Raw genomic sequence first — 57671 nt, 5'->3', positions numbered from 1 at the left:
GGTGTATCTGGGATCTCAAGCTTAAATGTGGATTTACAAGAAACGTCTGACGGTGACTTTATTCGAACAGTCATTTTCATGTTAATTGGTATTTTTATTATTTTAATTATTTTATTGCGGTCAATCGTCATGCCGATATACTTAACACTTTCACTTATTTTAACGTATTTTACATCCATCGGTTTAACAGAATGGATCTTTAAAACCTTTTTTGGCTACGATGGTGTCAGCTGGGCTGTTCCATTTTTCAGCTTTGTCATTCTTGTCACGCTCGGCATCGATTATTCGATCTTCCTCATGGATCGATTTAATGAATGGAAGGGAGAGCATGTGCAAGCATCTATGATATCCGCAATGAGAAATATGGGCTCTGTCATTATTTCTGCTGTGGCCATTTTAGCGGGTACGTTCGCCGCCATGCTGCCATCTGGTGTATTATCACTAGTTGAAATTGCAACGGTCGTACTCATTGGACTTTTATTATATGCTTTTGTTGTATTACCGCTCTTTATTCCAGTTATGGTTCGTATTTTCGGTAAATGGAATTGGTGGCCGTTTAGAATGAAATAACGACCGGCGTCTCTGCTATGAGCAGAGGCGTTTTTATTTCCTATCCTTTCCTCTGATTGATATAATGTCTATTAAATGGCTGTTTCACGTATATATCAGCTATGTTCTAATACATAATAAATAGGATGAACAAAGGAGGTTTCTCATGACGTACTTACAAGAGAAGACACTAGACACACCTGGTCTTCATACTCATATTGTCAAAACAGAAAAATTTAAAACCGTGACAATCCTTTTTAAAATGCTTGCACCGCTTTCCAAAGATGACGTCACCATGCGTTCTCTATTCCCGCATGTGCTGTTAAGAGGAACAGAAAAAATGCCGAAAACAGGCACATTGCGTGCTTATTTTGATGAGCTTTATGGTGCAACTGTTTCAGCAGACATGGCAAAAAAAGGTGAGAATCACATTATTACCTTCCGCCTGGAAATGGCGAATGAAAAATATTTAAAGGATCAAACCCCTTTACTAGAAAAAGGGATTGCCTTACTATCTGACCTATTGTTCCACCCTTATGTTGAAGATGGGGTGTTTAGCCCTTTATATGTAGAGCAAGAAAAACGCACATTAAAACAGCGAATTCAGGCAGTGTATGATGACAAAATGCGTTATTCCAACTTAAGACTCGTGCAGGAAATGTGTAAGGGCGAACCATACGCACTGCACGTCAATGGTGAAATGGAAGACATCGAAACCATCACACCCCATTCGCTCTTCGAGGCTTATAAGCAGGCGCTTCAATCAAACCAGCTGGATCTTTATGTGGTGGGAGATGTTGACGAACAAGACATCAGCCGAATGGTTTCTCAATACTTCAATACAAGTGAAAGAGAACCTGTCAAACAACATGCTGAAGAAGCAAGGCAAAAGGCAGAACCAAAAGAAGTCATTGATGAAGAGGACGTAAAACAAGGTAAGCTGAATATTGGCTTTCGCACACATACAACGATTGCAGATGAAGATTATCCGGCGCTTCATTTGTTTAATGGCATATTCGGCGGATTCTCGCATTCTAAGCTATTCATCAATGTTCGGGAAAAAGCAAGTCTTGCGTATTATGCTGTGTCTAGACTTGAGAGCTTCAAAGGCTTGATGATGGTCATGTCTGGGATTGAAGTTGGCAACTACCAGCAGGCAGTAGACATCATTAAAGAACAATTTGAAGCGATGCAAAAAGGTGATTTCTCAGATGAAGCGATTGATCAAACAAAAGCTGTTGTCAAAAATCAGCTGCTTGAAACGATCGATACATCATATGGGACAGCAGAATATTTGTATCAGCATGCTGTTGTGCCAACAGGGGAAACCCTTGATTCCTTTTTAGAAGCATTAGACCGTGTGACAAAAGAGGACATCATCAAAGTGGGTCAGAAAATCGAATGGGATACGACCTACTTTCTTAAAGGAACGGAGGGTGCTTCATGACAGTGAAAACAATTCAATTCGATCAGCTACAAGAAACGGTCTATCACGAAAAAATGGAGAGCGGACTTGACGTCTACGTGCTGCCAAAGCAAGGTTTTAACAAAACCTATGCGACCTTTACAACAAAATATGGCTCTGTCGATAACGAATTTGTGCCGCTTGGCAAAGAAGACATGATTCGAGTGCCTGACGGAATTGCCCATTTCTTAGAGCATAAGCTGTTCGAAAAAGAAGATGGGGATGTGTTTCATACATTTAGTAAACAAGGAGCATCCGCAAACGCTTTTACAACGTTTACGAGAACGGCTTACTTATTCTCAAGCACCTCAAATGTCGAACAAAACCTTGAGACACTCATTGACTTTGTTCAAGAACCTTATTTTACTGAAAAAACAGTCGAAAAAGAAAAGGGTATCATCGGCCAAGAGATTAACATGTACGATGACAATCCAGACTGGCGTTTATTCTTTGGTCTGATTGAAAATCTATATCAAGAGCATCCCGTCAGAATTGATATTGCTGGAACAGTAGAGAGTATTGCTCCTATTACAAAAGATCATTTGTATGAATGCTATGAAACGTTCTATCACCCAAGCAATATGCTTCTATTTGTTGTCGGTCCTGTTGATCCGAAGCAAATTTTAGATCAAGTCAGAGCGAATCAGGCAAAAAAACCATTTACAGATCAGCCAGAGATCAAACGAAAAGACATCAATGAGCCTGAAGGTGTGTACCGGAAAGAATATGAGCTTCCGATGAACGTACAAGGCTCTAAATGTATGTTCGGTTTGAAAACAAAGAATCCGCATAAAAAGGGAAAGCAGCTGCTAAAACATGAGCTTGGCATGAATCTCATTTTAGAGACGCTGTTTGGCAAAAGCTCCTTACAATATGAACAAATGTACGAAAACGGCTTAATTGATGAAACTTTCAGCTATGATTATACGGAAGAAGGCGGCTTTGGCTTCACTTCAGTTGGCGGAGATACAAATGATCCGGACCAGCTGGCAAAAGTATTAAAAGAAACCCTTCTTCAAGCAAAAAGCTTAATAACAGAAGAAAAAATTGAGCTTGCACGCAAGAAAAAAATTGGCAGCTTTTTAAAAGCGATGAACTCTCCAGAATACATTGCAAACCAATTTACTCGATATGCATTTTTAGACATGAGCTTGTTTGATGTTGTAACCATGCTGGAACACATTCAAATAGCCGATATTCAACAAATTTTGGAAGAAGAAATTGATGAAGAACGGATGTCTGTTTTTAAAGTCGTTCCAAAAACAAAATAAATGTAAAAAGACAAACTCTGTTGACCCCGAGTTTGTCTTTTTTTATGTCTATTTGAAAAAAACATTTTATTCGCAAGGATATTGATTGACAATTGTTTTGGCCATTAGTTAAACTCTTTAATAGTTAAACACTTAAACTAAAAAGGAGCAGCGTATGGAACATAATAAAATTGCACAGCTCATTCAGAGGTATGCAGATGTCTATCTCATGATGGAGAAAAAAGTATCGAGTATGATCACCGAAAAGCTTGATAAAGAGCTGACACTTGATCAGTATTACTCGCTTCGATACATCAATTTACATCCTGGGTGTACATCAACGGACCTTGCGTATGTATGTAATGTGAATAAAAGTGCTGTAACATCCATGACCAATCGTCTTTTTACGAAAAACTATATTTTTCGTGAACATGATCAAGCAGACAGAAGAAATGTTCACCTATACGTTACGCCAGAGGGAAAAGATGTGGTCAGCCGAATGGAAAAGCAGCTTCAGGATCTTGTTCGATCTTATTTTGAAAAGCTGGAAGAAAAGGAAATGGAATCATTTATTCAAACATATGAAAAGATCTATCAAGTGATCATCGAAGAGGAGGCACAAAGTACTAATGAGAGCAATCATAAAGGGTAGGTGGCTGATCACGATTCTGTGGGTCGTATTAGCGGCAGTGTTACTCATCACTGCTCCTAATATGGCACAATTAACAAAAGAAAAAGGGCAAATTTCTGTACCAGACGGCTATCCGTCCTCATACGCTGATCAGCTTTTAAAGAAAATGTCTGAAAACGGCGATACAGAAAAATCAATCGTCATTGTCTTTCAAGAAAAGAATATTGTAAAAGAAAGAGAAACATCTTTAAAAAAGGCAATGGATATTTTAGAAAAGGATCAAGATCTTCACGTAGAGGACATCACTTCATATTTTGAAGCAAATAAAGATATCAAAAAACAAATGCTTTCCAAAGATGAGACGACGCTCCTAGTTCCAGTTACATATGACTCAAACAAAATCAAAGCGTCTGATTTTAAAGAAAGAGTCAATGAAAAGCTAAAGAGCTTGAACCTAAAGTATGAAATGACAGGTCAGCCGTTAATAGATGATGATGTCATCACAAGCTCTCAGGAAGGCCTGAAGAAAACAGAGTTCATTACAATTGGGTTTATTCTCGTCGTCCTTGTTCTTGTCTTTAGATCAGCTGTGGCGCCTTTCGTTCCGTTAGTTGCAGTGGCACTGTCTTACTTAGTGAGTCAATCGATCGTGGCTTATTTAGTCAAATATCTCGACTTTCCGCTCTCGACCTTTACTCAGATTTTTATGGTCGCAATCATGTTTGGAATTGGAACGGACTACTGTATATTGCTTCTCAGCCGATTTAAGGAAGAGATCGCACACGGTAAAGATAAAATAGAGGCGATTCTGATCACATATAAAACAGCAGGAAAGACCGTCTTATTCAGCGGTATTGCGGTTCTGATCGGTTTTACATGTATTGGTCTGGCACAATTCCAGCTTTATAAATCAGCTGTTGCAGTAGCGGTTGGGGTTGCTGTGCTTATCGTGGCACTTCTCACGATTGTCCCGTTCTTTATGGCCGTTTTAGGAAAAGTGTTATTTTGGCCGATTAAAGGCGATATTGCCCACCCGCAGTCAAAAATGTGGGAAACAGCAGGCCGTTTTTCATTTAAAAAACCGCTTTTCAGCTTATTAATCGTAGGAATCATTACGCTTCCGCCAATTCTCATGTATAAAGGAACCCTTTCTTATAACAGCTTAGACGAGATAGGTAATAAATATGAATCGGTCAATGCATTCAATACCATTTCTGACAAATTTGGACCAGGTGAAGCACTCCCAGCAACAGTTGTCGTGAAATCATCTGACCTTCTAGACAACAATGAAGGACTGATTGCCATTGAAAAACTCAGCCGTGCGATTGAACAAACAGATGGTGTAAGCAAAGTCAGAAGTGCTACCCGTCCTGTCGGTAAAGGACTAAGTGATCTGTACGTGAAATCACAAGCCAAAGAGCTGAACACTGGACTTGATAAAAGCAATGAGGGCTTGAAAAAAATACAAGATGCCCTGACGACAATGAGTCAATCCATTGAGGATCAAACGCCGCAAATCAAATCATCTGGAAAAGGAATTAATCAGCTGATTTCTGGTACAGAATCAGTGCAAACAGGCATTCAAAATGTTGAAAAATCTTTAAGAGATTTGCAAGACGGAATTGACCAAAATAAAAAAGGTGTAGCAGCCATTAAAGAGAAAATCAAAGGTGCGAAAAAGGAATTAACAGCTCAGCTCGCGCAAGTGAATCAGCAAGTTACGCTGTATAAAAGCATTTCGAAAGAATTAAAGGCAGCCTTAGCGCAAGTGGATACGTCATCCTCTGCCGCAGCGGATGTAAAAGCGTTGATCAAACAAGCAAATACACAATTTAGTACACTTGAGAAGCAAATTCCGCAGGTAAAAGAAAATCAATCGTATCAAGCGATCAAAGCTTCATACAGTGAACTTTCTGCGACCTTGCAAGAAGGGGCCAAACAGGCAGACAGCTATGCAAAACAAGCAAAAGAAGCCAGAAAACAGCTTGAAGCAGCTGATGCCTTTATCGCAAAAGCTTCAGAGCAGCAAAAAGTCTTGACGAATCAAATTGATCAGCTCATTGTTGGTTTGGACGCAGTTGAAAATGGACTGGATCAAACGTCTAAAGGCCAAGGACAAATAGCTGACAATATGCCAAAGCTTGCAAATGGAGCTGGCGAAGTGATTGATGGTCAAAAGCAAATGAAAGAAAAGATTGGTGGCTTTGGGGATGACCTGACCAAGCTGACAGATGGTCTGAACAAAAGTGTAGATGGACTGGAGAAAATTTCAAGCGGTTTAATGGGTGCTGGTGACTACCTAGATGAACTGAAAAATGCACCAGATCAAGATATGGCTGGCTGGTTTATTCCAAAAGACGTCCTGAAAAATAAAGCATTCAAGCAAGTATTTGATTCGTACATGTCAGATGATCGCAAGATGACAAAAATTGATGTCATTTTAGAAAAAAACCCATATGGCAATGAAGCCTTATCGACGATCAAACAAGTTGAAGCGTCTGTCGAACGGGCACTTCCTGAAACAAACCTAAAAGATGCGTCATTTGGCGTTTCAGGTGTATCAAGTATGAACGCAGATTTAAAACAGCTGTCAGATCAAGATTTCAATAAGACAGTACTGTACATGATGATCGGTATTTTCCTCATATTGGTGATCCTGTTCCGTTCGCTTGTCATGCCGCTCTACTTAGTAGGTTCACTCATTTTGACTTACTTTACAGCCATCGGTGTAACAGAATTTATTTTCACCCATTTCTTCGGATATCCGGGCATTAACTGGGCTGTTCCATTCTTTGGGTTTGTTATATTAATGGCGCTCGGAGTCGATTATTCGATTTTCTTAATGGAGCGGTTCAATGAATACAAAACGAAAGACATTCAGTATGCTATGACTGAATCAATGAAGAATATGGGATCTGTCATTATGTCGGCTGCTGTTATTTTAGCGGGAACATTTGCTGCAATGCTTCCTTCAGGTGTGCTGTCTCTCTTACAGATTGCAACCCTTGTCCTGACGGGACTTTTACTGTACGCACTCGTTGTGCTACCATTATTCGTACCGGTGATGGTAAAGCTATTCGGATCAGCAAACTGGTTCCCATTTAAACGAAAAGAATAGGTATCCCAAATAGAAAGTAGGAATGAATGTTATGAGTCGTTGGGCGCTGATTACGGGTGCCAGTGGCGGGATTGGGCAGGCCGCAGCCAAAAAGCTTGCCCATGAAGGCTGCCACGTAATGCTCCATTATTACCAAAATGAACAGGCAGCTGTGCGCCTTGCCGCTCATCTAGAAGAGGCATATCACATTCAGACGCACGTCGTTCAAGCAGATTTAGCTAAAACGGGCGGAGCAGATGAGCTTGTCAGCCGTTTGCCGCTTTGTCCAGATATTCTTGTTTTAAATAGCGGTAAGAGCCATGTCGGATTAGTGACAGATACAGAAAAAGCCGTATTAGCGAGTATGGTGCAGCTTCATGTGACAAGTCCATATGAGCTGACACAAGCCCTTTTACCTGCCATGATTCAAAAGAAAGCAGGGCATATCATTGTGGTCAGCTCGATATGGGGAGAAACGGGCGCATCGTGTGAGGTGCTGTACAGCATGGTCAAAGGCGCGCAAAATGCGTTTATAAAGGGACTAGCCAAAGAGCTTGCTCCAAGTGGAATTAGAGCAAACGCAGTCTCGCCAGGTGCGGTCAAGACAGATATGATGAAAAGTTTTACGCAAGAAGACATTGCGATGCTGGAAGAAGAAATTCCGCTTGGCCGGCTAGCATCCCCTGAGGAGATTGCAGATGTCATTTGGTTTCTCGCCTCAAAACAGTCAAGTTATATCACAGGTCAAATTTTATCTGTTAATGGCGGCTGGTACTGTTAAAAAACGTGTATAATTCGTCCCTCCATGACAAAAGCTATGGCTGTAATTCATCTTTTCAAATGGAGGAATCGACATGTCTGTACTTGAGAACTGGGACCATTGGAAAAACTTTTTAGGTGATCGCTTAAATCATGCGCAGGATAAAGGTTTAGAAGGTGAGACCATCAATAACCTTGCGTATGAAATTGGCGGATATCTAGCAAACGAAGTTGAAGCAAAGAACGAGCAAGAAAGAGTACTTGCTGACCTTTGGAGCGTTGCATCAGAAGATGAGCAGCGTGCCATAGCAAATATGATGGTCAAGCTGGTTGAAAATAATAGCTCGCACTAAACAAAAAGAGGGGTCGTTTGTGCCCCTCTTTTTATTTTAACCGTTTCACAACATTGTGCTTTCTAAAAAGGTGAAAATGCTTTATGATAAAGGAAGGTAAAAATTTGCCACAATGAAGGGGGTAATATCATTTGGCAAAGCTCGAATGGTATTTTGAATATGAGATACAAGTAAACCGTCCCGGACTTTTAGGAGACATTTCTTCTTTAATGGGGATGCTTTCAATTAATATTGTGACAATCAATGGTGTTGATGTATCAAGACGCGGAATGCTTTTGCGATGTGACCACACAGATCAAATTAAGCGCCTTGAATCAATTTTAAATACAATGGAAACGATAAAAGTAACGAAATTAAGACAGCCAAAACTGCGTGACCGCTTAGCTGTCCGCCACGGAAGATACATTCAGCGTGATGCGGATGACAAAAAGACGTTCCGTTTTGAAAGGGACGAGCTTGGACTGCTTGTTGATTTTATGGCTGAATTATTTAAAAAAGAAGGACATAAATTGATTGGGATTCGCGGTATGCCGCGTGTTGGAAAAACTGAATCAATTGTGGCTTCAAGTGTTTGTGCAAGCAAGAGATGGCTGTTTGTATCGTCTACACTTTTGAAACAGACGATCCGAAGTCAGCTGATCGCAGATGAATACAGCCCAGATAACGTCTTTATTATTGATGGGATTGTGTCGACTCGAAGAGGATCTGAGAAGCACTTGCAGCTTTTAAGAGAAATTATGAGACTGCCGGCAACAAAGGTGGTTGAGCATCCAGACATTTTTATTCAAAATTCAGAATATACAATGGATGATTTTGACTATATCATTGAATTGCGTAATAGTGCAGATGAAGAGATTACATATGAGCATGCTGAAGAACCACAAGTGTTTGATCATTCTGGTTTTTCTGGCTTCGATTTTTAATATGGTAATGGTAGGTGTTTGTTTTGACTGAATTGGGAAAACGGCTCGTTGAGGCCAGAGAGGAAAAAGGGATGTCGCTGGAGGATCTTCAGACGGTTACCAAGATCCAAAAGCGTTATTTGCTAGCAATCGAACAAGGAAACTATGATATTATTCCAGGTAAATTTTACGTCAGAGCGTTTATTAAACAATATGCCGAAGCCGTTGGACTGAATCCTGAACAATTGTTCGAAGAATTTCGTAAGGATGTTCCAAGCACGTATAACGATGAAGTATCTGATAAGTTATCTAATATTAAGCCGCAAAGAGAGCTGCCAAAGCCTGCCTCTAAAGTGCTTGAACTATTGCCGACAATCTTAATTATTGCAGGCATCCTTGTGGTCATCGCCATCATTTATGTGATCGTGCAGGCGGTCAATCATGATAGTGGACAGAAGAATAATCAGGCGGCTCCTCAGAAATCAGAATCTAAATATGAAGTATCTGAGGATTCATCCCTTGCAAAAGATCAAAAGAAAAAAGAAAAAGCTTCGCCTGCGGATAAAGAAAAATCATCTAAAAAGGATGATTCATCAAAAGACGATGGAACTGTATCTTTGAAGGCAACGAATACAGAAGGCTCAACGACAACGTATGAAGCATCAGGTGCAGATGAGATGGAGTTAACCATTTCTGCCTCGCAAGCTTCGTGGCTGCGTGTAAGAGACGAATCTGGAAATGTGCTGAAGATGGGTGAACTAAAAGATGGCGAATCGTTTAAAACAGACCTGTCTGATCTTTCTCAGGTCGATATCCGTCTAGGCAATGCGTCCGGAATTGAGATCAAGGTAAATGATGAGACGCTCAAGTACGAATTAGACCCTAAGAACACCATGACACAAAACATTGTGATTGTGAATAAAGGAAAGGAAAAGTCATCTTAAGCAGTAGATGACTTTTCTTTTGTTCCTACTATTATATATACATAAAAAATTGCATTATTGGAGGATTGGGATTTTATGTTTAACTTACCGAATAAAATAACTCTTTCTAGGATCGCCTTGATCCCTGTTTTTATGATCATTATGCTTGCACCGTTAGATTGGGGTGTTGCGCGCTTTGGAGATGTCAGCATCGACGTAACGCACCTCGTTGGAGCGATCTTGTTTATTGTCGCGTCAACAACTGACTGGATTGATGGATACTACGCGCGTAAGCTTAATTTGGTGACGAACTTTGGTAAATTTTTAGATCCGCTTGCAGATAAATTGCTTGTTTCAGCTGCTTTAATTATACTTGTTCAATACGACCTCACACCGGCATGGATGGCGATTGTGATCATTAGCCGTGAATTTGCTGTAACAGGTCTAAGGCTTGTATTAGCCGGAGGCGGTGAAGTAGTGGCCGCCAATATGCTTGGAAAAGTGAAAACATGGGCGCAAATCATTGCGATTTCAGCACTTTTACTGCATAACCTGCCGTTTGAACTAGTATCATTCCCGTTTGGTGATCTGGCGATGTGGGTAGCGGTGTTCTTCACTGTTGTCTCAGGCTGGGATTACTTTGCGAAAAACTGGGAAGCTTTAAAGAATTCTAACTAAAAAGGACGTGTACGCTTTGAAGTCAGAGAGAAAAGCAGAAATTATTGCAGTCGGTTCCGAACTATTGCTAGGGCAAATTACGAATACGAATGCACAATTCATCAGCAAACAACTAGCTGAAATTGGTGTAAATGTTTATTACCACACAGCAGTTGGTGACAATCCAGAGCGTTTAAAAAGGGCCATTCAAGTGGCGCAGGAAAGATCCAATTTTATTATTTTCTCAGGTGGTCTTGGACCAACCAAAGATGATTTAACAAAAGAAACTATTGCGAGCACGCTCGGGAAAGAGCTTGTGCTAAATGAAGAAGCATTTGAATCGATTCAAGACTACTTTCGAAAGACCGGCCGTGATATGTCACCGAACAACCGCAAACAGGCACTCGTTCTAGAAGGATCTGATGTGCTTGTGAACCGGTTCGGGATGGCTCCAGGTATGTTTGTTCAAGAAAACGATACGTTTTATATGCTGCTTCCTGGACCACCAAGTGAACTGCATCCGATGTTTGAAAACGAGGCAAAGCCGTTGATTTCTGAGAAACTTGGCTTAAAGGAAAAAATCGTGTCTGTTGTCTTGCGCTTCTTCGGAATCGGTGAGTCACAGCTTGAAACAGACCTAGAAGATTTAATTGATGCTCAAACCAATCCGACGATTGCGCCACTTGCATCTGACGGTGAAGTGACGCTAAGGCTTACTGCTAAGCATGAGGATGAAAAAGAAACGGAGCGTCTGTTAAAAGAAACAGAAGCGCAAATTTTAGAGCGGGTAGGTGAGTACTTCTATGGATATGGAGAAACATCACTTGTCCGCGAAGCGTCTAAGGCCTTGCACGAACACGGGAAAACAGTAGCAGCAGCAGAAAGCCTGACTGGCGGAATGTTCTCCGAATGGCTGACAGATCTTGAAGGGGCCTCTTCGATTTTGAACGGAAGTGTGGTCTGCTATACAAATCAAGTCAAGCAGCAGTTGCTCGGATGCCGCGAGGAAACACTGTCTTCCCATGGTGCCGTCAGCAAAGAGTGTGCTTTAGAGCTTGCCGAAGGGGTTAGAAAGCTGACTGGAAGTGATATTGGTATTAGTTTTACCGGCGTGGCAGGCCCTGCAAGTCAAGAGGGACAGCCGGTCGGAAAAGTGTTTATCGGACTATCTACAAAAGACCAGACAGATGTGTTTGAATGGATGTTTACAGGCAGCCGCTCAGGCATTCGAAAGCGTGCTGTGAAATATGGTCTGCATCACTTACTCAATTTATTAAAAGAGAGTTAATTTTGTTTTTTGTTAGGTTCACTCCTTTATAAAAGAGCGTTTTTTTCTAATAGAAACCACTCTTTTCTTAAACAATTTGCCGAGAAAAAAATCGAATATGTGTTCGTTTTTTTCTTGGCAAATGACTTGAAACAAGGTATAGTATAGATAGTGGAATTGATAAAGGAGGAAACAATAGAATGAGTGATCGTCAAGCAGCCTTAGATATGGCTCTTAAACAAATAGAAAAACAGTTTGGTAAAGGCTCTATTATGAAACTAGGAGAGCAAACAGATACACGTATTTCAACAGTACCGAGTGGTTCGTTAGCACTTGATACTGCGCTCGGAATAGGCGGATATCCCCGTGGCCGTATTATCGAAGTATATGGTCCAGAGAGTTCTGGTAAAACGACAGTAGCACTTCATGCCATTGCTGAGGTTCAGCAGCAGGGAGGACAAGCTGCATTTATTGATGCAGAGCATGCCCTCGATCCAGTTTACGCTCAGAAACTAGGTGTCAACATTGATGAACTGCTACTTTCTCAACCGGATACAGGAGAACAAGCTCTTGAAATTGCCGAAGCTCTTGTCCGCAGTGGTGCAGTTGACATTGTTGTTATTGACTCTGTAGCTGCTCTTGTACCAAAAGCAGAGATTGAAGGAGACATGGGTGATTCACACGTTGGTCTTCAAGCACGTTTGATGTCCCAAGCACTTCGTAAACTATCAGGTGCCATCAACAAATCGAAAACAATTGCCATCTTTATTAACCAAATCCGTGAAAAAGTTGGGGTCATGTTCGGTAACCCTGAAACAACGCCTGGTGGACGTGCGCTGAAGTTCTATTCGTCTGTTCGTTTAGAAGTGCGCCGTGCTGAACAGCTGAAACAGGGCAATGACATTATGGGGAATAAAACAAGAATTAAAGTAGTGAAAAACAAAGTAGCGCCGCCATTCCGTATTGCGGAAGTAGACATTATGTACGGTGAAGGGATCTCAAAAGAGGGAGAAATCATCGACCTTGGAAGCGAGCTAGATATCGTACAAAAGAGCGGTGCTTGGTATTCTTACCAAGAGGAACGTCTTGGACAAGGCCGCGAAAATGCGAAACAGTTCCTAAAAGAAAATAAAGATATCATGCTGATGATCCAGGAGCAAATTCGCGAACATTACGGCTTGGATAATAACGGAGTAGCGCAGCAGGAATCTGAAGAGGCGCTAGAACAATTAGAATTAGAATAAAAATAAAATCAGTATGAAATGATAAAAAAGGCTGGGTGAAAAAACTCAGCCTTTTTTATTTTGCAAAAAAATTTCGACAACTTTTCCAGTACTTCATCCGTCTAAAGTGTACAAAATCGAATTTATTTCGGGAGGAAAAAATAATGACAAGCCCGACCCGCAGAGGAACTACAAAACGCAGATGGAGAAAACCGAGTCAGAGGGGAAAACTTGTGCTTGTTTTTTTAGCAGCGATGATTTGCTTTACGATGTGGAATGCACTCCATCGAAATAGTGAAGAGAACAACCCGTTTCAAAAAACTGCAATAGCTTTAGAAAACAGCCAGAAAAAAGAAGTCAAAAGGAAAACCGCCAAAAAAGCAGAGGAACAAATCAAAACAGTGGACCGCAATCACAAAATCAGCAGTTATTTAAATGCGATCGGTTTCAGCGGAACAGCTATGATTGTTAGAAATGGAGAAATCGTAGTAAATAAAGGTTTTGGTTATGCAGACCGTAAACGAAAAATTCGAAATAATCCATTGACATCTTTTTATGTCGGTTCGTCACAAAAAGCGCTGATTGCAACCGCTATTTTACAGCTTGAGGAAAAGGGGAAACTCCGGACAAGTGATCCGGTAAGCACGTATTTACCTCATTTCCCTAACGGGCGAACGATTACTTTGAAAAATCTGCTTACACATACATCGGGAATAAACGGACATATTGAGGGAAACGGCGCAATTACTCCGGACGATTTAATAAAAGATATAGAACGTCAGGGAATTAATCGTCAGCCTGGCGTATGGGGCTACAAGGATTCCAACTATTCTGTTCTTGCTTATATTGTTGCTGAAGTAAGCGGTGATTCCTATGAACAATATATAAAGAATCATATTTTTAAACCGGCAGGAATGACGCATGCAGGCTTTTATAAAACATATGAAAAAGAACCTTATCCTGCTGTCGGGTATAAGCTGAAAGGTAGCAGAACGGTTACACCGTATATGCCCGATCTATCTCAGCTGTATGGTGCAGGAGATATTTATATGAGGGCTATAGATATGTACAAATTTGACCAAGCCCTGATAGACGGCAAGCTGTATTCGCAGAAGAGCTATAAAAAGATGTTTACGCCAGGAAGCAGCTCCACATACGGTATGGGATTTTATGTTGATCCAGGTAGCTATTCAAACCATGGTGTCGTGCCGGGCTTCAACATTTTGAACAGCTTTAGCAAATCTGGGCATACCATTGTTGTTTTGTTCTCAAATATACAAAATAACACTAAACTGGGCCAAGTGAACAATAAAGTATATCGGCTGCTGAATCAAGAATAATTCTGATCTGCTTTTGCAAACGCTAAGATAGCAAGCTTGACAAGTATTTCCGACACAATTACAATGGGAATGTATCACTTGTTTTTCTTAACATGATTGATAACTAATTTAAACTTGACAAGGGCAGTGAGGATCTCATTCCCTGTGAAGGCCCTGTATGTTGAGACACAAAACAATGTACATGCCGACACTTTATTTGTAAAACCAAGTTCATAGCAAGAGGAGGTGAAAATATGTCGCCTACGATGTTTACGATCATCTCCATTTTGCTGAGCCTAATCTGTTTAGTTGTTGGCTACTTTGTTCGTAAAACCATTGCAGAAGCAAAAATATCCGGCGCAAGAAACATGGCCGAACAAATTGTTGAGGATGCAAAGCGTGATGCGGAAGCATTGAAGAAAGAAGCGCTCTTGGAAGCGAAAGATGAAATTCATTCGTTTCGTGTAGAGGCGGAGCAAGAAGTTCGTGAAAGACGTAATGAGCTTCAAAGACAAGAAAACCGTTTACTTCAAAAAGAGGAAAATCTTGATCGCAAAGACGAATCTTTAGATAAACGGGAGTCCCTGTTGGAGAAGAGAGATCATTCTCTGAATGAACGACAACAACATATTGAAGAGATGGAAAGCAAAGTGGATGATATGATTCGTTTGCAGAAAGCCGAGTTAGAACGCATTTCAAGTTTAACTCGAGATGAAGCGAAACAAATCATTCTGGATCAAGTTGAAAATGAGCTTTCCCACGACATTGCAGTCATGACGAAAGAATCTGAAAACCGAGCGAAAGAAGAGGCCGACAAAAAGGCGAAAAACATTCTTTCACTTGCGTTACAGCGTTGCGCAGCTGATCATGTGGCTGAAACAACGGTATCTGTAGTCAATCTTCCAAATGATGAGATGAAAGGTCGTATTATCGGACGTGAAGGACGAAATATCCGTACGTTAGAAACGTTAACAGGTATTGACTTGATCATAGATGATACACCTGAAGCTGTCATACTATCGGGCTTTGATCCGATTAGACGTGAAACAGCGAGGATAGCTCTGGACAAGCTAGTCCAGGATGGCCGCATTCATCCTGCACGAATTGAAGAAATGGTGGAAAAATCACGCCGTGAAGTCGATGATTATATCCGCGAGATGGGTGAGCAAACGACATTTGAAGTCGGAGTTCACGGTCTGCATCCGGATCTTATCAAAATTCTCGGCCGCTTGAAATTCCGTACAAGTTATGGACAAAATGTCCTGAAGCATTCAATTGAGGTTGCACATCTTGCAGGTCTCATGGCTTCAGAGCTTGGAGAAGATGCAAAGCTTGCAAAACGAGCAGGTCTTCTGCATGACATTGGAAAAGCCATTGATCATGAAGTAGAAGGAAGCCACGTAGAAATTGGCGTTGAGCTTGCGACGAAATATAAAGAGCATCCTGTTGTCATCAACAGTATTGCCTCTCACCACGGTGACCAAGAACCGACATCTATTATCGCTGTTCTTGTTGCGGCAGCTGATGCATTATCTGCAGCACGCCCTGGTGCAAGAAGTGAGACGCTTGAAAATTACATTCGGAGACTTGAGAAATTAGAAGATATCTCTGAATCTTATGAAGGTGTTGAAAAATCGTTTGCGATACAGGCTGGACGTGAAGTACGTATTATGGTGAAGCCAGATTCAATTAATGATCTTGAAGCTCACCGTCTAGCAAGGGATATTCGTAAGCGAATTGAGGACGAGCTCGATTACCCTGGTCACATTAAAGTGACGGTCATTCGAGAAACTCGCGCAGTAGAGTATGCAAAATAGAGCGGTGCGCTTAGCGCCGCTTTATTTTTTTGTGTAAATGTGCAACACTGATAAGAAGATCAATTTATAAGAGAAAGGGTTCAAAAGCGCATGAAAATATTATTTGTTGGAGATATCGTCGGTTCACCTGGCAGAGAGACACTGAAAGAATACTTGCCAAAGCTAAAGAAAAAATATCAGCCGCACTTTACCATTGTCAACGGCGAAAATGCTGCTCACGGGAAAGGTCTGACTGAAAAAATCTATCATGAGCTACTGCAAGCAGGAGCTGATGTGCTCACAATGGGCAACCATACATGGGACAAAAGAGACATTTTCGATTTCATCGATGACGCGGCCAATATGGTTCGTCCTGCCAATTTCCCAGAAGGTACGCCAGGAAAAGGTCTCACGTTTATTAAAAAACAAGGAAAAGAGCTGGCTGTCATCAACCTGCAAGGACGTACGTTTTTACCGCCAATTGACTGCCCATTTCAAAAAGTAGATGAATTAATTGCGGAAGCATCCAAACGTACACCGTTTATTTTTATTGATTTTCATGGTGAAGCCACAAGTGAAAAGCAAGCGATGGGCTGGTATACAGACGGCCGTGCATCATGTGTCGTTGGAACGCATACACATGTTCAAACAGCCGATAACCGCGTATTGCCAAAAGGAACTGCGTATATTTCAGATGTTGGAATGACAGGTCCTTATGATGGCATTTTAGGGGTTGACCGAGAAACAATCATTAAACGATTCAAAACAAGTCTTCCAGTTCGTTTTGAAATTGCAGAAGGCCGCACGACTTTAAGTGCAGTCATAGTAGAAATTGACGAACAGTCGAAAAAAGCTGTCAAAATTGATCGAATTTTGATAAATGATGACCATATTTTCTTTGAATAAATGTTCACATATTTATTTCAGAAAAATATTAATCAGAAAGAAGGAATATGCGCCCTCTATCGTGAATATAGTAAAAATGGTAGGTAGCCTGCTATTTTTGAAAAACATTTTGGGGATGGGATTTCAAAAAAATAGCATCATCTAACAAAGATTGTTCTAATGAACACTCACTTATCCATTGTAAATTTAAGGGGGAGCAGAAATGGAAATTTTAAAAGTTTCAGCAAAGTCAAATCCGAATTCAGTAGCAGGAGCATTAGCCGGCGTTTTACGTGAACGCGGTGCAGCAGAAATACAAGCAATTGGCGCTGGGGCTCTGAATCAGGCGGTCAAGGCGGTTGCCATTGCAAGGGGATTTGTTGCACCAAGCGGAGTGGATTTGATATGCATTCCAGCCTTTACTGACATTCTTATCGATGGAGAAGAAAGAACAGCCATCAAATTAATTGTTGAGCCACGATAATTCTAATTTTATTATTTTCAACCTGCTTACATCATGTAAGCGGGTTGTTTTTGTTTACCGCTATACATTTCTTGTATAACTTATTCAGTTCCTGAAATAGATAAAAATTACATAATAAAGCTTGCATTTTTTCACCGTGATGATAAATTAAGGTTAAGTTAAAATTACTTCATCAAAAATAAATATTTAAGTAGGTGAAATAATGATTGAAGCTTTTTTGAAAAGAGGAAAGCTTGTTTTTATTTTATTTTTTATCGTTCTCATTGCTGGAGGCTATTTATTTACACAGCTTCCAAAAAGGGAACTGCCAGAATTCCAGGCGAATATCGTCACGATTTCTACCATTTTTCCTGGTGCGGATGCAGCACAGGTGGAAAGAGATGTCACCAATAAGTTAGAATCGGCCTTATCTGATATCAATGGTGTAGAGAAAACGAGCTCTGTTTCTGCCATCGGATTTTCAAGTATTGTACTTGAAATTGATGATCAAGCTGATTTTCAAAAGGTGGCAAGTCAAATTAAGAATGAAACCACAAGTGCTGCATCTTCATTTCCCGACGGAGTGATGGAGCCGGATGTAAAAGATGAGTTCGGCAACATGCCGGTTGGTTCTTACATGATTGTGTCGAGTCAATCATCTGATTTAGCAAAAAGTCAGGAATCGCTGCGTGCGTTGAAGGAAAAAGTAGAAGACATCAAAGGGGTAGACAGTGTCGTTATTAAAGGATTCAATGACAAACAAGCGGTATTAAACTTAGATTCAAGTAAGCTGGAAGATGAAGGGTTAAGCGTGACGGATGTCACAAATGCCATCAAAGAGGAATTTGATACTGCTCCACTAGGTGATATTCGGACAGGCAAAGAGAAGGTCAAGCTGTCCATCGATACATATGATCGCTTAGATCAAATCAAAAAGATTGAGATTTTCTCAAAAACGAACCGAGAGCCAGTCACAATTAGTCAGCTTGGCAGCTTAAAAGAAGTAGAAAAAGAGAAAAGTGATATTGTGTCGTATAACGGAAAGCCTGCCTATTCATTTACTGTGAATATAAAACCAGGGCTTGATATTCCTAAAATGTATGACAAAGTCAGTGATGTCATTGAGAAAGAAAAGCAGCTGCCAAAAGGGGTGGAGTGGATAGACTACTATTCACAAAAAAGTGAAGTGGATGCCATTTTTAATGATTTATTAAAAGAAGCCATAGTTGCGGTCATCGCTGTCATTATCGTCACCACACTTGGTCTCACCATTGGCGGGGCGTTTATCGTTTCACTCGCCATTCCATTATCAATCACAATTGGAACCATTCCGCTGCCATTTTTACAAGTGGACCTCAATCAAATTTCAATCATCGGCTTTATCATTGCTTTAGGGATACTTGTGGATGATGCCATTGTCGTGAACGATAACATTCTAAGACAGATGAAAAAATACGAAAATCCGCTTAAAGGAACGATTGCAGGGGTGAAAGAGGTCGCAGGGTCCATTTTGACATCAACACTTGCCGTTGTGTTTGCCTTCTTGCCACTTGTTTTTCTATCAGGTGCAAACGGTTCATTTATTCGGGCGTTACCGTCTGTTCTAGTCACGACTGTGCTGGCGTCTATGGTGATTTCACTGACACTTGTGCCAGTTTATCAATACACTGTGAACAGAAAAAGAAAGAACAGGCAGATTCAAAAAGAGCCGGGATTCCTAGGCAAACCATTAAAAAAACTGGCTGATGTCTATGCAGACCGTGTGCTGACAAACATTGTAAAGCGGCCGCTTCTGATTGGACTCAGTGGTTTACTCATTGCAACACTTGCCTTTTTACTTATTTTTGTCACACCATTTGAATTTTTCCCTGCGGCGAATAAGAAAGAAGTGGTTGTCACTGTCACACTTCCTAGTGAAACAACATTAGACAAAACAAATGAAACACTAGAGAAAATAGAGCAAGAGATAAAACAGCAAAAAGGAATTGAAGAAACAGCGATTTTTGCAGGCGGCGGTGTCCCGAACCTGTTTAATGAAAGTATTTCAAATGCAAGTGACCATACGGGTCAAATTGTCGTGAGAGTAGACAATGATCAGATGACAAGTAAGGCGTTGATAGATCGTATGACCGAGCCTTTACGTGAGGAATACAAAGAGGCTGATATCTTTATGAAAACCATTGTTCAAGGTCCGCCAACTGGAGCGCCAGTGACAGTAAAGGTTGCGGGTGACTCTTTTTCAAAACTCATTGATGTCAAAAAAACGCTGACAAATGAAATGAAAGACAAAGGGGCGAGCTTGATCACAGATGATGTCAATGAGCCGGTAAAAACGATCTCCTTTGAATTAAACCGTGATCGAATGGCGGAGGATGGGCTCAGTGCTCAGTTTGTCAGTAGACAGCTTGGTCTTGTAACAGAAGGAATGCCATTAGGAACCTTTAAACAAGGCACAAATGATATCGATTTAGTAGTGAAACAAGATATGGGCACACATCAAAATGGATTGAAGCCAAAAGAAATCAAGGTACCTGTGAATACTGAGGGTGGTATGCCTTCACTAGTACCGCTTAGCCGGTACGTGAAAGAAAAAGAGACAGAGCAGTACGAGAGTATTCCGCATGAAAATGGAGTTCCGACCATTACGCTGAAGGCGTACCCGGGCGTGTCAGATTCGTTTAAAGACGATATGAAAGAAGTCGTTCATCAAGTGGGGAAAAGCGCGGCAGCGAAGGATCTGACCATTTCACAAGGTGGAGAAAATGAAAATCAGACCCAGTTCTTTATTGAAATTAGTCTCTTATTTGCGGTTGTCTTGCTGCTCATTTATGTGACGATCGCTTTCCAGTTCAATTCATTGATGCTTCCGCTGTTAGTTCTAGGAACAGTATACTTAGCTGTATCAGGCGCCATTATCGGACTGTTTGTCACTCAAACACCATTCAGTTTTATGGCAACAATGGGAATCGTCTCATTGGCAGGCATCGTCGTCCGAAATGCGGTCGTCCTATTCGAATTTATTGAACAGCGGCGCAAGCAAGGGTTTGATCAACAGACAGCTGTGATTGAAGCGGGAAGAGCAAGAATTAGACCGATTTTGCTCACGGCATTTACAGCTCTGGTTGCCTTAATGCCTGTTGCATTAAGTCAAGATCCACTTTTTAAACCGCTGGCAATTTGCATAGTATCAGGTGTCTTTTTCTCAACGATTCTCACTTTACTCATTGTGCCAGCGTTATATGTTGCCGTTTCAAAGAAACGATGACAATGAAAGCGAATCTCCTTTCAACCGGAGATTTGCTTTTTTTTAGAAAAAGATTCAAAAAAATATGTGGGGTGTTCATTTGTTTTTTTAGAGTGGACAGTGGTGTTTACGCTTAAAATAAGACGTGTTAAAATCTGATTGGGAGAAGTTTTTTAACAAAGGGGTTGTACGTCATGTGTGGAACGATGAAAGCGATTGTTAAAAAAGAAAGCGCTTACGGAGCGGTACTGATGGAGATGCCGATTCCAGAAATCAAAGATGATGAAGTATTGATAAAAGTGAAAGCCACTTCGATATGCGGAACAGACGTGCATATTTATAATTGGGATGAATGGGCAAAGGGCAGAGTCAAAGCGCCCTATATTTTCGGACATGAATTTACAGGTGAAGTTGTCAAGACGGGGAAGCAAGTCTCACGAGCAAAAATAGGGGATTTTGTATCGGCTGAGACGCATGTTGTATGTAATCAGTGCTCTATGTGTTTAACTGGGCAGCAGCATCTGTGCAGTGAAACGAAAATTTTAGGGGTAGACATTGATGGCTGTTTTGCTGAATATGTCAAAGTACCTGAACAAAATGTGTGGCACAATTCAGCTCAAATGCCAGTAGAGCTTGCGTCTATACAAGAGCCGCTTGGCAATGCAGTCCATACAGTTTTGCACACACCTATTTCAGGTAAATCAGTGGCGATTTTTGGCTGTGGACCCATCGGTTTAATGGCCATCGCTGTTGCAAAAGCCTCTGGGGCTGTCCAAGTGTTCGCTGTTGATAAAAATGAATACAGGCTGGATCTTGCCCGGAAAATGGGTGCAGACCATATCGTGGATATCGGAAAAGATAATCCAGTGGCGATCATTAAGCAGCTCACGCGCATGGAAGGGGCAGACGTGATGTGTGAGATGTCAGGTCATCCAGCAGCCATTAATCAAGCACTTGAAGCTTGTGCAAATGGAGGGAAAGTCAATATACTAAGCTTGCCAGAACGACCAGTGACAATTGACATTACGAATCAAATTGTGTTTAGGGGATTAACCGTGCAAGGGATCACGGGGAGAAAAATGTTTGAGACGTGGCGTCAAGTATCTGAGCTATTAAGAACGAATACCATTGATGTAAAACCAGTTGTCACCCATACGCTGCCTTTTGAAGAGTTCGAAAAGGGATTTGAACTCATGCGGAACGGTACATGCGGCAAAGTCGTATTGATGATGCCATCATATCAAAGGGGGAAGAAATGATGAAGGAATTCACGTATTTACAAGATGAATTGGAAATAATGAAGGAGCAAGGCACCCACCAAACATTGAAAGAGATCGACTCAAAACAATCATCCACTGTTACTTTAAATGAACAATCTGTCATACAACTCTCCTCAAATAACTACCTAGGACTCAGCTCACATCCAAGGCTGATGAAAGCGGCAAAAGAGGCAATTGATGAATTCGGTGCAGGGACAGGATCCGTACGAACCATCGCCGGCACAATGACAATGCATGAACGTCTTGAAAAAAAGCTCGCTGCATTTAAAAAGACAGAGGCAGCCCTTGTGTTCCAATCAGGCTTTACGACGAACCAGGGGGTGCTATCAAGTATCCTGACAAAAGATGATATTGTCATTTCGGATGAACTGAATCATGCCTCAATTATCGATGGGATCCGATTAACAAAAGCAGATAAAAAGGTGTACGGTCATTCCAATATGGAAGAGCTTGAGAAGATTTTAAAAAAATCTATGAATTACCGCGTCCGTCTCATCGTAACAGACGGTGTGTTCTCGATGGATGGTGATATCGCTCCACTTCCTGAGATTGTCAGGCTTGCAGAAACATATGATGCATTTGTGATGGTAGACGATGCGCATGCCTCGGGCGTGCTTGGTGAGAATGGCCGCGGGACAGTCAACCATTTTAAACTCGACGGCAGAGTGCACATTCAGGTTGGGACACTTAGTAAGGCTGTTGGCGTGCTTGGAGGCTATGTGGCTGGTTCAGCGGTTTTAATTGATTATTTAAAACATAAAGCAAGACCGTTTTTATTCAGCACCTCACATCCGCCAGCTGTGACTAGAGCGTGTGAAGAGGCGATTGAAGTGCTGTTAGATGAACCGGAGCGAATCGATACACTTTGGGAGAACGCTGCTTATTTTAAAGAAAAGGTCATCCGCCTTGGATTCCAGGTCGCCCCAACAGAGACACCGATTATCCCAATCATGATTGGAGACGAAGCACTGACTTTCCGTTTTTCAAAGGCTTTAATAGAACGAGGCGTATTTGCTCAAGGCATCGCCTTCCCGACTGTGGCAAAAGGAAAAGCAAGAATTAGAGCCATCATCACAGCCGAGCATACAAAAGAAGAACTAGACCGAGCACTGACGATAATCGAAGAAGAAGCAAAAAAATTGAACATACTTGATTGAGAGAGCAGAGACTCTCTTTTTCTTTTTGTGAAAAATGATCGTGACGGTCCGGCTGAATAGGCAATTTTCATAGAAAAACCGCAGATGAATTTATTTTCAATTCATTACAAAATAGTCTATACTGTAGGGTGGAACTTGGTTTGAAAGGAGTACAAATTCATGAATGAAGAGCAGAGAAAAGCGAGCGGACAAGTGAGTTCATCGGACAAAAAATCCGAGAAGGACTACAGCAAATATTTTGAAGCTGTGTACATTCCGCCTTCCTTAAAAGATGCAAAAAAACGGGGTAAAGAAGAAGTCGAATACAATCAATTTCAAATTGACGAACAGTTTCAAGGGTTAGGGAACGGCCGCAAGTTTTATATTCGCACATATGGCTGTCAAATGAATGAGCATGACACAGAAGTGATGGCTGGTATTTTTATGGCGCTTGGCTATGAACCAACGAACTCAACGGAAGATGCGAATGTCATCTTATTAAACACTTGTGCTATTCGTGAGAATGCAGAAAACAAAGTGTTCGGAGAGCTTGGTCATTTAAAAGCATTAAAACGTGAAAAACCAGATTTAATCTTAGGTGTCTGCGGATGTATGTCACAAGAGGAATCTGTCGTTAACCGTATTTTGAAGAAGCATCCATTTGTTGACTTGATTTTCGGCACGCACAACATTCACCGCCTGCCAGAGCTGTTATCTGAATGCTATCTTTCAAAAGAAATGGTGATTGAGGTTTGGTCGAAGGAAGGCGATGTGATTGAGAACCTTCCGAGAGCTCGTCAAGGGAAAATCAAGGGCTGGGTAAATATTATGTACGGCTGTGATAAATTCTGTACATACTGTATCGTGCCTTACACGCGCGGCAAGGAAAGAAGCCGCCGCCCAGATGAAATTATTCAAGAAGTTAGACGTTTAGCTGCTGAAGGATATAAGGAAATTACCCTTCTTGGTCAAAACGTGAATGCATATGGAAAAGATTTTGAGGATATGGAATATGGTCTTGGCCACCTGATGGATGAGCTGCGAAAAATTGATATTCCGCGAATCCGTTTTACAACCAGTCACCCGCGTGACTTTGATGATTACTTAATTGAAGTGCTTGCTAAGGGCGGAAACCTACTTGATCATATTCATTTGCCAGTTCAATCCGGAAGTTCTTCTGTGCTGAAACTCATGGCGAGAAAATATGACCGCGAGCGCTACCTTGATCTTGTACGTAAAATCAAAGAAGCCATGCCGAATGCTTCATTAACTACGGACATTATTGTTGGTTTCCCAAATGAAACAGATGAGCAGTTTGAAGAAACACTTTCCCTCTATCGCGAGGTTGAGTTTGATGCCGCTTATACATTCATTTATTCTCCAAGAGAAGGAACACCGGCAGCGAAAATGAAAGACAACGTGCCAATGCGTGTGAAAAAGGAACGTCTGCAGCGCCTGAATGCACTCGTCAATGAAATTTCTGCGAAAAAAATGAAGGAATATGAAGGGCAGACTGTCGAAGTATTAGTAGAGGGTGAGAGTAAAAACAACCCTGAGATCCTAGCCGGATATACAAGTAAAAGCAAGCTTGTGAATTTTAAAGCACCAAAAGAAGCGATTGGCAACATCGTCAAAGTGAAAATCACACAAGCGAAAACTTGGTCTCTTGACGGAGAAATGGTTGGAGAAGCTATCGAGGTGAATTAAAATGACGCTTTATTCAAAGAAAGACATTGTCGAGCGTGCAAGAGAGCTCGCTAAAATGATTTCTGAAACAGAAGAAGTGGATTTCTTCAAAAAAGCAGAAGCGCAAATCAATGAAAATACAAAAATTGCGACGATCATTAATCAAATTAAGGCACTTCAAAAACAAGCCGTGAATTTAAAGCATTACGGCAAACAGGAAGCCTTAAAGCAAGTCGAAGAAAAAATCGACGCCCTGCAGGAGGAACTGGACGAAATCCCAGTGATTCAAGAATTTAAAGAATCACAAATGGAAGTCAACTCCCTTCTTCAGCTTGTCGCACATACGATTTCTAATCAAGTAACGGATGAAATTATTCTTTCAACCGGCGGCGACCTTTTATTAGGAGAAACCGGTTCAAAAGTGAAAAACTCATCACCAAGTTGCTCCATTAAATGAGAAAACCCCGCAGATGCGGGGTTTTTTATTATATAGAATATATGTTATTTGTATTTTGCTACTATTGATGTGTTATCAACTAAGAATGAATTGATTTTACAGATTAAAAGATTTGAATTGAAACTCAATGCTTACTCCAAAAATATTTATTACAATATGAAACTCTCTCATAAAATCCCCTCCCTATATAAAGAAGGGCTACTATCTTCATTACATCAAATGACACCATTCCAGTCAACCCCAATCTCACACTCTCCAACTTTTCCAATTTTCAAGGCAAGTTTATGGGCGACCATGCATACACTGAAACAGAAATGAAATTAATTGAACATGAAGTTCAAAATCGTGACACACTAGACGAATGCCCAGCATAAGATAAAACGATCAAGAACAAGGAGGCATGCCGGAATGTCTGAATACAGAGAAATTATTACAAAAGCGGTGGTTGCAAAAGGGAGGAAATTCACCCAAAGCACACACACCATTTCTCCATCGCAAAAACCAACCAGTATCCTAGGTGGTTGGATCATTAATCATAAGTATGATGCTGAAAAGGTCGGTAAAACTGTTGAGATCGAAGGAACATTTGATATTAACGTATGGTACTCATACGCAGACAACACAAAAACAGAAGTCGTCACAGAGCGTGTGAAATATGTTGACATCATCAAACTGAGATATAAAGATAAAAATTTCCTTGATGATGAGCATGAAGTGATTGCAAAAGTGCTGCAGCAGCCGAATTGCTTAGAAGTGACTATTTCTCCTAATGGCAATAAAATTATCGTTCAGGCAGAGCGTGAATTCATTGCTGAAGTAGTGGGAGAAACAAAAATTGTCGTAGAGGTCGATTCAAGCTGGAAAGAAAAAGATGATCATGAGTGGGAAGAAGAGGTGGATGAGGAGTTAGAGGATATACATCCAGAATTCCTAGCAGGTGATCCAGAAGAGTAATAAATGACTAGGGCGCATATCCCCCTAGTTTTTTTGTGTCTGATCTAGGAGAAAAAAGGGGAATTTTTATGCTATAATGTAAGATGGTATGAATTCGAAAGTAATATAGTGAGGGATTAGAAATATGGCAAGTTATACGCCCATGATACAGCAATATTTAAAGATCAAGGCAGATTATCAAGATGCCTTTTTATTTTTTCGTTTAGGCGATTTTTATGAGATGTTTTTTGATGATGCAAAAGAAGCGGCACAAGAACTAGAAATTACATTAACAAGCAGAGACGGCGGTACAATTCCAATGTGCGGCGTTCCTTATCATTCTGCTTCTGGATACATAGAACAATTGATTTCAAAGGGCTACAAAGTCGCCATTTGCGAGCAGGTGGAAGACCCTAAAACGGCAAAAGGTGTGGTCAAAAGAGAAGTCGTTCAACTGATTACACCTGGTACCGTCATGGATGGTAAAGGCTTAAGTGAAAACGAGAACAACTTCATTGCGTCTGTTACCAGCTTTCAAAATGGATATGGTCTTGCGCTTTCTGATTTATCAACAGGGGAAAACATGGCTGGTTTCATTCATCGATTAGATGAAGTTGTATCAGAAATTTATTCTGTCGGTGCAAAAGAAATTGTAGTGTCAAAGCAGCTGGATGAGGAAACAGTAAAAACCCTGAAAGAACGCTGCCAGGCGACCATTTCATACGAAGATAGTGATGAATTAATAGAGGAAGCTGAGCGACTCGTTTCCCACCTTGATCATCATCTGAAATCAGCATTTTTAACACTATATGCCTATTTAAGAAGAACGCAAAAGAGAAGTTTAGATCACCTTCAGCAAGTTGAAGTGTTTGAGCTTGAACAAACGATGAAAATCGATCTTTACTCAAAACGAAACCTTGAATTAACAGAAACCATTCGTTCAAAAAGCAAAAAAGGCTCTTTATTATGGCTGTTAGATGAAACAAAAACAGCGATGGGCGGCAGACTGCTCAAGCAATGGATCGACCGGCCGTTAATTCGCCTTTCGCAAATCAAGGAGCGCCAGGAAATGGTGCAAATTCTGATGGATCATTTCTTCGAGCGAGAGGATCTGCGCGAGCGGTTAAAGCAAGTATATGATCTTGAGCGACTAGCGGGCCGCGTGGCATTTGGAAACGTGAATGCCCGTGACCTCATTCAGCTCAAGGAATCCTTAAAACAAGTACCAGATATTAAACACCTCGTTCATTCACTGCCAGAGGAAATGGCAAAATCAAGAGCGAATGAGATTGACCCTTGTGGTGACTTGCTTGAATTATTAGAAGGAGCCCTTTATGAAAATCCGCCGATGACGATAAAAGAAGGCAATTTGATTAAAGACGGCTACAATGCAAAATTGGATGAGTATCGTGATGCTAGCAGAAACGGAAAGGACTGGATTGCACGGCTTGAACAGCAAGAAAGAGAATATACCGGCATTCGCTCCTTAAAAGTCGGGTTTAATAAAGTGTTTGGTTATTATATCGAAGTGACACGCGCGAATACACATCTGCTGGAGGAAGGCCGTTATGAAAGAAAACAAACGCTTGCCAATGCAGAGCGGTATATCACACCTGAATTAAAAGAAAAAGAAGCACTGATTCTTGAAGCAGAATCAAATATTAACGAATTGGAATATGAGCTCTTTACAGCTCTCAGAGAGCAAGTGAAAGCCTATATTCCTAGATTACAGCTGCTTGCAAAACAAATGAGTGAGCTGGATGCGCTTCAATGTTTTGCGACTGTCAGTGAAAAACGCCGTTATATCCGTCCGGAATTCTCAAAGGATGAAGTAGATGTCACAGATGGGCGCCACCCTGTCGTTGAAAAAGTGCTGGATCACCAAGAATATGTGCCGAATGACTGCCAGATGGGAAAAGGTAGACAAACCTTACTCATCACTGGACCGAATATGTCAGGGAAAAGTACGTATATGAGACAAATGGCACTCACCTCGATTCTTGCGCAGATCGGCTGCTTCGTGCCTGCATCAAAAGCGACTCTTCCGATCTTTGATCAAATCTTTACACGCATTGGTGCGGCAGATGATTTGATTTCTGGTCAAAGTACTTTTATGGTAGAGATGCTTGAAGCGAAAAATGCGATGGTGCACGCAACGAAAAACAGCTTGATTTTATTTGATGAAATTGGCCGCGGGACAAGCACTTATGATGGAATGGCGCTTGCGCAGGCGATCATTGAATTTGTTCATGATCATATTGGGGCGAAAACGCTATTCTCTACACATTACCATGAGCTCACGGTTCTTGAATCGCAATTAAGCGAGCTGAAAAATGTTCATGTGCGAGCTGAAGAGCATGAGGGAACGGTCGTTTTCTTACATCAAATCAAAGAAGGTGCAGCTGATAAAAGCTATGGTATCCATGTAGCGCAGCTGGCTGAATTACCTGATGCGATCATTAATAGAGCTCAGACCATCTTAACGGAGCTTGAGAGCGGTTCACATGACGTGACCCCGCATGTATCTGCAGCACCAAAAGCAAAAAAGGCTGAGGAAAAACAGCAGCTTTCCTTCTTTGAAGTAGATGAAAAACCGCAAACGAAAGCTGCTTTGAAACAGAAAGATCAAGCGGTCATCGACGAATTAAAGTCATACAACCTGATGGATATGACGCCGCTTGAAGCCATGACAAAGCTATATGAATTGCAAAAGAAATTATAATGTAAGGTGAGGTGAGCAAAAATGGCAAAGATTATTCAGTTATCCGATGACCTATCCAATAAAATTGCTGCAGGTGAAGTGGTTGAGCGCCCGGCTTCTGTCGTAAAGGAGCTTGTAGAAAATGCGATCGATGCAAAAAGTACAGTCATTGAAATCGATGTAGAAGAAGCAGGTCTTTCTTCTATTAGAATCATTGACAATGGTGTTGGAATCGATGCTGAAGATTGTAAGCTCGCCTTCCAGCGTCATGCAACGAGTAAAATCAAAGATGAAAATGATCTGTTCCGTGTAAGAACCCTCGGATTCAGAGGTGAGGCGCTGCCAAGTATCGCATCTGTTTCTCATTTAGAAATGAAGACAAGTACTGGTGAAGGAGCTGGGACACATCTAGCTCTGCAAGGCGGGAAGATCATATCAGAGAAAAAAACCTCTGGCCGCCGCGGTACGGAAATTGTGGTCACCAACTTATTCTACAATACGCCAGCCCGCCTAAAATATATGAAAACCGTTCATACGGAGCTTGGGAATATATCAGATGTTGTGAACCGAATTGCGCTAGCTCATCCAGAAGTATCGATCCGCTTGCGTCATCAAGGGAAAGTCCTGCTTCAGACGAATGGAAACGGAGATGTCCGTCATGTGCTTGCGGCCATTTACGGGACAGCTGTGGCGAAAAAAATGCTGCTGCTTCACGTCCAATCGCTTGATTTTGAAGTGAAAGGCTATATTTCCTTACCAGAAGTGACAAGAGCATCACGGAATTATATGTCTTCTGTTGTAAACGGGAGATATGTCAAGCATTTTCCTCTTGTGAAAGCGATCCATGAAGGATATCACACACTGCTTCCGATTGGCCGCCATCCGATTACATTTATTGAGATGAAGATGGATCCAATTTTAGTTGATGTGAACGTTCATCCCTCGAAGCTTGAAGTGAGACTAAGTAAAGAGCAGGAACTTCATGAGCTGATTAAACAAGGAATTAAGGAAGTATTTCAAAAGCAGCAGCTCATTCCAAGCGCTTCAGTGCCAAAAAAAGCACCAATGCCATCAGTGAAAAATGAGCAGCAATCCTTAACCTTTGATGCGAAACAAGGAACCCCAATCCGGACGGAATCACCGCGATCCTATCAGCCGGAGCCGCTCGAATCGTTTGTATACGAGACAAGCCAAGCCGCATCAGACGAGATGCCTGAGCAGGAGAAGCAGGGAGCATCATCCCCCACATTTTATGAAGAAGCTCCAGCTGAGAATGTTCATTTAGAGGAATCCGCAGCTTCACTTGAATATGAAGAGACAGTACTAAAAGAAGATGTTACAGAAACGATTCCAGAAAACGAACGTGTTCCTGTGATGTATCCAATTGGGCAAATGCATGGCACATATATTTTGGCTCAAAATGAACAAGGGCTTTATATCATAGATCAGCATGCGGCTCAAGAGCGAATCAAGTATGAGTATTATCGTGAGAAGGTAGGAGAGATTGAACAGGAAGTGCAAGAAATGCTTGTCCCATTAACATTTCACTACTCGAAAAACGATATACTGATTATTGAAGAGCATATGGATATTTTAGCGAAAGTGGGTGTCTTCTTAGAGCCTTTCGGATCTGGAAGCTACATCGTTCGTTCGCATCCCCAGTGGTTTCCGAAAGGTGAAGAGGCTGAACTGATCGAAGAGATTATAGAGCAAGTGCTGGATGAAAAGCGTGTTGATATCAAGAAACTAAGAGAAGAAGCGGCCATTATGATGAGCTGTAAAGGCTCAATCAAAGCAAATCGTCATTTGCGTCATGATGAAATCAAAGCCTTGTTAGATGAACTCCGGCAAACGAAGGACCCATTCACCTGTCCGCACGGCCGGCCAATCATCATTCATCACTCGACCTATGAAATGGAGAAAATGTTTAAACGGGTGATGTGATATAAAAAAAGCGCTCTTATTAGAGCGCTTTTTTATTTAGCATCCGCAAGGATCTGGCGGTGTGACCACAACTGGTCGTGTATTAATATCAATCGTATCTTCTGCATAAAATTTGGAACCAATGCTGATTGCTCGATTTTCTGCGCGGAACGTATATGTACCTGCAGCAGGAAGTACTTTATGAGAAAGCTTTAATGTATATTGGGAAATTCCAAGTAAATCCAATCTAAGCGGAATACGAACGGTTTGTCCGTTGTTCAAAATGTAGCTGTCTTTTAATGCTTTACCGTTCAAGATGTCTTTTGTTGTTGCTTGGAAACCCTTTGGCAGTGTGAACTCAACTGCACCAAGACTTAGAACTGAATTTGGGCTGTACGTCAGCTCAATGTCAGAATAAGACCATTCCTGCTTACTAGCTCCTGTAATTTTAGCGTAAAGAGCAGCTGGCTTTACATTGGTTGATGCTTTGCTTTCGGCTCCTTCAGCAGATGCAGCAAGTGGTACTGACAGCGCCATGACCAATGTGAGCATCCCCATCATAAGAATCGTCCATGTTTTTTTCATTTCTTTTTCCCCCTTGTTGATTATAGGTAAATAATAGATGATTACATCCATTATTTACCTATGATGTTACCATATTCCTACATGGTATTAAATGGTATATTATACCCTTATTTTGTCATTCTTTAGTAATAGCGGGGGAAAAGCGCATTTGGTTGATTCATTCCGTGAAAATGGCCAGCCATTTGCTGATTTGGCTGCATCATCATATGCATATCTTGATAGCCGTACGAATGGTATGGCATCATCCCGTATCCACCATAGTGGTCATGATGATGGTGATCCTTCATTGGAACATACTGTGGAAAGAAATCATGTTGATTTGGAAACGTTGAATAGGCTGAATGATGATGCGGGTGGTGCGCATGATACACATCTTTTTTGCCACTATGGTAATGGTTTGGCATATTCATATGATCATGCATGTTTGGCGCGACCACATGCTCATGATTGGCTGTATACACATTTTCAAACGTGTGATAGGGATTTTCTTGGTGATAATGATTCATTTGGCTATTCATATTGTTCATTTGATATCTCATCCTTTATGTCAGGTTGCCATATCCTATGAGTATGATTCGTATCATGAGCCTATCCATATGAAAGAAAAAAACCGGCTATTCAGCCGGGAAAACGAAAAGCAGGTAAAGCGTCAAGCCTTAATATGAAAAGCTATGTCTTCTTCTACGACGCTTTTTACATCTGCTGCAGACACTTTTAGGACAATAATAGGGATCGTAGCTTCGGGAAGTATCCCAAAAATCACTCTCAAACCAATCATCTTTTTTATGATAAAACTTTTTTTCTTTACATGGATCCTCATGGTGATGATGGTCATGCTTTTTATGGCAGTTTGAGTGGGAATGTTTGCACTTGCATTTGCACATTGTCATCCCTCCTAAATGTGACTCAATGCTAGTATATGTAAGAAAGAGTGTGGAGGACTGGATACTCGCACTTCTTTTGTAAAAAAAGGCTTTTTCTGAAAAAACTCAAATAAAAAGAATTGACTAGTGCTAAAATAACATGATAAAATATAAATTTTTATCCTCTGATGAAATGTGTTATAATGGTATTGTGAATACTTTCGGAGGTGGCGGATTTGTTTCAAATAGGTGATAAAATTGTTTATCCTATGCATGGAGCCGGTGTGATTGAAGGAATGGAAGAAAAAGAGATTTTAGGTAAGACGCAGGAATATTTTCTGATTCAAATGCCGAATATGCAGATGATGATCCCAAAAGGCAGAATCACTCAACTAGGTATACGTCCGGTAGCAGATCAAGCAACGCTGAAAGTTGTGATGAACAATTTTGCAGAAGAAACAAACGACGACACGCTTACTTGGAAGCAACGATATGATGAAAATCTGAAGAAGCTAAAAACAGGTGCGATCGAAGATGGTGCAGACGTTGTCAAAGATCTAATGAGACGAAATCAGAAGAAAGCATTAAATTCAAGTGAAAAGAAAATGCTTGAAGATGCAAGAGGCATGTTAGTGAGTGAAATTTCACTTGCACAAGGACTGTCGCAGGATGAAGTGCTAACAGCTTTAGAAAATGAATTAAGAATGTAATAATGATATACAGAAACTGGCTGTAAACAGAAGGGACACTCCTTTTGTTTACGGCTTTTTTTATTTTGAATAAGAGTAATTTTTCCATTTTTGTGGGTGATTTTCACTAAAATTGAAATAAGGTCATACGATTTAGTTTTTAGGTGCACAACAAAAAATGTAAAGACCTCTAAAATACCTAGAAGACTTTAAAAAACAGGTAAGTTCTCCTGATTCATTCAATTGAGCCGGACAACCTTTGAATTTTCTAAGCCATTGATAGTAAAATAATGCGATAAGACGACACCTATGAGAATGAAAAGGAGCGGTGAAATGAAAAGGCTACTAATATGTGGATTCATCTTTCTCATCCTATGCGCACTTTTAATGGTGAAATGCAGCCATTCTGCTCAAGAAAAAAAGGGGCAAAAGCAACATCATGAAGAGGTAGAAAAATATCAAAAAGAACGAAAAAAAGGTGATCAATATGAAAGCTTTAAACAGCTCTTGCGACATGAAAAAGATGGCTATGAAATAGAATTTCACGAAAAAGGTGGGAGTGATTTACTCGTATTTTCGCCTCACGGAGGTGAAATTGAACCAGGAACTAGTGAAATTGTAGAAGCGTTTCAAGAAAGATACTCTACGTATTTGTTTGAAGGGACGAAGCAAGACAATAATCGCGACTTGCATATCACGAGTACAAAATTTGATGAACCCATTTTGGTTCAAATGATTAAAACGTATCCTTTCTCGATTTCCATCCATGGCTATAAAAGTCATAAAAGGCACACGTTAGTTGGCGGGACAAATGAAAAAATGCAAAGAGCGGTTGTGCGAGAACTAAAAGATCGAGGGTTTTCTGCAGAAATGGTACAAGAAGGCGAGCGGCTTTCTGGAACTGATCCTAAAAATATTAATAATCAAAATGCGAGTGGTGAAAGTGTTCAGCTAGAAATTAGTACGGCACAGAGAGAGTCCTTTTTTGACAATTTTGATACGAGAAATGGAAAGAAAAAAGCATTCAGACGTTATATCAGTGCTTTAAAAAAAGTACTAAGAGAGTTCGATCCGTCTTCGTAAAAAAAGGTTTTGATGGGTTAAAGTACACAATTTGAACTTGGTAAAAAAGATAGAAAAATGCGATTTGAACATAAAATTTGTAATAACTTACAATTTGCCTTAAAAACATAAATTATGTAAAATAATAGTTATCAGTTTGATATGATAGAATGGGGCTGAAGTGGATGGCACACAAAATACCATCTTCCGAAGTAGGTGTAAAGATCAATCAATGGTACACGCATATTTGCAAATTTGACGTCGAACAGGCAAACGACATGAAGCGTCTTGTGGAAGAAGAAATTCATGATATGGAAGAGGATCAAGATTTACTTCTATATTATTCTCTAATGGATTTTCGCCATCAAATGATGCTTCAGCATTTAGCGCCAGTTCATGCAGGGAGTGAAACGCTTCAAGCAGTGTCCTTTCCTAAAGAAATGGAAGATACAGAAGATGAAATGACGGGCTTACTCGGCTATTATTTTCATTTTTTCCATGGAATGTATGCATTTATCCAGCGCCGGTATATCGAGGCCATTTCATATTACAAGCATGCGGAACATCAACTGATCTTAGTGACAGATGAGATTGAAAAAGCAGAGTTTTACTATAAAATCGCTGAAGTATACTATCATATGAAACAAACCTATTTCTCTATGCATTATGCTAAAAAAGCGAGAGACATCTATAAGAAACATCAGCTTTATGGAAAAAGAAGCATTCAATGTGATTTTGTCATGGCAGGTAATTGGATTGATTTAAGTCAGTATCAAAAGGCGCTTCCTTATTTAGAAAAAGCGTTAAAGGTCTGCGAAGCGATGGAACAAAAAGAATGCACATCTTACTTTAAAGCGATGGCACTTAATAACTTAGGCACCTGTCATTATAGTATGGGAACGTATCATACAGCGACTGTCTTCTTCGAACAAGCCATTTCACTTTATCAGAAAGATCAAGCATCGACGATGATTAAATCATTGTTTTCACTTGCACTCACTTGGTTTAAACTCGGAGATATCCAGCGGGCAGGCGAGACTATATCTAAAGGATTAAACGAGGCTTGTGTATTGGGAGATGAAATTTATCAGTTGAAATTCCAATTTTTGCAGGCGCTCTATATAGAGAAAGACGGCTGTGAGCAATTGAGGTCAGCACTTTTTGGTCTGAGAAACAAAAAAATGTTTGCTGATTTAGAGGAATTAGCACTTGATGCGGCTAATTATTATAAGGAACGCGACATGTACAAGGAATCTTCCACTTTTTTTGAGATTGTGATCGAAGCGCGTACGCACATTCAAAAAGGAGATGAGATGTATGAGAACGAAGCATAACATGTCAGCTGCTCAAGTAGATGAAAGACTTCACACATAAAAACGAGACAAACAACACCCTTTACGCATAAACGTAAAGGGCTTTTTTCTTTATTCTTTGATGGCTTTTTCTGCGTCAATTGCACCTGCTCCATAAATCATCGGGTCATCCCCAGACCATTTGTTTGTATTTTCTTTTAACAGCGTTTTGACATCATCAGGTGTTAAATCTGGTGAATGCTCCAATAAAAGAGCGCAAATGCCAGCACAAATCGGTGTTGCCATAGATGTGCCAGATAACGTTGTATAATCACCATCGACTCTGCTTGATTTATCGAGTTTATCCAGAAAGGATCTTGGTGATCTGAGAGAAACGATGTTTACGCCTGGTGCGAGGATATCTGGCTTTGCTTCCCCATAAACAGTTGGCCCTCTACTTGAAAACGGTGCGACGACATCGTCAGCTGATTCTGGTGTATTCCGGTCATCGTAGGCGCCGACTGTAATGACTTTTTGGCTGACAGCAGGGCTTGCAATCGTCTGGCTGTTAGGACCAGAGTTTCCGGCAGCGACGCATACAACAATGCCTTGATCCCATGCAGCATTGACAGCGCGTACCATTGGATCGTCTTGTTCGTCATCATAACGCTGGGCATCTCCGCCTAGCGACATACTGATAATATGAATGGGATCATCGGGGTGGTCTTCGTTGAACTGTATACACCATTCAACACCTTCTATAATAGTAGAAAGTGATCCAGCTCCTTGTTTATTTAACACTTTCACGCCTATCAGATTTGCTTTTGGGGCAGGCCCTTTATATAAGCCATCAGAGGCGGCTCCATCTCCCGCTACATCTCCCGCGCAGTGAGTACCGTGGCCATTATCATCATAAGGTTTCGTTTTTTGTTTGACAAAATCCACAAAATCGCGAATTCTTCCATCTAAATCTTCATGCGGATAAATTCCCGTGTCAACGACAGCCACTGTAATACCTTCTCCGGTTAATGTTGTTCCGTTTCGGATGATTTCTTCAGCATGACTTGCTTGTGTCGCCACATCCAGCAGTGCATGAACTTTCCGGTCTAAATAAATCTTACGAATATGCTCACCATTTGCTAACAGTTCCTCTAAAGCAGCAGGCGTTAGATCAGCAGCGCAGCAATCGATATGAGAGAAATGCCGTTTTATATTTGTTTTTCTGCTTTTTTTCATGAGCTGTTTTGTGCTTTGGATCCCTGCTTCAGCTGTACCTTCCTTAAATTCAATGATCACACGAAGCTTCTTTTTCTTCTTTAACCTGCCTTCGAAAAAGCGATGAAGAAAGCATGGTGTCCATTTAAAAGGTTTATAAAGGTGAAGAACGGTCTCTCTTAAAGGCTGATCTAGTTTACTAGCATGTGTTCTGACCATTTGCACCATCGAAAATCCGAACATGTGATGCCCTCCATTCTAGCTATCCATTCTCGTACACTTTTACGTTATGAAAATGAAAACTGCTTGGTTCGGATTCTTGTCCCTTCTTTTCTTCATTTTGGCGGCTTGCTCATTTCTTTCAAAAAAGAAAAGCGCTTACATTTTGTAAAATAATAGAAAAAGGTGGAAATCATGTAGAATCTGCCGATGATAGGTGGGAGAGTTCTTCTGAAAGAACCAGTGAAACAAAGGATTTTGCAGAAAAAGGGGGGATTTAGACAGGGTCAATGCTCATATAAATGTGACGCGTTACAGATGGAAAAAATCAAATCCGCATCAAATAAAAGCCGAATTAAAGAAAACAGACTGGATAGGACTAGGTCATATTAAACATAACGTCATTTGTTTGTCATACTATTCTAACTCTGTATTCAAAGAGGAGAGGCGTTTCTGTGTATATAAATGCAATTATCTTATTTTTGAGGAATCTCATGATCTAGAGTGTTATGATCAAACTTGAAGAGAAAATGTGGAAAAAATGATAAGAAATGATGATTCAATATAAATCATAGAAACGGCTTAGAAATCTGTTAAAGGAGAACGGGAATGAAGAAGTTTTTTGCTTTGCTTCTCCTGCTTGCGATCGGATGGGGCGTTTATTACACCATGCAAGCACAGGAACATGATGAGCCAGTGTCATCACGTGGAGAAGACGAAAGCGGTTCAAATGATATTTATCGTAATTTTAAAGAATTAGAAGAAAACGAATCAGCAAACAACTACCACATTACATCCAACCCAGTGCCTGGCAGCCGCCTTCTCGTGATGTCACCCCATGGCGGGAGGATTGAAGGCGGCGTAAGTGAGATTGTCCATTTTTTTGATAACGATTTCTCTACGTATTTATTTGAAGGCTTAAGAGAAAATGCGTTCGAACTTCATATTACAAGTACAAACTTTGACGAGCCAATTGGTGTTGCGCAGGCAAAAGCACATGAGTACGTTTTAGCGGTACATGGATACAGAGGGGAGGAAGGGATTGACCATACTCTCGTCGGTGGAACAGATTACGACCGTGCAGAAAAAATTGTGAACTCATTAGAGCGGAATGGATTTTCTGCTGAACTGGCTGTCGGACACGAAACCCTGAGTGGAACGAGCAATCATAATATTAATAATCTTACTAAAACAGGGCAAAGTGTGCAGCTTGAGATTAGCAGAAGTCAGCGTGAAGCTTTATTTGACAGTTTCGACTATCAGAGGCGGTCCAGTACAAAAAACGAGAGGTTCTATCGTTATGTCAGGGCCATTCGCACAGTGCTGGATGAAGAATATACGTAAGGATTGTGCACATGTTAAGACAAGCAGGGGGAATTCTTGTTACACTGTAAACAGTGATAACAAAAGGAGAGACAGATATGGCGCGTCATCATTTTCATCTTCAGGCAAACTGGCCTGGTCTGCGTAACGATGTTGGTACAATCGCATGTGAACAATTAAAAACGGAAATCTCGATTCCAAAGGAAATGGACGGACCGGGTATTGGAACAAATCCAGATGAGATGCTCTTAGGTGCGGCGGCTACGTGTTATATCATTACTCTTGCAGCCATGATGGAGCGGAGTCAATTAGAGAAAGAGGATCTATCGATGAGCTCTGAAGCTGTCGTAGATGTGACAAATGGTGTGTTTACTTATAAGGAAATCATTCATCGGCCTGTCATTATCCTCAAAGAGTCTGCTTCTGAGCATGATATTGAGCTTGCCCGTAAACTTGCGCATAAAGCCGAAAGCTCATGTATGATCTCAAGAGCTGTTCAGGGCAATGTAACCATTTCATTAGAAGAAACCATTCAAGTCGGCTGTTAAAACAAAAAAGTCATTTTCTCTTGAAATATGGAGAAAATGACTTTTTTTATGACGTCCATTTGGTCTGATCGAGTTGTTCTTTGTTTTCATTCTTTTGTTTCTTGGATTGATTTAAGACAATCACGCCGAATATGACAAGTGCAAGGCCGATAAAACCCTTCGTGCTGATCGTTTCGTTAAACAGCACAAGCCCAACAAGAGCGGTGAGTGCTGTTCCGACGCCAGACCAAGTTGCATAGGCAGACGAGAGCTCAATGGTTTTAAGTGCCAAGCTGAGGAAAGTAAAGGCGCATCCAAATCCGATCAGTACCCCAATACTCGGCAGCAGCTGCGTAAAACCTTGAGAAAGCTTCAGCATCGTACTGCCAAAAACCTCCGTTAAAATGGCTCCTGTTAAATAGAGCATACCTTTCATGATTTCCCACGTCCTTTATGACATATTTAATAGTACGACCCCTGAGACAAGCATAGCCATTCCGATGACTGCTCTCTCGTTCAAGGTTTCTTTGAAAAAGAGCACGCCAAAAATAGCCGTGAGGACTGTACCAACCCCAGACCATGTTGCGTAAGACATGCTAAGTGGAATGATGTTAAGTGTCAATGACAGCATATAAAAAGCAAGTGTATAGCCAGCAACAACGACTGCGCTGGGCTTCCAGCGCGTAAAGCCATTTGATAGTTTTAGCATCGCGGCGCCAATGGCTTCTGAAAAAATAGCAACAGCCAAAAAAAGATATCCAAGGATCATCATCATCCCTCCTCTAATAGGTGTAACATCCGATGAAGTAAAAGGGTTTTTTTCTCCTGGTTCAGCCGCTCTAGCTGAAATATTTCTGAAAACCAGTATGCTTTGCAACCTGTTGAAGAGTGAACTGCTTGATCCTTCTTTTAATATCATGCGGACAGCTGCATCAAAATGGTTCTTTTGTGGTTTTAGGCATAAAAAAAACACCTACTTTACTGAACAGTCGGTAAAGTAAATGTTAACTCATGAAAAAAGAGTGTGTCAATCGATTCATTTTATGAACGATGTTTTCACTTAAACGTCATATTTAATAATAAGGGTATGGTCCATATGGCGGGTATGGCGGCGGATAAGGGTATCCATAGCCATATCCTGGCGCAAGCAGAGATCCGGCAAGCAGGCCTCCCGCAAACCCACCTAAAAATGGAGGACCAAAGAATCCAGGTCTTCCAAATCCAAACCCAGGGCGTCCAAAGCCAAAACCAGGTCCCCCAAATCCAAACCCAGGGCGTCCAAAGCCGAATCCAGGTCTTCCAAATCCAAAAGGTCTTCTCATGTCTTCTTGAATAAACGGAGGTGTTTCAAAATAATTCATAAAAAAAGTCTCCTTTCTCATAAAATCACTGTAACTGCCATCAGTGTATTCCAGTAGCCTACAAGTGTTTGGATGAACGCCTAATGTAAGGAGGAATGTCAAAAATGGGCCTGTATCCATCTGATTGGGCAAAGTGTCCGCCGCATGCACATGCATATAAAGCACGTACGGATGTAACAGAGGGGCATTATCATTTAATAGAAGGTATTTCTCAGCCTGTGAATGGAAGCAGTACCGACCGGCATACTCATTTTTACCGAGGGATCACCTCCTTTGAAAGAGGGCATTTCCACAGGTACTACGGTATCACAGGGCCTGCAATCCCGAGAGTCGACGGAACGCATTATCACGAGATTGAGGAAGTCACTTATTCTGCCTATCTCGATTCTGTCCCTATCCCATATGGAGGTGTCGTCTATAGTCCAGATGAGAATCGGCCAACACATAAGCACCGTTTAAAAGGAAAAACATATGAAGTGGTTGGAAATGAACCACTCGGCTGGTGATGGGCAGTATATAGGAGAGAAGGAGAAGTTATGCTATACTGTAGGCAGTTTTGTAAAAGAGAGTGATGTTATGAATAAAGCGAAGCAACCAGTCATTGTGTTAGTAGGGCCGACGGCTGTCGGCAAAACAAAATTGAGCATTGATTTAGCCAAAGCATTTAATGGAGAAATTATCAGTGGGGATTCTATGCAGATTTATAAAGGTATGGACATTGGAACAGCTAAAATTACCCCCGAAGAAATGAATGGCATCCCGCACCATTTAATTGATATTAAACAGCCAGACGAATCTTTTTCCACAGCTGAATTTCAGCAGCTGGTCCGTTCGAAAATTGAAGAGATTGCCTCTAGAGGAAAAACGCCAATGATTGTCGGTGGAACAGGTCTTTACATTCAATCCGTTTTATATGATTACACATTTACTGACGAGAAAAGTGACCCTGCTTTTAGAGAAGAAATGGCCCGGTTTGAACAGCAGCACGGCCCGCTTCAGCTGCACGAAAAGCTAAAGGCAGCAGACCCTGATACTGCAAACGCCATTCATCCGAATAACGTCCGCCGCGTGATCCGGGCGCTGGAAGTCATCCACACAACAGGTCAGAAAATGTCGGAGATGCAAAATGGGCATCAAGAAGTTCCTCTTTATGACACAGCCTTCATTGGGCTGAAAATGGATCGAGAGCTTTTGTACGAGCGCATTCATCAAAGAATTGATATGATGATAGATGAAGGCTTAATTGAAGAAGTGAGAGCACTTTATCAATCCGGTTTGAAGGATTGTCAGTCTGTTCAAGCGATTGGTTATAAAGAGCTGTATGCTTATTTTCAAGGCAGCTATTCACTTGATGAAGCCATCCGGCAACTAAAGCAAAATTCCCGTAGATATGCGAAGCGTCAGTTCACGTGGTTCCGTAATAAAATGGCTGTCACTTGGTTTGATATGACACCACCTTGCCACTTTTCAGACAAAAAAGAGGAAATTTTCGCATATATAGCAGGAAAGCTTGGACTTAAAGCGAAACTGTAGTTATCAGAATCAAGGAGGACGAAACATGAAACCGATTAATATTCAGGAGCAGTTTTTGAATCAGATCCGCAAAGACAATACATTTGTCACAGTATTCTTACTGAATGGCTTTCAGCTTCGCGGTCAAGTGAAAGGATTTGACAATTTCACGGTGCTGCTTGAAACAGAAGGGAAGCAGCAGCTTATTTATAAACACGCCATTTCTACATTTGCACCTCAAAAGAATGTAAATCTAGAATTAGAATAGGATATGCCGCATGTAATAGCCCCATGCATCTGCGAATAAACCGGCCGGAACCCGCTACGTTTTTTTGTCAGTGCAGAGGGGCTATTTTGCATGCGATGAAACTTTTCTGTCCATTTTACGTATAATTCCTTATTGGATATTAGAAGGGTGAGGAGATTTATATGGAAAATGCAGAGCTTGAATTAAGAAGGATTAGAGTGATCCTCCTTTTAATTGGAATTGTTGTCTTGTTTGGATCGTGTGCCATTTCAAACATTGAATCGAGACAAGAAAGCTGGAACAATCATTCTCATGAAAATGCAGAGGGGATTTTACCATCATCTGCAGAACTAAAAAATAATCACTTTGCTGTTGTGAAAGATGATGAAGTACATGTATACCGGTTTGATGAAAAAGAAGGAGAGCTAACTCTCGTTACAAAGAAGTACATAGATGAATGGGACGAAGAATATGATGATGGCCTTGATGATGAAGAGTAAGCACGTAAATTTACAAATGAATGTGAAGCCGCTACACTATAATCATGCATCAGACATCTAGACAGAAAAGGATGAGTTCATGACACACAAAATTAAAATTAATCATTGGGAACAAACTTGTGAAGACGACTCCTGTTTCGAATATGGAACAAGCGTTTCTGTAAATGGGAAAGAATTAGTGAGAGAAGCTTCAATCGTCTCTGCGCTTGAAGCGGTGCTAAAAGAATTAGGTGTTGACGTAGAAATTACAGAAGTGTCAGAAGATTTACAGTGCGATGCCTACAAAAAATAAAACAAAAAGTCTAGTCTACTAAGCGATTTTTTTTCGTGTTATGATAGATTTCGGTTTCAGTTGAATACGGAGTAGAGCAGTCTATTTTTAGATCCTGTTCTGCTCTATTTATTTGAACGTACGAGTTCGGCTATGAACGTTCGGCCGGGTTGGTTGATTTTTTTCGTTTTGAACATCTATATATTGTGTTTTGAAAAAACATAGTATACTATATATAGTGAATAGCGAAATAATCAACAATACTAAAAACTAGGTCGTGATGGAATTGATTCAAATCGTATTTGATTCAAAAACAGGAAATGTTCAACGCTTTTTGGACAAGACCCCCTTTACAGACAAACGAAAATTGACTGGAGAAGAGTTTTTGGATACGCCGTTTATTCTCGTCACCTTTACGACTGGATTTGGACAAGTCCCTAATACCACTCAGTCCTTTTTAGAAAAAAATGCTCACCTTTTACTAGGTGTAGCGGTGAGTGGCAACAAAGTGTGGGGAGATAATTTTGCAAAAAGCGCCGATACGATTTCTAAACAATATCAAGTTCCTATTTTGCACACCTTTGAACTAAGCGGAACAAAAAGGGATGTTGAATTGTTTACACAGGAGGTAGAAAGAATTGTCACAAAATCAGGTTCCAAAGTGGATACAATTAAATAACGAAATTATGATTCAAAAAGAAGGAAAGTTTCAGTTCGATAAGGACAAAGAAGCTGTACATAGTTATTTCGTAGATTATATTAATCAAAACACAGTCTTCTTCCACAATTTAGAAGAGAAGATTGATTACTTAATAGAAAACGACTACTATGAGGAAGAATTTTTAAGACAGTACAGCATGGCAGATATTAAAGAAGTCTTTGAAGCTGCATATGCCAAAAAATTTAGATTCCCATCATTTATGAGTGCGTTTAAGTTTTACAATGACTATGCACTGAAAACAAATGATAAAAAGAAAATCCTTGAACGCTATGAAGACCGCATTTCAGTTGTAGCGCTTTTCTTTGCGGGCGGAGATAAAGAAAAAGCACTTGAGTTTGTAGAACTGATGATCAATCAAGAATACCAGCCAAGTACACCAACATTCTTAAACGCTGGACGTAAAAGACGCGGCGAGCTTGTGAGCTGCTTCTTGCTTGAAGTGAATGACTCGCTAAACGATATTTCAAGAGCGATTGATATTTCAATGCAGCTTTCAAAACTAGGCGGCGGTGTCAGCTTGAATCTGTCAAAACTTCGTGCAAAAGGCGAAGCAATCAAAGATGTAGAAAACGCGACAAAAGGTGTTGTCGGCGTGATGAAGCTTCTTGATAATGCATTCAGATATGCAGATCAAATGGGACAAAGACAAGGATCAGGAAGTGCCTACCTGAATATTTTCCACAGAGATATCAATGATTTCTTAGATACGAAAAAAATCTCTGCTGATGAAGATGTTCGTGTGAAAACACTATCCATCGGAGTCGTCATTCCGGATAAATTTATCGAGCTTGCTAGAGAAGATAAAACAGCTTACACCTTCTATCCGCACACAGTCTATAAAGAATATGGACAGCATCTTGATGAGATGGACATGGAAGAAATGTATGACAAGCTTGTAGAAAACCCGAAAGTCAAAAAAGAAAAAGTCAATCCGAGAAAGCTTCTTGAAAAATTGGCTGTTCTACGCTCAGAATCAGGCTATCCATATATCATGTTCCAAGATAATGTGAATAGAGAGCATGCATTGAACCATATTTCACGAGTGAAATTCTCAAACCTTTGCTCAGAAGTGCTTCAGGCTTCAGAGGTCTCTTCTTACACGGACTATGATCAAGAAGATGAAATCGGTCTTGATATTTCTTGTAACCTCGGTTCATTAAATATCATGAATGTCATGAAAAACAAATCGATCGAAAAAACGGTCAAGCTTGCAACAGACTCACTAACGCTTGTGTCTGAAACGACAGACATTCGCAATGCACCAGCTGTTCGAAAAGCAAACAAGGCGATGAAGTCAATTGGACTTGGCGCGATGAACCTTCACGGGTATTTAGCTCAAAACCAAATTGCCTATGAAAGTGAAGAAGCAAGAGACTTCGCAAATACGTTCTTTATGATGGTGAACTATTATTCCATTAAACGCTCAAGTGAGATTGCAAAAGAAAAAGGAGAAACATTCCATCGTTATGAGGGCTCTGGCTATGCAACGGGTGAGTACTTCGATAAATACGTGGAGAATGATTTCACACCAAAAACAGAAAAAGCAGCAGCACTATTTGAAGGCATGCACATTCCAACAAAAGAAGACTGGGCAGCACTCAAAGATTTTGTAGCGGAAAATGGCATGTACCATAGCTATCGTTTATGTATCGCGCCAACAGGTTCAATTTCTTATGTTCAATCGGCAACAGCCTCTGTGATGCCAATTATGGAACGTATCGAAGAAAGAACATACGGCAACAGCAAAACCTATTACCCAATGCCGGGTCTTTCAGCGCAAAACTGGTTCTTCTATAAAGAAGCATACGATATGGACATGTTTAAAGTGGTCGATATGATCGCAACGATTCAGCAGCACGTCGATCAAGGAATCAGCTTTACACTATTCCTGAAAGATACGATGACAACGCGAGACTTAAACCGCATCGATCTATATGCACACCATAAAGGCATTAAGACACTTTATTATGCAAGAACGAAGGATACAGGGCAGGAAGGCTGTCTTTCTTGTGTTGTTTGATTAAAGGAGAGTTTAACGTGACAAAAATTTATGATGCAGCCAACTGGTCAAAACACGAAGACGATTTTACACAAATGTTTTACAACCAAAATGTGAAGCAGTTCTGGCTTCCTGAAGAGATTTCCTTAAACGGAGATCTCTTGACATGGAAATATCTAGGTGAGAAAGAGCGGGATACGTACATGAAGGTACTTGCTGGCCTCACCTTACTTGATACAGAACAAGGGAATACAGGAATGCCGATTGTCGCTGAACATGTGGACGGCCATCAGCGTAAAGCGGTGTTAAACTTTATGGCGATGATGGAAAATGCGGTGCATGCGAAATCATACTCAAATATTTTCATGACACTTGCACCAACTGAAACGATCAGCGAAGTGTTTGAATGGGTCAAGAAGAATAAATTCTTGCAAAAAAAAGCGGATATGATTGTTAGTTTATATCGTTCGATTCAAAAGGACGATCCTATTTCCCTCTTTAAAGCAATGGTTGCTTCTGTTTACTTAGAAAGCTTCCTATTTTATAGTGGTTTTTACTACCCGCTTTATTTCTATGGACAAGGAAAGCTCATGCAAAGTGGTGAAATCATTAACTTGATTTTGCGCGATGAAGCGATTCACGGTGTGTACGTTGGATTATTGGCACAAGAAATTTACAACAAACAAACACCTGAAATGCAAAAAGAGCTGTATGATTTCTCTATTGACCTCTTGAACGAGCTTTATGAAAATGAACTTCATTACACTGAGGATATTTATGACCAAGTCAATTTATCGCATGATGTGAAAAAGTTCATTCGTTACAATGCCAATAAAGCGTTAATGAACCTTGGATTTGCTCCTTATTTTGAAGAAGAAGAGATCAACCCAATTGTATTGAACGGACTGAATACAAAAACAAAGTCACATGACTTCTTCTCAATGAAAGGGAACGGCTACAAAAAAGCAACAGTTGAGCCGTTAAAAGATGACGACTTCTTCTTTGGAGATGAATCATAAGGAAAGCGTAAAAGTCAAAACGCATTACTCGTTTTGGCTTTTTGCCATTTCTAACAATGGATTACATACTGGAGGTTACCGAACATGGGAAAAATGGACGAAATCATTTTAGTTGCACCGCGCACGCGCGTGTTCCAAAACGAAACACTCGCGTTTAACGGTGTGAATAGTGAAGAGAAAACAATCAGCACCATTATGAAAGAAATCGAAGAGCACTTCGAGCAGATGCGAAGAGGCGATGCAGAAGAAAATCCTGACTTCAAGCAGCCGATTCCTTATGTCGTGATTAAGCGTGAGGACGAAGTGTATGTATATGAAAGACTTCAAGGCGGGGGAGAGACTCGATTACATCATAAGTTATCTCTTGGCTTTGGGGGTCATATGAATTTCATCGAAGGAAAAAACTTTGCTGAGATTCTAAAAGAAAATACGGATCGTGAGCTGGACGAGGAGCTTTCTATTCAAGAAGAAGACAAACTTGAAATGAAAACCCTCGGATTAATCAATGACGATGACAACAGTGTCGGCCGTGTACACATTGGACTGTTATCAGCTCTTGAATTATCTCCAGGCGCTCATGTCGAAGTAAAAGAAACAGATCAAATCTCAGGAAAATGGATGAAAGCATCAGATTTGAAAAAGCCTGAATACTTCGATCGTCTTGAAACGTGGTCTCAATTTGTCGTTAACATCTTAGCATAAATGCAAAGACAACAAACCGGCTCAGCATTAGACTTGAGCCGGTTTGTTTCGTTATAACAGCTTTTAGCTTATTGGAAAACGAATGCGTCGTGACCGGCCTGTTTCAATCTAGCGACGAGGTCATCCGCATTTTGCTTTGTACGGAAAGCCCCGGCCTGTACTCGGAACATGCCGCTTCCTAATACAACGAATGCGTCAAAGCCTTTGGATTTTAGTGTGGCTGCTAATTCATCCGCATTGGCTTTCACCTTGAAAGCTCCCGCTTGCACTTTATAAAGATTACTTGCTTTTTTTTTCAGCTGAAAGGCTTTCTCTAGACCAGTGGCATGAGCACGAGCGATGCCTTGAAGGAAGGTTGCGTTGCGGAGCTTATTTGCATCAGCTGCCGTATCAATGAAACCATTCTCTGTTAAAATCGCGGACATAGAAGTTTCTCGAAGAACGTGGAAATTCGCAGTTTTTTTGCCGCGGTTAGCAAAATCAACCGAGCGGACAATCTCATCATGAAGAGCGTTGCGATACGTGGTGGTCGGTGCAGAAACACCAGGATGCACATAGCTTTCAAACCCTGTGCCCCCGCCAGCATTAATATGAATAGACACGAAATAGTCTGCTCCCCAGCTGTTTGCCGCATTCGTACGCTGGGACAAAGTGACGGATTGGTCAATTGAACGACTTAAGCGGACGGAAACCCCATCATATTCACTAATCAAAATATCTCTCAGTAAAAGCGCGATTTGAAGTGTGATATTTTTCTCCAAAAGTCCATTAGCACTAGCTCCAGAATCTGTTCCTCCGTGGCCAGGATCAATAAAAATTTTCACCATCTATTCATCACCTCGTCTTTATTTTATGAGGAAATAGCAGAATTGCCTGTACCAAATGCGGAAATGATCGAGACTCTTTTCTACACAATTTGTGATGAAAAAGCTGTATTTTTCTAATAAAAAGCAAATTGTTGGTTTGTCCGCCCAAAATGGATGAATACAATGGAAATAGCACATCATTTCCTGGGAAACCGCAGAAATCCCTACAATATCCGGTATCTCGGGTCATTTTGACAGCAAACTTGGGCTTAAGCGGGCGATTGTCACGATTACAGCTCCACCCGAATAGAATAAAGAGAGAAGAGCGAGAGGTGAATACGTTGGAGCGAGCTGTCACATATAAAAACAACGGCCAAATCAATATTATACTTAACGGACAAAAGCAAGTATTGGTTGATGCAGACTCAGAGGCAGAATACCTCGAAGCCTTGCAGAAAAATGAGGCAAAACACAGCATCTTACGGGAAATAGAGCGTGAAATGAACAGCCTTGTCGGTATGGATGAAATGAAACGAAACATAAAAGAGATTTATGCTTGGATTTTTGTTAATCAAAAAAGGCAGGAGCAAGGATTAAAGGTAGGGAAACAAGCGCTTCATATGATGTTCAAAGGGAATCCAGGCACAGGAAAAACCACAGTTGCAAGGCTTGTCGGAAAACTTTTCTTTGAAATGAACGTGCTCTCAAAGGGTCACTTAATCGAAGCGGAGCGCGGTGATCTTGTCGGAGAGTACATCGGTCATACAGCACAAAAAACAAGAGATTTAATTAAAAAATCACTGGGCGGTATTTTGTTCATTGACGAAGCTTATTCTCTTGCCCGCGGAGGAGAGAAGGATTTTGGAAAAGAAGCAATTGATACCCTTGTCAAACATATGGAGGACAAACAGCACGAATTTATTCTGATTCTTGCTGGCTACTCCAAGGAAATGGATCATTTTCTTTCTTTAAACCCCGGCCTGCAATCAAGATTTCCAATCAATATCAGCTTTCCAGATTATACAGTCGATCAGCTCATGGATATTGCAAAACGAATGATGGCTGACAGAGAATATATATTTACCCAAGAAGCTGAATGGAAACTGCGAGATTATTTAATGCACATTAAAAGTACCACGAGTCCTGCAAAATTCAGCAACGGCCGGTTTGTGCGAAATACTATTGAAAAGGCGATACGAACCCAGGCGATGAGACTGCTTCTTGTGGATCATTATGATAAAAAAGATCTACTCACCATTAAAAGTCACGACCTTCAAATGAGAGAGGATACGCCTTCTTAAAATGGCGTATCCTTTTTATAAAGAGATACTAAAATAAACCATCCGAATAGTGGTATACGTGTGATGTGTTTGGTATGATGGTACTACTGAAAACTTAAGTACAGAAAGGAAACAACTAACGTTGAATGAACATGAAATGACTGAAAAAGCGATCCTTGTCGGCTGTCAATTGCCGCATGTAACAGATGAACGCTTTCAATACTCAATGGAAGAATTAGCTTCCTTAACTAAAACGGCTGGCGGTGAAGCTGTCAGCGTGATGACGCAAAAGAGAAATAGACAAGACAGCGCAACGTATATCGGTAAAGGAAAAGTAGAAGAGCTGGAAGTCCTTTGCGAGGAATTAGAATGTGATGTCATTATATTTAACGACGAGCTTTCTCCAAGCCAGCTAAAAGCTTTGGCGACTGCTTTAGATGTGAAAATTATTGATCGTACGCAATTGATTTTAGATATCTTTGCGAAAAGAGCCCGTACAAGAGAAGGGAAGCTGCAAATAGAGCTTGCCCAGCTTCAGTATGCCTTGCCGAGACTGAGCGGACAAGGAATCAGCCTCTCAAGACAAGGAGGCGGAATTGGCGCAAGAGGTCCAGGTGAAACAAAACTTGAAACAGATAGACGTCATATTCGAAACCGCATTCATGAAATTAACGGGCAGCTATCTGCAGTCAAAGAACATCGAACAAGATACCGGGAACGCCGAAAGAAAAATGGTGTGTTCCAAATTGCGATTGTCGGGTATACGAATGCCGGAAAGTCGACTCTATTTAACCAATTAACGGAAGCGGATAGTCATGAAGAGGATTTGCTGTTTGCGACACTTGATCCAATGACACGTAAGATGACATTAGACTCTGGCTACAGTGTGCTCATTTCAGATACAGTTGGCTTTATCCAAGACCTTCCGACAACACTGATTGCTGCATTTCGTTCTACTCTTGAAGAAGTGAAGGAAGCCGATTATTTGCTTCATGTCATCGATTCTTCTAATGAGGATTATGAAGGTCACGAGCGAACAGTTCATCAGCTTCTAGAAGAATTAGAAGCAGACCGCATTCCAATGCTGACAGTTTATAACAAAGAAGATCAAATCAGACCAGATTTCATCCCATCTTCAAAGCACCGCCATATTTTAATCAGTGCTAGACGCGAAGAAGATGTGAAAAGGTTAAAAGCGGATATTATGGCTGAATTGAAAAAAGCCTTTTTAAAACCATACCATGTGAAGATCCCAGCATATGAAGGAAAGCTTATTTCTGCATTAAAATCAGAAACGCTCGTGGAATCACTAGAATTTCAAAAGGAAGCAGAGCTTTATGACATCACTGGATTTAGTGGTGAGGATCAGACCATCTTAGGACAAATCAAGAAGTATATGTTGGAAAGGAATTAACTGAAGATGTTTCACACATTAAAACACGGCAGTATATTAGAAAAAGTAGCAGCAGAAACAGAACAAGAGATTTTACACGTACATCAGCAAATTGATCAAAAGAGCGAACAAAATGAGTGGCGGGTGCTTGAAAGCTATCGAAAGCACAAAGTCAGTGACTCTCACTTTAATCCAACGACTGGATACGGCTATGATGATATGGGAAGAGACACGTTAGAAAAGATTTATGCGGATGTCTTCGGAGGAGAAAGCGGCCTTGTGCGTCCGCAAATTATTTCAGGCACACATGCGATTTCCATTGCCTTATTCGGTGTGCTGAGACCCGGCGATGAATTGATCTATATGACAGGGAAACCATACGATACGCTTGAAGAAATTGTTGGGATTCGCGGGAAGGAAGGGACAGGCTCATTAAAAGACTTCCAGATTGACTATAAAGCCATTGATTTGCGTCAAGATGGATCAGTCGATTACGACAAAGTAAAAGAGTCGATTTCCACTAAAACAAAAGTCATCGGAATCCAGCGATCAAAAGGCTATGCTTCAAGACCATCCTTTACAATAGAAGAAATTGAGCAAATGATTTCATTTGTGAAAGAGATCAATGAAGAGATCATAGTATTTGTGGACAACTGTTATGGTGAATTTACTGAATTACAAGAACCATGTCATGTAGGAGCGGATCTTATGGCTGGTTCTCTCATTAAAAACCCAGGCGGAGGTCTTGCCAAAACAGGCGGCTATATCGTTGGAAAAGAAAAATGGGTAGAAGCTTGCTCTTATCGCATGACATCTCCAGGCATCGGCAGTGAAGCGGGTGCATCGCTGTATGCCCTCCAGGAAATGTATCAAGGCTTCTTCCTAGCGCCGCATGTTGTGGCACAAAGCCTAAAAGGCGCAGTGTTTACCGCTCGTTTTCTTGAGAAGCTCGGATTCCAAACGAACCCAGCGTGGAATGCGAAAAGAACGGATTTGATTCAATCAGTTGAATTTGGAGACCCTAAAAAAATGATTGCGTTCTGTCAGGCAATTCAGTATGCATCTCCGATCAACAGTCACGTCACTCCACATGCAAGCTATATGCCGGGCTACGAGGATGATGTCATTATGGCAGCAGGCACCTTTGTTCAAGGAGCAAGTATCGAATTATCAGCCGATGGTCCGATCAGACCGCCTTATACTGCCTACGTTCAAGGCGGACTCACGTATGCCCATGTGAAAAATGCGATTTGCAGTGCTGTAGATGCCTTATTGGAGCAAGGGTTTATTGAAGTACCTGCTCGATAAAAAAATCCATGTTAATATTCCTAACATTTCGTTGACACATAATATAACATGACATATAATAAATTTAAGCAAAGAGGAGGAGACAGTTGAGATGAGTGATAACATTCGCCGCTCAATGCCTTTATTCCCAATTGGGATTGTCATGCAGCTAACAGAATTATCTGCAAGACAAATTCGCTATTATGAGGAAAATGGTTTAGTATTTCCAGCAAGAAGTGATGGGAATCGCCGATTATTTTCTTTTCATGATGTTGATAAATTACTAGAAATTAAAAATCTCATCGAACAAGGTGTAAACATGGCAGGAATCAAAAAACTTTTTGCCAAAGCTGAGGCTGAAAATCCAACGCCAGAAACAAAAGGCGAGGAGAAAACCACTGCTAAGCACAACTTGTCAGATGATGAACTCAGGAAGCTACTGAAGAAGGAACTCATTCAGGCTGGACGTTTCCAACAAGGAACGACCTTTAGGCAGGGGGATATGTCAAGGTTCTTCCGTTAACCAATTAGCAAAAGCATTGCTATACACATTTTACCTTTTGTAGGGGAGGAGTTTTACGAAATGGCAAAGTACACAAGAGAAGATATCGTAAAATTAGTAAATGAGGAAAACGTAAAGTACATCCGTCTGCAATTTACAGACATTCTCGGAACAATTAAAAATGTTGAGATTCCTGTGAGCCAGTTAGAAAAAGCTCTCGATAACAAATGTATGTTTGACGGTTCATCGATTGAAGGATTCGTACGTATCGAAGAATCAGATATGTATCTATACCCAGACCTAAACACATTTGTTATTTTCCCTTGGACAGCAGAAAAAGGTAAAGTTGCACGCTTTATTTGTGACATTTATAAGCCAGACGGGACGCCATTTGATGGAGACCCGCGTAACAACTTAAAGCGTATTTTAAAGGAAATGGAAGAACTAGGATTTAGTGATTTCAACCTTGGACCTGAGCCAGAATTCTTCTTATTTAAATTAGATGAAAAAGGCGAGCCAACGCTCGAATTAAACGATAAAGGTGGATACTTTGACCTTGCACCAACAGATCTAGGTGAAAACTGCCGCCGTGATATCGTGCTTGAGCTCGAAGAAATGGGCTTTGAAATTGAAGCATCTCACCACGAAGTAGCACCAGGGCAGCACGAAATTGATTTCAAATATGCAGGCGCGATCCGTTCTTGTGATGACATTCAAACGTTCAAGCTTGTTGTCAAAACAATTGCGAGAAAGCACGGTCTTCATGCGACATTCATGCCAAAACCATTGTTCGGTGTAAACGGATCTGGTATGCACTGTAACCTATCATTATTTAAAAATGGTAAAAACGCATTCTTTGATGAAAAAGCAGATTTACAATTAAGCGAGACTGCTAGACACTTTATCGCAGGTATCGTCAAGCACGCAACAAGCTTTACAGCGGTCACAAACCCAACGGTCAACTCTTACAAGCGTCTTGTACCTGGCTATGAAGCACCTTGCTATGTGGCATGGAGTGCACAAAACCGCAGCCCATTGATCCGTATCCCGGCATCACGCGGCATCAGCACACGTGTAGAAGTGCGCAGCGTAGACCCATCTGCAAACCCATACCTTGCATTAAGCGTATTACTTGCAGCAGGTCTAGACGGAATCAAAAACAAACTAGAAGCACCAGCTCCAATTGACAGAAACATCTATGTCATGGACAAAGAAGAGCGCCTTGAAAACGGCATCTCTGACCTTCCTGCAACACTTGCAGAAGCACTTGAGCTGCTAAAATCAAACGAAGTGATGATCAACGCACTAGGCGATCACCTATTCGAGCACTTCATCGAATCAAAAGAAATCGAATGGGATATGTTCAGAACCCAAGTACACCCATGGGAACGCGATCAGTATATGTCTCAGTATTAATAAAGAAAACCCCTTGGAACCATTGGTTTCAAGGGGTTTTTATTTTGGTCAAAATATGACCAAAAAAATTTGAAGTTATGAATTTAACTCCACAATTAATCATACGTAGGATCGTGAATAAACAGACAATAGATAAAATCATTAATTATTACACGGCATTGCTCAAGCCTTCAATACAAAATAGATGACTGAATTCTTCGTGGTTTTTTAAAGAGTCGTTTTCTTCTTTTGAGGTGTTTTTCTCGGTTGCAAAACTAGGGGGAACAGGGGTCAAAATCAAGAACAAGGACAACAAAATAATGAACAACATTCATTTTATCATTTAATTACTTATATAGAAAATATAGTATTTCAACACTATCACTTATTTTTTCAACAAATTTAAAACAAAGACTGAAATGCCATTTTATTACGAATGTCTGTTTTGTATTAATTGTAGATTTATAGTTGTATGCATTTTCCGAGAAAACTAAAAAGGCCCTATTAGGGCTATGGTCAATCGTTAGGGTGTTTTGATATTTAGAATATCTGAAAACTTTATAAAAATTTGTATCGCCACGATCACATACTATCATCTCAAAAGGAATTACAATCAAATATTTGTTCGTTTTATGAATAATAAAAATTCCTTTAGAGTCTTATTATTCCATTAGTTTATTTTTAAAACTTCCGTTTTTTTCTTTAAATTTAGTTTAAAAGTTCAAGTGTTTATCTAGACCTGGGAGAAAAGACGTGTATATAATACGAAAGTTCGAATTTGATAGAAATAGGAGAGATGAAATTTATGATTAAATCAAAAAACGAGTATCCCACACAAGTATTTGAGCAATCAGCTGTTCTCAGTGCATTAGAACAGTCACTAGCAATGATTGAATTTGATGTCACAGGTGAGGTGCTATGGGTCAATGATCTTTTTGCAAAAGCAATGGGATATTCTCAGCAAGAGATGATCGGTCTAAAACATAAACAATTATGCCCTCCGCATATTGCAGAACATCCAGACTATCGCATGTTTTGGAATCGTTTGAAGACTGGTCTGATTTTTCAAGATAAGGTGCAGCGAATGACCAAACATGTTGCGAGCTTATGGTTTGAAGCAACATATACCCCAATTCGAAATAATGCTGGAGACGTAGTAGGTGTGGTGAAAGTAGCGACAGATATTACGACGAGAGAAAACGCTATGAAGCAGGTCGTAGAAGATTTAAGGAATATGTCTACAAAACTAATGGAACGAGCAGAAATCTGTATCCAGCATAGTCAAACGGTCAATGCTTCTTATGAACATATAGCCAATGAAACAGATCAATATACGAGCTTGCTAGATGGATTAACAAAGCAAGTAGAATCAATCAGCTCAATTGCTACGACTATTAACAGCATTGCCTCACAAACTCAGTTGCTTTCATTAAATGCGGCCATAGAAGCTGCGCATGCAGGTTCTTATGGAAATGGTTTTAGTGTGGTGGCAGCAGAAATACGAAAGCTTGCGACTGATTCAAAAGAGGCGATCGTAAATGTAAATAAATATGTGAAGGCAATTCACGTGGAATTAGAAAAGGTGATTAAGGGAACAGATCAAGCCCAGTCAAGTGTCTTTAAGAATCAGATGCTTATAAAGCAGGCAAGTGAAGAATTCATTCATGTGGGAGAAACCGCCCGCAGATTAAATCGACAAGCCGATTGGCTATTGGCAGAGCTCAGTGAATAACTGTTTAGTCTAATAGTAAACAACGTCGAATTGTTTAAATATGCCACATTGAACACTTTTTATTTTACCAAAAGGAATTATAATCGAATGTTTGTTCTCTTTTTGGGTTTGAGTTACAATAAATTTATATACGGTTTGCCGGCGGAGACAGGATAAAAAATTCATATATTTCGAAGATTTATTTCTTTAGCAAACCACTGTTATTCATAAGAATCAATTGGTTGAAACACGACGATGGTCGTCCGAAATACAATGTCTCTAAACATATAGATAAAATTAAAACGCAATTGTAAAACTTCGGAAAATCAAACAAGAACAAATGTTCGTTTTGATTTTTCGATTTCTTTATAATAACAATCAGATTGACCCCTTCATGAACCTGGTTGAAACTTAGTCAGGTCTTTATTATATTTACTGGTGAACTCGCTTTTCTTGAACATTGATGGGCCGAAAATTGACGAGCGTCTTAATTAATGATTGCTATCACTATTTAATTAAGTTGTGGATGAAGGATTTAAAATCTATACGTGAGGCTATTGCCTGTCAAAGTGTGAGCAATAAAAGGGGTAGGGAGGGATAGCTTGATTGAAGCATATGAAGAAATTAGAAACTGTAATTCTATTAAAAGTGAAGGTTTATTAGATGTTTCTTATTAGATTTCCAGATTTTCAAATAAAATTAAAATCTTTTATCAAACTAAGTTTGTAATGAATTCTCATTCTCTTAGGAAACATCCACGAATCACCCACAATTCAAAAATATTTTATGATTTTTTAAATGGGTGTTTCTTATGTTTGTTGTAGTAACACTACGTATACTTTTCATTAAAAGTGGTTTCAATCAACCTCAACATGATGATGTCCAAACTGTCGCATCAAGACGCAGCACTGAAGAATAATTGGTTAAAAAACGATAAAGTGGATTAAAGTGTAAGACTCCTTATGGTATTCTAGTAAAAGAATATTCCATAAAAGGAGTCTTTTTTATATGAAAATATTAGATGCTCCATCTTTATTATCAGCTGTCGAACAGAGGTCAAAGGCCTATCATGAGCTTCAAGAAGAAATGAAACTTGTGAAAAAAGCATTAAAAAGTGTATCGGGATTAGGTGATGAATTTACTGGAAAAGGTGCAGACAATATCAAAGCCTTTTATGAGGATCTTGCGCTTTACACGGATACTTATCTTGATTTTATTGATATGCAAAAAGCTTTTTTAGATGGGATAAAAGGAAAGCTTGATGACGAATCATTAGGCGGAAGTACATTTATTGATGAGCATTTCTTAGACGCTCAATTAAAACAAGGCATTCAAAACAATAAAGATATGCTCAAGGAACAAAAAGAAGCCCTATCCACTATTTTTGATGACGTCAGTGATCTCATAGAACTGAACGTATTTTCAACTAAAGAGGTCAATGAACATTTAGATGATGCGAACAAAAAAAGAAAAGAAGCCATTGATGCTGTACATAAAATAGATCATGAGCTAAAAACAGAATACGCAAAATCAGAAGCGATTGAAAAACACCTCGCCACTTTTTATGCAAAAATGATGGCTGCTACAGGAAAAGGGAAAAATGCGCAGCCAATGTATTACGATGCGAAAGCATTTCATGAAACAGATGTGTACAAGAATCATGATAAAATCGATGCTCAAGTGAAAGCATATTTAAAGGTGAAAAAAGAAGAAAAAGAGAAACGAAGAATCAAAGAATTGAAAGAAAAACTCAACGATCCTTCGTGTATATCAAAAGAGAAATACTTTGAGATTGTAGACGAAATTGGATATGAAAATCTTTCATACGATCAAAAAATGTATTACAGCCAGCTTCTCCAGATCAAAGCGCAGGAAGAAGCATCAGAGGGGTTCGTTGATGTTGTAAAAGGTGCAGCAGTTGGTCTATATGATGTGGCCAAAGATACAGTAGTTGGAATCTACGATCTTGTGACAGATCCCGGGGGTGCCGTTGAATCGGTCGTAACGGCTGTTTCTCATCCAATTGAAACATCAAAAGCGATTGGAAAATCGATATCAGACTCATTCCAAAAAGAAGTCATAGATGGTGATGCATATTCTCGATCACACTGGTTCGCCTATGCAACTGGCTCTCTAGCAGAAATCGTCTTTGGCTCTAAAGGGGCGGGTGCCATTACAAAAACGGGAACAACGGCAGCTAAAACAACGGTGAAGAAAGGGCTTGAACAAGGAGCAAAATCACTAGACAGAGTATCTATTCCGAATCTATTGCCATACTCACCAAAGTTTCA

The 57671-nt window shown here is 40.5% G+C and carries 52 protein-coding genes (1 of these 52 running past the window's edge); 45 read left to right on the top strand and 7 right to left on the bottom strand.

The window, feature by feature from the left end:
- The 24 genes from AKG37_RS11985 to mutL all read left to right on the top strand — a co-directional run.
- Positions 1-570: the end of an MMPL family transporter gene (locus tag AKG37_RS11985; protein WP_060699033.1), read on the top strand. The gene continues 2547 nt to the left of window position 1, outside the view; 570 of the gene's 3117 nt are visible here — the last part of the coding sequence; its start codon lies beyond the left edge, outside the window; its stop codon occupies positions 568-570.
- A gap of 145 nt (positions 571-715) precedes the next feature.
- Positions 716-1996, top strand: coding sequence for an EF-P 5-aminopentanol modification-associated protein YfmF (gene yfmF / locus AKG37_RS11980; RefSeq protein ID WP_060699032.1), 1281 nt, complete (start codon positions 716-718; stop codon positions 1994-1996).
- Entirely contained in the window at positions 1993-3285 is a 1293-nt protein-coding gene (yfmH, locus tag AKG37_RS11975) for an EF-P 5-aminopentanol modification-associated protein YfmH (RefSeq protein WP_060699031.1), read from the top strand. Before yfmF ends, yfmH begins: the two co-directional genes overlap by 4 nt.
- A 154-nt stretch (positions 3286-3439) precedes the next feature.
- Positions 3440-3916, top strand: a complete 477-nt coding sequence (locus AKG37_RS11970; RefSeq protein WP_060699030.1) for a MarR family winged helix-turn-helix transcriptional regulator — start codon at positions 3440-3442, stop codon at positions 3914-3916.
- Positions 3894-7013, top strand: coding sequence for an MMPL family transporter (locus AKG37_RS11965; RefSeq protein ID WP_060699029.1), 3120 nt, complete (start codon positions 3894-3896; stop codon positions 7011-7013). The genes AKG37_RS11970 and AKG37_RS11965 overlap by 23 nt, the downstream gene beginning before the upstream one ends.
- Before the next feature lie 31 nt (positions 7014-7044).
- Positions 7045-7773 (top strand): elongation factor P 5-aminopentanone reductase, encoded by a 729-nt coding sequence (ymfI, locus tag AKG37_RS11960; protein ID WP_060699028.1) that lies wholly within the window; start codon positions 7045-7047, stop codon positions 7771-7773.
- Between the two features lie 73 nt (positions 7774-7846).
- A complete protein-coding gene (locus AKG37_RS11955; protein ID WP_041109118.1) occupies positions 7847-8104 on the top strand; it encodes a DUF3243 domain-containing protein in 258 nt (85 codons plus the stop codon).
- Between the two features lie 131 nt (positions 8105-8235).
- The gene (locus AKG37_RS11950; protein WP_003211480.1) at positions 8236-9027 is read left to right on the top strand and encodes a DUF3388 domain-containing protein; all 792 of its coding nucleotides are present in this window, start codon (positions 8236-8238) and stop codon (positions 9025-9027) included.
- Between the two features lie 23 nt (positions 9028-9050).
- A complete protein-coding gene (locus AKG37_RS11945; RefSeq protein WP_060699027.1) occupies positions 9051-9950 on the top strand; it encodes a helix-turn-helix domain-containing protein in 900 nt (299 codons plus the stop codon).
- 75 nt (positions 9951-10025) lie between these two features.
- Positions 10026-10607 carry a CDP-diacylglycerol--glycerol-3-phosphate 3-phosphatidyltransferase gene (gene pgsA, locus AKG37_RS11940; protein ID WP_060699026.1) on the top strand — a complete coding sequence of 194 codons (582 nt, stop codon included), beginning with the start codon at positions 10026-10028 and terminating at the stop codon, positions 10605-10607.
- Between the two features lie 16 nt (positions 10608-10623).
- Positions 10624-11874 (top strand): competence/damage-inducible protein A, encoded by a 1251-nt coding sequence (locus AKG37_RS11935; RefSeq protein WP_060699025.1) that lies wholly within the window; start codon positions 10624-10626, stop codon positions 11872-11874.
- Positions 11875-12053: 179 nt separating this feature from the next.
- Complete coding sequence (gene recA, locus AKG37_RS11930) at positions 12054-13097, top strand: recombinase RecA (protein WP_060699024.1); 1044 nt, start codon at positions 12054-12056, stop codon at positions 13095-13097.
- Between the two features lie 143 nt (positions 13098-13240).
- Positions 13241-14416 carry a serine hydrolase domain-containing protein gene (locus AKG37_RS11925; RefSeq protein ID WP_060699023.1) on the top strand — a complete coding sequence of 392 codons (1176 nt, stop codon included), beginning with the start codon at positions 13241-13243 and terminating at the stop codon, positions 14414-14416.
- A gap of 233 nt (positions 14417-14649) precedes the next feature.
- Entirely contained in the window at positions 14650-16212 is a 1563-nt protein-coding gene (gene rny / locus AKG37_RS11920) for a ribonuclease Y (protein WP_003211958.1), read from the top strand.
- Between the two features lie 90 nt (positions 16213-16302).
- Positions 16303-17097 (top strand): TIGR00282 family metallophosphoesterase, encoded by a 795-nt coding sequence (locus tag AKG37_RS11915; RefSeq protein WP_060699022.1) that lies wholly within the window; start codon positions 16303-16305, stop codon positions 17095-17097.
- Between the two features lie 202 nt (positions 17098-17299).
- Entirely contained in the window at positions 17300-17560 is a 261-nt protein-coding gene (spoVS, locus tag AKG37_RS11910; RefSeq protein WP_003211281.1) for a stage V sporulation protein SpoVS, read from the top strand.
- A 202-nt stretch (positions 17561-17762) separates the two neighbouring features.
- Positions 17763-20804: an efflux RND transporter permease subunit gene (locus tag AKG37_RS11905; protein WP_060699021.1), complete on the top strand. Its 3042-nt coding sequence runs from the start codon at positions 17763-17765 to the stop codon at positions 20802-20804.
- A 173-nt stretch (positions 20805-20977) separates the two neighbouring features.
- On the top strand, positions 20978-22042 hold the full coding sequence (tdh, locus tag AKG37_RS11900) for an L-threonine 3-dehydrogenase (protein WP_060699020.1): 1065 nt from the start codon (positions 20978-20980) through the stop codon (positions 22040-22042).
- Entirely contained in the window at positions 22039-23220 is a 1182-nt protein-coding gene (locus tag AKG37_RS11895; protein ID WP_149865088.1) for a glycine C-acetyltransferase, read from the top strand. The genes tdh and AKG37_RS11895 overlap by 4 nt, the downstream gene beginning before the upstream one ends.
- 159 nt (positions 23221-23379) lie before the next feature.
- The gene (gene miaB, locus AKG37_RS11890; protein WP_060699018.1) at positions 23380-24906 is read left to right on the top strand and encodes a tRNA (N6-isopentenyl adenosine(37)-C2)-methylthiotransferase MiaB; all 1527 of its coding nucleotides are present in this window, start codon (positions 23380-23382) and stop codon (positions 24904-24906) included.
- A gap of 1 nt (position 24907) precedes the next feature.
- Positions 24908-25342, top strand: coding sequence for a regulatory iron-sulfur-containing complex subunit RicA (gene ricA, locus AKG37_RS11885; RefSeq protein WP_060699017.1), 435 nt, complete (start codon positions 24908-24910; stop codon positions 25340-25342).
- Between the two features lie 408 nt (positions 25343-25750).
- Positions 25751-26296 carry an outer spore coat protein CotE gene (gene cotE, locus AKG37_RS11880; protein ID WP_041084785.1) on the top strand — a complete coding sequence of 182 codons (546 nt, stop codon included), beginning with the start codon at positions 25751-25753 and terminating at the stop codon, positions 26294-26296.
- Positions 26297-26420: 124 nt separating this feature from the next.
- Positions 26421-28997 (top strand): DNA mismatch repair protein MutS, encoded by a 2577-nt coding sequence (gene mutS, locus AKG37_RS11875; RefSeq protein WP_060699016.1) that lies wholly within the window; start codon positions 26421-26423, stop codon positions 28995-28997.
- A 21-nt stretch (positions 28998-29018) separates the two neighbouring features.
- Positions 29019-30920, top strand: a complete 1902-nt coding sequence (gene mutL, locus AKG37_RS11870; RefSeq protein WP_060699015.1) for a DNA mismatch repair endonuclease MutL — start codon at positions 29019-29021, stop codon at positions 30918-30920.
- Positions 30921-30956: 36 nt separating this feature from the next.
- On the opposite strand, the gene bslA is transcribed toward mutL, so the two are convergent.
- Positions 30957-31484, bottom strand: coding sequence for a biofilm surface layer hydrophobin BslA (gene bslA / locus AKG37_RS11865; RefSeq protein WP_060699014.1), 528 nt, complete (start codon positions 31482-31484; stop codon positions 30957-30959).
- Between the two features lie 122 nt (positions 31485-31606).
- Positions 31607-32011 carry a hypothetical protein gene (locus AKG37_RS11860; RefSeq protein ID WP_060699013.1) on the bottom strand — a complete coding sequence of 135 codons (405 nt, stop codon included), beginning with the start codon at positions 32009-32011 and terminating at the stop codon, positions 31607-31609.
- 572 nt (positions 32012-32583) lie between these two features.
- On the opposite strand from AKG37_RS11860, the gene AKG37_RS11850 reads away from it, so the two are divergent.
- From AKG37_RS11850 to AKG37_RS11840, 3 genes are all read left to right on the top strand, one after another.
- Entirely contained in the window at positions 32584-33057 is a 474-nt protein-coding gene (locus AKG37_RS11850; protein ID WP_060699011.1) for a CarD family transcriptional regulator, read from the top strand.
- Positions 33058-33369: 312 nt separating this feature from the next.
- A complete protein-coding gene (locus AKG37_RS11845) occupies positions 33370-34119 on the top strand; it encodes a poly-gamma-glutamate hydrolase family protein (protein WP_060699010.1) in 750 nt (249 codons plus the stop codon).
- Between the two features lie 164 nt (positions 34120-34283).
- Positions 34284-35432: a Rap family tetratricopeptide repeat protein gene (locus tag AKG37_RS11840; RefSeq protein ID WP_060699009.1), complete on the top strand. Its 1149-nt coding sequence runs from the start codon at positions 34284-34286 to the stop codon at positions 35430-35432.
- 90 nt (positions 35433-35522) lie between these two features.
- Here AKG37_RS11840 and AKG37_RS11835 read toward each other — a convergent pair whose 3' ends face one another.
- Entirely contained in the window at positions 35523-36848 is a 1326-nt protein-coding gene (locus tag AKG37_RS11835) for a S8 family peptidase (RefSeq protein ID WP_060699008.1), read from the bottom strand.
- 585 nt (positions 36849-37433) lie between these two features.
- On the opposite strand from AKG37_RS11835, the gene AKG37_RS11825 reads away from it, so the two are divergent.
- Positions 37434-38168, top strand: coding sequence for a poly-gamma-glutamate hydrolase family protein (locus AKG37_RS11825; RefSeq protein ID WP_060699006.1), 735 nt, complete (start codon positions 37434-37436; stop codon positions 38166-38168).
- 77 nt (positions 38169-38245) lie between these two features.
- The gene (locus AKG37_RS11820; RefSeq protein ID WP_060699005.1) at positions 38246-38695 is read left to right on the top strand and encodes an OsmC family protein; all 450 of its coding nucleotides are present in this window, start codon (positions 38246-38248) and stop codon (positions 38693-38695) included.
- Between the two features lie 46 nt (positions 38696-38741).
- On the opposite strand, the gene erbB is transcribed toward AKG37_RS11820, so the two are convergent.
- The 3 genes from erbB to AKG37_RS11805 all read right to left on the bottom strand — a co-directional run bounded on the left by erbB (position 38742) and on the right by AKG37_RS11805 (position 40035).
- Entirely contained in the window at positions 38742-39110 is a 369-nt protein-coding gene (gene erbB, locus AKG37_RS11815) for an SMR family multidrug efflux transporter EbrB (RefSeq protein ID WP_060699004.1), read from the bottom strand.
- Between the two features lie 15 nt (positions 39111-39125).
- Entirely contained in the window at positions 39126-39443 is a 318-nt protein-coding gene (gene erbA / locus AKG37_RS11810; RefSeq protein WP_060699003.1) for an SMR family multidrug efflux transporter EbrA, read from the bottom strand.
- A 304-nt stretch (positions 39444-39747) separates the two neighbouring features.
- Positions 39748-40035 carry a hypothetical protein gene (locus AKG37_RS11805; protein WP_060699002.1) on the bottom strand — a complete coding sequence of 96 codons (288 nt, stop codon included), beginning with the start codon at positions 40033-40035 and terminating at the stop codon, positions 39748-39750.
- Between the two features lie 104 nt (positions 40036-40139).
- Here AKG37_RS11805 and AKG37_RS11800 point away from each other — a divergent pair, with 104 nt between their 5' ends.
- From AKG37_RS11800 to AKG37_RS11760, 9 genes are all read left to right on the top strand, one after another.
- Positions 40140-40541 carry a YmaF family protein gene (locus tag AKG37_RS11800; protein WP_041084774.1) on the top strand — a complete coding sequence of 134 codons (402 nt, stop codon included), beginning with the start codon at positions 40140-40142 and terminating at the stop codon, positions 40539-40541.
- A 70-nt stretch (positions 40542-40611) separates the two neighbouring features.
- The gene (gene miaA / locus AKG37_RS11795; RefSeq protein ID WP_060699001.1) at positions 40612-41568 is read left to right on the top strand and encodes a tRNA (adenosine(37)-N6)-dimethylallyltransferase MiaA; all 957 of its coding nucleotides are present in this window, start codon (positions 40612-40614) and stop codon (positions 41566-41568) included.
- Between the two features lie 25 nt (positions 41569-41593).
- Complete coding sequence (hfq, locus tag AKG37_RS11790) at positions 41594-41815, top strand: RNA chaperone Hfq (RefSeq protein ID WP_024424088.1); 222 nt, start codon at positions 41594-41596, stop codon at positions 41813-41815.
- 161 nt (positions 41816-41976) lie between these two features.
- A complete protein-coding gene (locus tag AKG37_RS11785) occupies positions 41977-42294 on the top strand; it encodes a YmzC family protein (protein WP_060699000.1) in 318 nt (105 codons plus the stop codon).
- Positions 42295-42373: 79 nt separating this feature from the next.
- Positions 42374-42586: a hypothetical protein gene (locus AKG37_RS11780; protein WP_034281933.1), complete on the top strand. Its 213-nt coding sequence runs from the start codon at positions 42374-42376 to the stop codon at positions 42584-42586.
- Positions 42587-42851: 265 nt separating this feature from the next.
- Positions 42852-43244, top strand: coding sequence for a class Ib ribonucleoside-diphosphate reductase assembly flavoprotein NrdI (gene nrdI, locus AKG37_RS11775; protein ID WP_060699372.1), 393 nt, complete (start codon positions 42852-42854; stop codon positions 43242-43244).
- Positions 43204-45306: a class 1b ribonucleoside-diphosphate reductase subunit alpha gene (gene nrdE / locus AKG37_RS11770; RefSeq protein ID WP_060698999.1), complete on the top strand. Its 2103-nt coding sequence runs from the start codon at positions 43204-43206 to the stop codon at positions 45304-45306. Before nrdI ends, nrdE begins: the two co-directional genes overlap by 41 nt.
- A gap of 17 nt (positions 45307-45323) precedes the next feature.
- Positions 45324-46304 carry a class 1b ribonucleoside-diphosphate reductase subunit beta gene (gene nrdF, locus AKG37_RS11765; protein WP_060698998.1) on the top strand — a complete coding sequence of 327 codons (981 nt, stop codon included), beginning with the start codon at positions 45324-45326 and terminating at the stop codon, positions 46302-46304.
- Between the two features lie 84 nt (positions 46305-46388).
- Positions 46389-47006: a hypothetical protein gene (locus AKG37_RS11760; RefSeq protein WP_060698997.1), complete on the top strand. Its 618-nt coding sequence runs from the start codon at positions 46389-46391 to the stop codon at positions 47004-47006.
- Between the two features lie 68 nt (positions 47007-47074).
- Here the strand turns inward: AKG37_RS11760 and AKG37_RS11755 are convergent, their stop codons facing one another.
- Positions 47075-47833: an N-acetylmuramoyl-L-alanine amidase gene (locus tag AKG37_RS11755; RefSeq protein ID WP_060698996.1), complete on the bottom strand. Its 759-nt coding sequence runs from the start codon at positions 47831-47833 to the stop codon at positions 47075-47077.
- 320 nt (positions 47834-48153) lie between these two features.
- Between AKG37_RS11755 and spoVK the strand changes: the two genes are divergently transcribed.
- The 7 genes from spoVK to AKG37_RS11720 form a co-directional block, all read left to right on the top strand.
- On the top strand, positions 48154-49113 hold the full coding sequence (gene spoVK, locus AKG37_RS11750; RefSeq protein WP_060698995.1) for a stage V sporulation protein K: 960 nt from the start codon (positions 48154-48156) through the stop codon (positions 49111-49113).
- 121 nt (positions 49114-49234) lie between these two features.
- The gene (gene hflX / locus AKG37_RS11745) at positions 49235-50506 is read left to right on the top strand and encodes a GTPase HflX (RefSeq protein WP_060698994.1); all 1272 of its coding nucleotides are present in this window, start codon (positions 49235-49237) and stop codon (positions 50504-50506) included.
- A 6-nt stretch (positions 50507-50512) separates the two neighbouring features.
- A complete protein-coding gene (locus AKG37_RS11740; protein WP_060698993.1) occupies positions 50513-51793 on the top strand; it encodes a methionine gamma-lyase family protein in 1281 nt (426 codons plus the stop codon).
- 91 nt (positions 51794-51884) lie between these two features.
- Positions 51885-52295: a MerR family transcriptional regulator gene (locus tag AKG37_RS11735; RefSeq protein WP_060698992.1), complete on the top strand. Its 411-nt coding sequence runs from the start codon at positions 51885-51887 to the stop codon at positions 52293-52295.
- Between the two features lie 60 nt (positions 52296-52355).
- On the top strand, positions 52356-53690 hold the full coding sequence (glnA, locus tag AKG37_RS11730) for a type I glutamate--ammonia ligase (RefSeq protein WP_024427046.1): 1335 nt from the start codon (positions 52356-52358) through the stop codon (positions 53688-53690).
- 784 nt (positions 53691-54474) lie between these two features.
- A complete protein-coding gene (locus AKG37_RS11725) occupies positions 54475-55401 on the top strand; it encodes a methyl-accepting chemotaxis protein (RefSeq protein ID WP_060698991.1) in 927 nt (308 codons plus the stop codon).
- A gap of 987 nt (positions 55402-56388) precedes the next feature.
- Positions 56389-57671 (top strand): LXG domain-containing protein (locus AKG37_RS11720; protein ID WP_060698990.1); only part of this gene is annotated, 1283 nt, incomplete at its 3' end.

Source organism: Bacillus australimaris (assembly GCF_001307105.1).
GTDB lineage: Bacteria > Bacillota > Bacilli > Bacillales > Bacillaceae > Bacillus > Bacillus australimaris.
This window is presented reverse-complemented; position numbering and strand designations above follow the sequence as displayed.

Bases quoted from the DNA above. Each gene is read 5' to 3' on its own strand.
- yfmF (WP_060699032.1), top strand. From the start codon at position 716: ATGACGTACTTACAAGAGAAGACACTAGACACACCTGGTCTTCATACT.
- yfmH (WP_060699031.1), top strand. From the start codon at position 1,993: ATGACAGTGAAAACAATTCAATTCGATCAGCTACAAGAAACGGTCTAT.
- AKG37_RS11970 (WP_060699030.1), top strand. From the start codon at position 3,440: ATGGAACATAATAAAATTGCACAGCTCATTCAGAGGTATGCAGATGTC.
- AKG37_RS11965 (WP_060699029.1), top strand. From the start codon at position 3,894: ATGAGAGCAATCATAAAGGGTAGGTGGCTGATCACGATTCTGTGGGTC.
- ymfI (WP_060699028.1), top strand. From the start codon at position 7,045: ATGAGTCGTTGGGCGCTGATTACGGGTGCCAGTGGCGGGATTGGGCAG.
- AKG37_RS11955 (WP_041109118.1), top strand. From the start codon at position 7,847: ATGTCTGTACTTGAGAACTGGGACCATTGGAAAAACTTTTTAGGTGAT.
- pgsA (WP_060699026.1), top strand. From the start codon at position 10,026: ATGTTTAACTTACCGAATAAAATAACTCTTTCTAGGATCGCCTTGATC.
- recA (WP_060699024.1), top strand. From the start codon at position 12,054: ATGAGTGATCGTCAAGCAGCCTTAGATATGGCTCTTAAACAAATAGAA.
- AKG37_RS11925 (WP_060699023.1), top strand. From the start codon at position 13,241: ATGACAAGCCCGACCCGCAGAGGAACTACAAAACGCAGATGGAGAAAA.
- rny (WP_003211958.1), top strand. From the start codon at position 14,650: ATGTCGCCTACGATGTTTACGATCATCTCCATTTTGCTGAGCCTAATC.
- AKG37_RS11915 (WP_060699022.1), top strand. From the start codon at position 16,303: ATGAAAATATTATTTGTTGGAGATATCGTCGGTTCACCTGGCAGAGAG.
- spoVS (WP_003211281.1), top strand. From the start codon at position 17,300: ATGGAAATTTTAAAAGTTTCAGCAAAGTCAAATCCGAATTCAGTAGCA.
- AKG37_RS11905 (WP_060699021.1), top strand. From the start codon at position 17,763: ATGATTGAAGCTTTTTTGAAAAGAGGAAAGCTTGTTTTTATTTTATTT.
- tdh (WP_060699020.1), top strand. From the start codon at position 20,978: ATGTGTGGAACGATGAAAGCGATTGTTAAAAAAGAAAGCGCTTACGGA.
- AKG37_RS11895 (WP_149865088.1), top strand. From the start codon at position 22,039: ATGATGAAGGAATTCACGTATTTACAAGATGAATTGGAAATAATGAAG.
- miaB (WP_060699018.1), top strand. From the start codon at position 23,380: ATGAATGAAGAGCAGAGAAAAGCGAGCGGACAAGTGAGTTCATCGGAC.
- ricA (WP_060699017.1), top strand. From the start codon at position 24,908: ATGACGCTTTATTCAAAGAAAGACATTGTCGAGCGTGCAAGAGAGCTC.
- cotE (WP_041084785.1), top strand. From the start codon at position 25,751: ATGTCTGAATACAGAGAAATTATTACAAAAGCGGTGGTTGCAAAAGGG.
- mutS (WP_060699016.1), top strand. From the start codon at position 26,421: ATGGCAAGTTATACGCCCATGATACAGCAATATTTAAAGATCAAGGCA.
- mutL (WP_060699015.1), top strand. From the start codon at position 29,019: ATGGCAAAGATTATTCAGTTATCCGATGACCTATCCAATAAAATTGCT.
- bslA (WP_060699014.1), bottom strand. From the start codon at position 31,484: ATGAAAAAAACATGGACGATTCTTATGATGGGGATGCTCACATTGGTC.
- AKG37_RS11860 (WP_060699013.1), bottom strand. From the start codon at position 32,011: ATGAACAATATGAATAGCCAAATGAATCATTATCACCAAGAAAATCCC.
- AKG37_RS11845 (WP_060699010.1), top strand. From the start codon at position 33,370: ATGAAAAGGCTACTAATATGTGGATTCATCTTTCTCATCCTATGCGCA.
- AKG37_RS11840 (WP_060699009.1), top strand. From the start codon at position 34,284: ATGGCACACAAAATACCATCTTCCGAAGTAGGTGTAAAGATCAATCAA.
- AKG37_RS11835 (WP_060699008.1), bottom strand. From the start codon at position 36,848: ATGTTCGGATTTTCGATGGTGCAAATGGTCAGAACACATGCTAGTAAA.
- AKG37_RS11825 (WP_060699006.1), top strand. From the start codon at position 37,434: ATGAAGAAGTTTTTTGCTTTGCTTCTCCTGCTTGCGATCGGATGGGGC.
- AKG37_RS11820 (WP_060699005.1), top strand. From the start codon at position 38,246: ATGGCGCGTCATCATTTTCATCTTCAGGCAAACTGGCCTGGTCTGCGT.
- erbB (WP_060699004.1), bottom strand. From the start codon at position 39,110: ATGAAAGGTATGCTCTATTTAACAGGAGCCATTTTAACGGAGGTTTTT.
- erbA (WP_060699003.1), bottom strand. From the start codon at position 39,443: ATGATCCTTGGATATCTTTTTTTGGCTGTTGCTATTTTTTCAGAAGCC.
- AKG37_RS11805 (WP_060699002.1), bottom strand. From the start codon at position 40,035: ATGAATTATTTTGAAACACCTCCGTTTATTCAAGAAGACATGAGAAGA.
- AKG37_RS11800 (WP_041084774.1), top strand. From the start codon at position 40,140: ATGGGCCTGTATCCATCTGATTGGGCAAAGTGTCCGCCGCATGCACAT.
- miaA (WP_060699001.1), top strand. From the start codon at position 40,612: ATGAATAAAGCGAAGCAACCAGTCATTGTGTTAGTAGGGCCGACGGCT.
- hfq (WP_024424088.1), top strand. From the start codon at position 41,594: ATGAAACCGATTAATATTCAGGAGCAGTTTTTGAATCAGATCCGCAAA.
- AKG37_RS11785 (WP_060699000.1), top strand. From the start codon at position 41,977: ATGGAAAATGCAGAGCTTGAATTAAGAAGGATTAGAGTGATCCTCCTT.
- AKG37_RS11780 (WP_034281933.1), top strand. From the start codon at position 42,374: ATGACACACAAAATTAAAATTAATCATTGGGAACAAACTTGTGAAGAC.
- AKG37_RS11760 (WP_060698997.1), top strand. From the start codon at position 46,389: ATGGGAAAAATGGACGAAATCATTTTAGTTGCACCGCGCACGCGCGTG.
- AKG37_RS11755 (WP_060698996.1), bottom strand. From the start codon at position 47,833: ATGGTGAAAATTTTTATTGATCCTGGCCACGGAGGAACAGATTCTGGA.
- AKG37_RS11740 (WP_060698993.1), top strand. From the start codon at position 50,513: ATGTTTCACACATTAAAACACGGCAGTATATTAGAAAAAGTAGCAGCA.
- AKG37_RS11735 (WP_060698992.1), top strand. From the start codon at position 51,885: ATGAGTGATAACATTCGCCGCTCAATGCCTTTATTCCCAATTGGGATT.
- glnA (WP_024427046.1), top strand. From the start codon at position 52,356: ATGGCAAAGTACACAAGAGAAGATATCGTAAAATTAGTAAATGAGGAA.
- AKG37_RS11725 (WP_060698991.1), top strand. From the start codon at position 54,475: ATGATTAAATCAAAAAACGAGTATCCCACACAAGTATTTGAGCAATCA.